Annotated in this window: 32 protein-coding genes and 2 pseudogenes; 20 read left to right on the top strand and 14 right to left on the bottom strand. The window is 62.3% G+C overall.

Translation table 11 applies throughout. From position 1 onward, the window contains the following. Positions 1–68: 68 nt before the first annotated feature. The 6 genes and pseudogenes from RIN13_RS13495 to RIN13_RS13470 form a co-directional block, all read right to left on the bottom strand. On the bottom strand, positions 69–848 hold the full coding sequence (locus tag RIN13_RS13495) for an isocitrate lyase/phosphoenolpyruvate mutase family protein (protein ID WP_309107852.1): 780 nt from the start codon (positions 846–848) through the stop codon (positions 69–71). Positions 849–898: 50 nt separating this feature from the next. After that, positions 899–1,140, bottom strand: a pseudogene (locus RIN13_RS13490) (DUF1622 domain-containing protein); the annotation flags it as partial. A 118-nt stretch (positions 1,141–1,258) separates the two neighbouring features. Next, positions 1,259–2,653, bottom strand: coding sequence for an NtaA/DmoA family FMN-dependent monooxygenase (locus tag RIN13_RS13485; RefSeq protein WP_309107851.1), 1,395 nt, complete (start codon positions 2,651–2,653; stop codon positions 1,259–1,261). Beyond that, a pseudogene (locus RIN13_RS13480) lies at positions 2,653–3,890 on the bottom strand (amino acid permease). Before RIN13_RS13480 ends, RIN13_RS13485 begins: the two are co-directional and overlap by 1 nt. Positions 3,891–4,211: 321 nt before the next feature. Beyond that, entirely contained in the window at positions 4,212–5,093 is an 882-nt protein-coding gene (locus RIN13_RS13475; protein WP_309107850.1) for an SDR family oxidoreductase, read from the bottom strand. A 79-nt stretch (positions 5,094–5,172) separates the two neighbouring features. Continuing rightward, positions 5,173–6,102 (bottom strand): MSMEG_6728 family protein, encoded by a 930-nt coding sequence (locus RIN13_RS13470; protein WP_309107849.1) that lies wholly within the window; start codon positions 6,100–6,102, stop codon positions 5,173–5,175. A gap of 194 nt (positions 6,103–6,296) precedes the next feature. Here RIN13_RS13470 and RIN13_RS13465 point away from each other — a divergent pair, with 194 nt between their 5' ends. Next, complete coding sequence (locus tag RIN13_RS13465; protein WP_309107848.1) at positions 6,297–6,869, top strand: hypothetical protein; 573 nt, start codon at positions 6,297–6,299, stop codon at positions 6,867–6,869. A 154-nt stretch (positions 6,870–7,023) separates the two neighbouring features. Here the strand turns inward: RIN13_RS13465 and RIN13_RS13460 are convergent, their stop codons facing one another. After that, positions 7,024–7,671 (bottom strand): transglycosylase family protein, encoded by a 648-nt coding sequence (locus RIN13_RS13460; protein ID WP_309107847.1) that lies wholly within the window; start codon positions 7,669–7,671, stop codon positions 7,024–7,026. Positions 7,672–8,053: 382 nt separating this feature from the next. Between RIN13_RS13460 and RIN13_RS13455 the strand changes: the two genes are divergently transcribed. The 3 genes from RIN13_RS13455 (at position 8,054) to RIN13_RS13445 (ending at position 11,798) form a co-directional block, all read left to right on the top strand. Next, entirely contained in the window at positions 8,054–9,112 is a 1,059-nt protein-coding gene (locus tag RIN13_RS13455) for an adenosine deaminase (RefSeq protein ID WP_309107846.1), read from the top strand. A 213-nt stretch (positions 9,113–9,325) separates the two neighbouring features. Then, entirely contained in the window at positions 9,326–10,255 is a 930-nt protein-coding gene (locus tag RIN13_RS13450; RefSeq protein ID WP_309107845.1) for a glycosidase, read from the top strand. Positions 10,256–10,505: 250 nt separating this feature from the next. Further along, a complete protein-coding gene (locus RIN13_RS13445) occupies positions 10,506–11,798 on the top strand; it encodes an ammonium transporter (protein WP_309107844.1) in 1,293 nt (430 codons plus the stop codon). Positions 11,799–12,259: 461 nt separating this feature from the next. Here the strand turns inward: RIN13_RS13445 and RIN13_RS13440 are convergent, their stop codons facing one another. Beyond that, complete coding sequence (locus tag RIN13_RS13440) at positions 12,260–14,017, bottom strand: alpha-glucosidase (RefSeq protein ID WP_309107843.1); 1,758 nt, start codon at positions 14,015–14,017, stop codon at positions 12,260–12,262. A 216-nt stretch (positions 14,018–14,233) separates the two neighbouring features. On the opposite strand from RIN13_RS13440, the gene RIN13_RS13435 reads away from it, so the two are divergent. The 3 genes from RIN13_RS13435 to RIN13_RS13425 all read left to right on the top strand — a co-directional run bounded on the left by RIN13_RS13435 (position 14,234) and on the right by RIN13_RS13425 (position 16,165). Further along, positions 14,234–14,998 carry a hypothetical protein gene (locus tag RIN13_RS13435; RefSeq protein WP_309107842.1) on the top strand — a complete coding sequence of 255 codons (765 nt, stop codon included), beginning with the start codon at positions 14,234–14,236 and terminating at the stop codon, positions 14,996–14,998. Between the two features lie 108 nt (positions 14,999–15,106). Beyond that, complete coding sequence (locus RIN13_RS13430) at positions 15,107–15,412, top strand: acylphosphatase (RefSeq protein ID WP_309107841.1); 306 nt, start codon at positions 15,107–15,109, stop codon at positions 15,410–15,412. 120 nt (positions 15,413–15,532) lie between these two features. Further along, a complete protein-coding gene (locus tag RIN13_RS13425) occupies positions 15,533–16,165 on the top strand; it encodes a ScbR family autoregulator-binding transcription factor (protein WP_309107840.1) in 633 nt (210 codons plus the stop codon). Here RIN13_RS13425 and RIN13_RS13420 read toward each other — a convergent pair. Then, positions 16,149–17,819, bottom strand: a complete 1,671-nt coding sequence (locus tag RIN13_RS13420) for a RecQ family ATP-dependent DNA helicase (RefSeq protein ID WP_309107839.1) — start codon at positions 17,817–17,819, stop codon at positions 16,149–16,151. The two genes, RIN13_RS13425 and RIN13_RS13420, sit on opposite strands and share 17 nt — an antisense overlap. Positions 17,820–18,143: 324 nt before the next feature. On the opposite strand from RIN13_RS13420, the gene RIN13_RS13415 reads away from it, so the two are divergent. Together RIN13_RS13415 and RIN13_RS13410 are read left to right on the top strand one after the other, a co-directional pair. Further along, positions 18,144–19,301, top strand: a complete 1,158-nt coding sequence (locus RIN13_RS13415) for an NINE protein (protein ID WP_309107838.1) — start codon at positions 18,144–18,146, stop codon at positions 19,299–19,301. Between the two features lie 160 nt (positions 19,302–19,461). After that, on the top strand, positions 19,462–19,812 hold the full coding sequence (locus RIN13_RS13410) for a GNAT family N-acetyltransferase (protein WP_309107837.1): 351 nt from the start codon (positions 19,462–19,464) through the stop codon (positions 19,810–19,812). A gap of 25 nt (positions 19,813–19,837) precedes the next feature. On the opposite strand, the gene RIN13_RS13405 is transcribed toward RIN13_RS13410, so the two are convergent. Beyond that, positions 19,838–20,833: a glycerophosphodiester phosphodiesterase family protein gene (locus RIN13_RS13405; RefSeq protein WP_309107836.1), complete on the bottom strand. Its 996-nt coding sequence runs from the start codon at positions 20,831–20,833 to the stop codon at positions 19,838–19,840. A gap of 170 nt (positions 20,834–21,003) precedes the next feature. Here RIN13_RS13405 and RIN13_RS13400 point away from each other — a divergent pair, with 170 nt between their 5' ends. The 4 genes from RIN13_RS13400 (at position 21,004) to RIN13_RS13385 (ending at position 25,765) form a co-directional block, all read left to right on the top strand. Then, complete coding sequence (locus RIN13_RS13400; RefSeq protein ID WP_309107835.1) at positions 21,004–22,365, top strand: MFS transporter; 1,362 nt, start codon at positions 21,004–21,006, stop codon at positions 22,363–22,365. Positions 22,366–22,440: 75 nt separating this feature from the next. Next, entirely contained in the window at positions 22,441–22,824 is a 384-nt protein-coding gene (locus tag RIN13_RS13395) for a hypothetical protein (RefSeq protein ID WP_309107834.1), read from the top strand. A 133-nt stretch (positions 22,825–22,957) separates the two neighbouring features. Further along, positions 22,958–25,267, top strand: a complete 2,310-nt coding sequence (locus RIN13_RS13390) for an FdhF/YdeP family oxidoreductase (protein ID WP_309107833.1) — start codon at positions 22,958–22,960, stop codon at positions 25,265–25,267. Between the two features lie 54 nt (positions 25,268–25,321). Next, the gene (locus RIN13_RS13385) at positions 25,322–25,765 is read left to right on the top strand and encodes a GNAT family N-acetyltransferase (protein WP_309107832.1); all 444 of its coding nucleotides are present in this window, start codon (positions 25,322–25,324) and stop codon (positions 25,763–25,765) included. Between the two features lie 146 nt (positions 25,766–25,911). On the opposite strand, the gene RIN13_RS13380 is transcribed toward RIN13_RS13385, so the two are convergent. Beyond that, positions 25,912–26,241 carry a DUF6457 domain-containing protein gene (locus tag RIN13_RS13380; RefSeq protein WP_309107831.1) on the bottom strand — a complete coding sequence of 110 codons (330 nt, stop codon included), beginning with the start codon at positions 26,239–26,241 and terminating at the stop codon, positions 25,912–25,914. Between the two features lie 718 nt (positions 26,242–26,959). Here RIN13_RS13380 and RIN13_RS13375 point away from each other — a divergent pair. Both RIN13_RS13375 and RIN13_RS13370 read left to right on the top strand, forming a co-directional pair. Next, positions 26,960–32,095 (top strand): GEVED domain-containing protein, encoded by a 5,136-nt coding sequence (locus RIN13_RS13375; protein WP_309107830.1) that lies wholly within the window; start codon positions 26,960–26,962, stop codon positions 32,093–32,095. 353 nt (positions 32,096–32,448) lie between these two features. Further along, positions 32,449–41,670 (top strand): family 43 glycosylhydrolase, encoded by a 9,222-nt coding sequence (locus RIN13_RS13370; protein ID WP_309107829.1) that lies wholly within the window; start codon positions 32,449–32,451, stop codon positions 41,668–41,670. Positions 41,671–41,823: 153 nt separating this feature from the next. Here the strand turns inward: RIN13_RS13370 and RIN13_RS13365 are convergent, their stop codons facing one another. Further along, positions 41,824–42,912 carry a glycerophosphodiester phosphodiesterase family protein gene (locus tag RIN13_RS13365; RefSeq protein ID WP_309107828.1) on the bottom strand — a complete coding sequence of 363 codons (1,089 nt, stop codon included), beginning with the start codon at positions 42,910–42,912 and terminating at the stop codon, positions 41,824–41,826. Positions 42,913–43,125: 213 nt separating this feature from the next. Here RIN13_RS13365 and RIN13_RS13360 point away from each other — a divergent pair, with 213 nt between their 5' ends. Continuing rightward, the gene (locus tag RIN13_RS13360; RefSeq protein WP_309107827.1) at positions 43,126–43,992 is read left to right on the top strand and encodes an alpha/beta hydrolase; all 867 of its coding nucleotides are present in this window, start codon (positions 43,126–43,128) and stop codon (positions 43,990–43,992) included. A gap of 375 nt (positions 43,993–44,367) precedes the next feature. After that, positions 44,368–44,964 carry a hypothetical protein gene (locus RIN13_RS13355; protein WP_309107826.1) on the top strand — a complete coding sequence of 199 codons (597 nt, stop codon included), beginning with the start codon at positions 44,368–44,370 and terminating at the stop codon, positions 44,962–44,964. A gap of 64 nt (positions 44,965–45,028) precedes the next feature. Here the strand turns inward: RIN13_RS13355 and RIN13_RS13350 are convergent, their stop codons facing one another. Continuing rightward, positions 45,029–45,352, bottom strand: a complete 324-nt coding sequence (locus RIN13_RS13350) for a hypothetical protein (protein WP_309107825.1) — start codon at positions 45,350–45,352, stop codon at positions 45,029–45,031. 218 nt (positions 45,353–45,570) lie between these two features. Here RIN13_RS13350 and RIN13_RS13345 point away from each other — a divergent pair, with 218 nt between their 5' ends. The 3 genes from RIN13_RS13345 (at position 45,571) to RIN13_RS13335 (ending at position 47,202) form a co-directional block, all read left to right on the top strand. Further along, the gene (locus tag RIN13_RS13345; protein WP_309107824.1) at positions 45,571–46,143 is read left to right on the top strand and encodes a hypothetical protein; all 573 of its coding nucleotides are present in this window, start codon (positions 45,571–45,573) and stop codon (positions 46,141–46,143) included. Positions 46,144–46,210: 67 nt separating this feature from the next. Further along, on the top strand, positions 46,211–46,789 hold the full coding sequence (locus tag RIN13_RS13340; RefSeq protein ID WP_309107823.1) for an alpha/beta hydrolase: 579 nt from the start codon (positions 46,211–46,213) through the stop codon (positions 46,787–46,789). 8 nt (positions 46,790–46,797) lie between these two features. Continuing rightward, positions 46,798–47,202, top strand: a complete 405-nt coding sequence (locus tag RIN13_RS13335) for a hypothetical protein (protein ID WP_309107822.1) — start codon at positions 46,798–46,800, stop codon at positions 47,200–47,202. Here the strand turns inward: RIN13_RS13335 and RIN13_RS13330 are convergent. Next, the gene (locus tag RIN13_RS13330; protein ID WP_309107853.1) at positions 47,196–47,693 is read right to left on the bottom strand and encodes a DinB family protein; all 498 of its coding nucleotides are present in this window, start codon (positions 47,691–47,693) and stop codon (positions 47,196–47,198) included. The genes RIN13_RS13335 and RIN13_RS13330 overlap by 7 nt on opposite strands. Positions 47,694–47,729 lie beyond the last annotated feature (36 nt).

Below are 47,729 nucleotides of genomic sequence, written 5' to 3'. Positions count from 1 at the left end.
AGGGACAGCCCCCGAAAAGGGAAGTAGTCCTGCTCCGAAACGCGTACCAGTTGGCCTGAAGTCGCGAACTAGTTAAGCACCCGAATCCCCTCGGGCAGGGTGCCGCCAGCCATCAAATCAACCGCCGTATCCACCAATGCCGTGAGGGCTATGCGCTGGGTCCAAGGACCATAGGAAATCCTCGACACGCCCAGTTCCTGCAGCTTTGCTGGCGGCAAGGACCCCGGCACATTGATGACCGATACCTTGTTCCAGCCAATTCCTTCCACAAGGGCAACTACTGTGGCTTCATCGAGCAGGCCCGGAACAAAAACAGTGGTCGCGCCGACGTCGAGGTATGCCCGACCGCGCTCAATTGCGTCGGCCAAAACCTCGGCCGGGTTGCGGTCCTTCCCCTTGAGGAAGGCGTCGGTGCGGGCGTTGAGGACGAAGTCAATTCCCTGGGATTCTCCGGCTTTGATGACGGAAGCCATCTGGACGATCGCGTCGTCGATGGGCCGCATTTGGTCCTCGATGTTCGCGCCGACAATCCCGACGCCGATTGCCTTCCGAGTGGTTTCACCAGGATCGCCGTAACCTGCCTCGAGATCGGCTGAAACGGGAAGTTCTGTGACCGCGGCGATTCGACCTACAGCCTCGACCATCAGATCCACGGGGATGCTTTCGCCATCCTTGTAGCCAAGTGACGCCGCGATTGAATGGCTGGCCGTTGCCAGGGCGGACGTACCGGGGAGGTCTGCAATCACTTTGGCAGTAATGCAATCCCAAACGTTGACGAGCTGAAGAATTTGGGGTGCCTCATGAAGGCGAAGGAGTTCAACGGCTTTTGCAGTGGTGGATTCAGTCATAGGCCGAGCCTAGCGTGCCGTGTTATCGCCTCGCACACCCGGCGATGCGCCTACCCCCGGGCCGCAGCACCCGCACCCGCAGGCCCTGGCTCGCGGCCCACATCAGGCTCCTTTTGCCACGGCATGGCCCTGCTATTTCCAGTTCCAGCGAGAAGCTGAGGAACGTCCGGATGAGGACGATGATCGCGAGTACGCCCACGCTTTCGAAGGTGGGCGTAACGGCGACCGTCCTGATGATCTCGGCGGCCACGAGGAGTTTAAGACCCAGCAGGATGGAACGTCCAAGGAGCTGACACCAAGGCGAACCACCGAGAACCCGAACCACCGCGAACCCGAACCACGTGAGAGCTCAATCAGCCCCCGCAGCTCAATCAGCGCCCGCGCAGCCCCAACCAGCGAAAACCCCCTGCCTAAACCGAGCTAACCTCCGCGCCCTGCCTGAAGCCCGCGCCGCAGGACGAATCCGCCAAGAGATCAGAACCATCAGCGCGGAGCCTCGAACGCAGCGTCCCGCTCTTCGGCTCGGCACTGTACAGCCCACGGTCCACCAACTCAGGAACCACCAATTCGGCGAAGTCATTAAGCGATCCGGGGCTGACCAGGGGGTTGATCATGTATCCGTCCAGCCCGGACACGGCAGCGTGCTCCTGGATCTGCGAGGCAACATCTGACGGAGTGCCGATGAACAGGAGGTCCGTCCCGCGAGTGACGTCAGCGAACTTCTTGCGGACATCTCCAGCGGTCAGGGGCTTCTCGCCGGTTCCACCCTTGACCACGTACGAGGTCAATCCGTTGGAGAGGGTAGTGAGAGGCTCGTCGTCAGCGTATTTGCTGAGATCGATTCCGGTATCGCCTGCATAACTGACCAGCTGGGCCTCCATATGGTAGTTCCGCTGCAGCTCGTCATACTTCTGCTGCGCCTTGATGGCGGTGGGCGCAGTGATGATCCTGGCCAAGGCCATGGACCGAACCTCTCCAACAGGCCGGCCCACTGCCAGCGCTCGCTGCTTGATATCCGCCAACCCTGCGGCGATCTCCTGCGGGTCCTTCTTGGGCAGCAAGATCACTTCGGCGTGCTTTGCGGCGAATTCCCGGCCGCGCGGGGACCAGCCTGCCTGGAACAAGGCCGGCGTCCGTTGTGGCGACGGCGACGTCAGCGACGGTCCGTCTACGCGGAAGTGCTCGCCGTCGTGCTTTATGGGACGCACAGAACCGGCCCGGGCGTACACCTTCTGACTCTTACTGCCGACGACGGCGTCCGCCGCCCAGCTGCCTTCCAGCAGTTTGTAGAAGACATCCATGAACTCGTCGGCGCGGGCGTAGCGGTCTGCGTGTTTGAGCATCTCATCCATGCCAAAGTTGCGGGCTGCACTGGAGAGATAGGACGTCACGATGTTCCAGCCGATGCGGCCGTTGCTGAGGTGGTCGAGGGTGCCGAACCGCCGGGCCATCGAGAAGGGGTGCTCATAGGTGGTGGATGCCGTGATGACGAAGGAAAGTCGCTCGGTCAGGGCGGCGAGGGCCGGCACGTACATAAAGGGATCGTTAGCGGGCGCCTCGACGGCCCATTCGAGCGCGGCGTCGGCCGAGCCGCCGTAGACGTCGTACAGGCCCAGCACGTCCGCGAAGAAGAGGGCGTCCAGGTTGGCCTCCTCGGCGGTTATGGCGACGTTCCGCCAACGGTCCAAGGAGTTCACCTGCAGGCGGTCATCGAGCGGGTGGGTCCACAAGCTGGGCGCCCCGCCGCAGCCGACGCTCGCCTGTTCGTACAGGGCGAAAAGCAGTGGAGAGGTGGATGAGCTCATCAGAACACTTCGCTTTCTTCGATTGTGGAGGAATGGTCGACGGCGGTGCGTGGCCCGGTTTTGCCCGCGCCATAGCGCAAGCGGAAGTACAGGTAGCAACCGGCCACAAAGGCCAAGCCGAAGGCCAGGGCCACTACCTGATTGGGATCAATTGCCTGCCCAATGAGGGATATGAGGCAGATGGCAAAAGCCAGCAACGGTACAAAGGGGAAGAACGGTGCGCGGTAGGGCAGCGTGGTGACGTAGCCGCCGTCGCGCACAAAAGCCCGACGATGGAAAAAGTGCGAGGCAACGATGGACATCCAGACGCCCACTGCTGCGAAGCCTGCAATGGAAACGAGCACAAGGTAAACAGTTTCGGCAGCCATCACGCTGGACAGCAGGGAAGCCAGGCCGCCCACCATGCTCACGCCCAGGGCGATCAGCGGGATCCCACGCCGGGTGACGCGGCGGAAGGCCTTCGGCGCATGGCCTTCGTCGGCGAGGGAGAAGAGCATGCCTCCGCACGAGAACAGGCCGCTGTTTCCGGCTGACAGAAGCGCTGTGATGATCACGAAGTTCATGATGTCGGCAGCGTAGGGCATGCCCAGGCCGCTGAAGACAGTCACGAAGGGGCTTTCGTCCAGGCGAAGACCGCAAGCGTGGTCACCAGCACTCCTGTCAGTCCATTGGGAAAGAGCCCGTCCGGCGTCACGAAATTAGTGAGCAGCAGGGGAGGGCCGGCGTCGGAGTTCAAAGGCTGGAAGCGGAACAGGGCCGCACCGCCCAGGACGATCAGCGCCACGATGGCCGAAACCTTCACCAGGGAGAACCAGAACTCTGCTTCGCCGAAAAACTTGGCGGAGAAGGCATTGAGGCCGAAAACCAGGGCGGCGAACACCACACACCAGATCCAGACATCGACTCCCGGGAACCACCGCTGCATCAGGATCCCGCTGGCGGTGAATTCAGAGCCCAGAGCCACTGCCCAGCAGAGCCAGTAAAGCCACGCCGTGGTGAACCCGGTTGCTGGGCCGATGGACCGGGCAGCATAGATGTGGAAGGCTCCGGCCACAGGATAGGCGACAGCAAGCTCGCCGAGGCAGGCCATCACCAGATACACCAGGAGGGCGCCCAGAAGGTAGGCGAGGACTGCCCCAAACGGACCGGCCTGACAGATGGTGTAGCCGGAGCTTAGGAACAGTCCGGAGCCAATCACGCCGCCCATGGCAATCATGATCAGGTGCCGCGGACCCATGGTTCGCAGCAGGCCGCTGTCTTCCTGAGCGGACGGGTCTGTGGTCAACGGGTCTCCCGCCAACGCGTCCGCGAGCGCGCTCGCCTGAGGTGGTGGCAAGGCCGTGCGTGAGTGTTGCGGCATCTGTAGGCTCCGGATCAGGGGGAGTGGCCGGGGAGTCGGACCCCCCTCACGCTAGGTCGAGAGCACCCCAGCCTCCGCATTCGTTACAGAGTGTTGCAATATACGCACATGCAATTGCGCATTGTTACCAGAGTGCCGCTGTTGCCAGCGCGCCATTGCCCATCGCTCCGGCCCTTCGCTGATGCCAGTGTGCCGCCCTTACGGGTGCCTGACGCCTTTGCCCTCCAGAATTGCCCGGTACCCCTCCCTGTAGGTCGGAAAGCTGAATTCGAATCCTGTGCCTCGGAGCCGCTTGTTGCTGCAGCGTTTGTTGCCGCCCCGGCTCGGCTGGCCAGCGGAGCCCTCAGGTTCCCGCGATGCAGTTGGTGGGCAGGGAAGCCCCAGTTCTTCGGCCAGGAACCGCAGGACCTCGCCCATGTCAGCGGGATGGCTATCCACTCCCAGGTAAACGGGATGGGGAGTGGCTTCCATGGTGCACAAGTGAACAATGGCGGCAGCTGCATCGTCCCTGTGGATGCGGTTGGTGAAGCGAACTTCGGCTGGGATGACAGCGCTGCCGCTGCCGACCTGATCGATCAGGCGCGTCCGCCCGGGGCCGTAGATCCCGCCCAGGCGCAGCACCACGGTATCCGTGTCAGTCCCCTCAAAGTGGCCACGCAGCAGCTCTTCTGCCTCGAGGATGATGCGGCCGGAGAATCCGTCAGGGGCCGGCGTCGCGTCTTCATCCACCCAGCCGCCGCCGGCGTCGCCACAGACCGCCGTCGAGGAGACAAACAGCACCCGGCGGGGTCTGACGGCATCACGCTTGAGCGCATCCAAAACATTCCCAAGCCCGTCCACGTAGGCCGCCCGGTAGGCTGCCTCGGTGGACGAGTCCGCAGCAACGGCAATGACCACAGCCGAGGTATCCGCCGGGACGGCCGGCAGTTCGGCCGATGTGAGGTCAGCTGCGACACCCTCAATTTCGGCCGGAAGTTTCTCCGGTGAGCGTCGCCAACCCACCACCCGATGGCCGGCAGCGGCAAAACGCAGCCCCGCCTCGGTCCCAAGGTCGCCGCAACCGGCCATAAGCACTGTCATGCTCGCCAGTCTGCCAGAGCCCTCTTCCGTCGGCCTACTTCGTCCGTGGGCCTACATCGCCTGTGGGCGTACCTCGCGCTCAGGCCAGCGGCGCCGGAACCGGGAAGAACACCCGGGGATCCTGGAGCAGGGCCGGGTAGTCGAACGCCGAGCGGCTAATGACCTCAGTGACCTCAAAGTTGCGCCCGAAGCTGCCATCCGGGAGCGTGATGGGCCGTCCCAGAACCTTGCCCACTGCGAAAGAGCCTCCCTCTCCCAGCGGTATGGCAACGTTTGATTTGCCGGGGAGGGTCCGGAAGGCTTCCTCCTGGCGCTGGCGCTTCCGGGACGGCTTCTTCACGAGTTGCTTGGGTGGAAGTTTCTTGGCCTGCTTGGCCGGACGCCTTGATCCCGTCTCGGCGTAAACAAACTGATAGTCCCCGCCCTCTGGATCCTTGCCGGGAGATGCCACAGCCCCGGAGCGGCTCACTGCCGGCAGGCTGATGGTGTCGATTTTTTCCGGATCGGAATCGCCCACCGGTGCCCGAAGGATCCAGAGCAGGTTCTCCTCAGGGTCTTCAGGGAGGAACACGTGCTTTGGCTCGGGCCATACGTACTCAAGGTCCGCAGGCGTGCCGCGGAAAACCTCTGTATAAAAGCGCGGCTCCTTGCCGATCAGTTTGGAGCGGTGGCTCAGGTGAAGATCCGCATCACCCAGCCACGGAGGCATCGGAATCTTTTCGGCATAGGCAGGATGAGCTGCCTGCGGAGCAAACTCAGTGATCTTGTCCCGGGTTGTGTCGGCGCCCCCGCGGACGGTCCATTCGTCCACCATCGCCAGGCCATAGAGCGCCAGGGCCGGGACATAACCCATCCACATGCGGGTTGCCGGGTGCGACTGCCAGCCGTACTCCGGAATGACCAGGGCGCGCAGGATCTGCAGGGCTTCGACGCGTTGTTTGCCGAGCCGGACGGGATCAAGAGCGGCTGCACTCTGGTGGAAATCTGGGTACGGAAGGAAGGTCTGCATCCCTCCAGTGTGGAGCCGCCGAGGTTAGAGTCCAAATGGGCGCCGGATACCCGAAAAGGGGATGGCCTATCATGGTTGGAGAAGTGTGCGGCGTAGCCTACTCGACCATATGGTGAGACACCAGCGACAACACGCCGTAGCAGGACTAAAATTAATGGACCCTCATCAGCCGTCAGCCGCCCGGAAGAACTCCCATGACACTCACTCCAGCCGCATTACCGCAACCAAAGTACGGACAGATGCTCAGCCCGGACGCGAATGGCATTCTGGTGCTTGACGAATTCACCCTTGATCCCGCCGCTGCGATCAAGGAGCAGCATGGTTTCCGTGCCGCCCTCGGTTCCGTGGCGCAGGCGTTGAACCGCATTGTGGCTGCCCGGGTGATCATCGCGGTTGTGGCTATCGCCAACCTTCCGCTCTTCCTGCTGTCCACCGGCTGGTGGATTTACGGAGTGTCACTTGCCTTGGTGATCGGGGTTCACGCTTCAGTTTCCTGGCTGAACAAGCATGAGCCGAAGCTCCGCCAGCGTCATGAGCTGGAACTCCACATGCACCGTGAGCGCAGTGACAACTACCGCAAGATGCGCAACGCTGTGAAGTTCGTCATTGATTCTCCTTCGCGGATGAACGAACAGCTCTACCTGGAACTGCTGGCCGCCAAGCGCGTCGCTCTGCATCTTGCACTGGGTACCGTGGCGCTGCTGGACACGAGCGACGACACCGCGTGGAAAGTCCGGATCGTCCGCGAACTGCCCGTCGCTGCGTAGCCCCACAAACGGGGGAGCCAACAACCCGCGCAGCCCACAAGAAGCAAAAGCTTTTCCCATAAGCCCAAAGCAGTACGACGCCGGAGAGTTCCCTCAGGGGGGACCCTCCGGCGTCGTACTTCTCTTTTGGACGAGGTACTACCCGTTTGCCTGGCTACGCCGGCAGCTGCAGTACCTGTCCCTCGAAGACCAGGTTAGGGTCCGCGAGCGTATCGAGGTTGGCGTCGGCAAGGGTTTGCCAGCCGCCTGTGATGTTGAGCTTCTCGGCGACCTTGCTGAGGGTGTCGCCCTTCTCAAGGGTGTAGGTCTCGCCGCTGAGCGGAACGGCGGCCGCGTGGCGAGGAGCCGATTCGAGCGGCGCGCTTTCAAGCGGCGCCACGGCTGCGGTGGCCGGAACCTCAGCGGGAACCTGCTGGACCGGGACGCTTTGCGGAGCCGTCGCCGTCGCGCCCCCGCTCAAACCGAGCTGGGCTGCACACGATGGCCAGGCTCCCCAGCCCTGGCTGGCCTGGACCTGCTCGGCTACCGCGATCTGCTGTTCACGGCTGGCATCAGCTGCCGAGCCCGTGCCTCCGTAGGCAGCCCACGTGCTTGAGCTGAACTGCAGGCCGCCGGTATAGCCGTTACCCGTATTAGTGCTCCAGTTTCCGCCGCTCTCGCACTGGGCAAGGGCGTCCCACGTGTTTGTGGGAGCAGCGCTTGTGGCGTTGGCTGCGGTTGCAGATAGAGCGAGTCCTGCAACGGAAACGGCGGCCACAGTGATTCCGCGGCGCGCGGCAGTAGAGAGAGTTGATGATTTCATGGGTGAGGATGCTCCTGAGGGCCACCTGCGCTCGATCCGTCCCCGGAGGTCGTTGCGCCACTGCCCGCCCCTGACAAATAGAGGTCGTATTCGGTGTCTGCCGGCCGGGCAGTATCTGGTAGTGGCAGCACCGGGCATTCTTGGTCCCGCTTGGCGGGCCTGTCTTCCACGCTAAAACAGCTGGTTGCGGAAGCCAAATCGTGAGCCGGAAGGCGTGTCGTGACTGCCCGCCAGACGGCCCCTGATCCCGCCCCGTCCAATGGGCCCGGATCCCACGCGTCCAATGGCCTCAGAGCGCGCCCCAGCACGGCCCCGAGGCCCTCAGCTCACGCCAGCTGATCACCCCCGATCTTTTTTGGCGCCGGACGACTATTCTTGCGAGATGACCACGCACGACGACGGCGCTGACCTGCCGCTTGAGGACTCCCTTTCGCCCGAGCCGGAACCCACGCCGCCCGGGGTGCTGCCGGTGGCGGAATTGCACTTGCACATCGAGGGAACGCTTGAACCGGAGCTCATTCTCGCGCTTGCCGAGCGCAACGGAACCCAGCTGCCGTACACGAATCTGGACGAGCTGCGGGCACGGTACGAGTTCACTGATCTTCAGTCCTTCCTGGACCTCTACTACGCCAACATGTCCGTGTTGCAGACGGAACAGGACTTCGCGGACATGACCCGTGCGTACTTGGCCCGTGCTGCCCAGGCTGGCGTCCGCCATGCGGAAATCATGATGGATCCGCAGGCCCACCTGGCGCGCGGCATCCCCCTCGAAACGTGCGTCAAGGGGGTGGCGTCGGTCCTGGCCACCTCGGAAGAGGAATTCGGAATATCCACACTGCTGATCGCTGCGTTCCTTCGCGACTTGAGCGAGGAGTCAGCGCTCGCCGTACTCGAGCACCTGCTTGCAATGGAAGCGCCGATCTCTGCGATAGGGCTTGATTCGGCTGAAGTAGGCAATCCTCCCGCGAAATTCGAGCGGCTCTTCGCGATGGCACGGGATGCGGGATTGCACCTGATTGCCCATGCCGGGGAGGAGGGGCCGCCGGAGTATATTGTGGAGGCCCTTGACGTTCTGGGCGTGGAGCGGATTGACCACGGTATCCGGTGCATGGAGGATCCTGCGCTGGTGGAACGTCTTGTGGCCGAGTGGGTTCCGCTTACCGTGTGCCCGCTCTCGAATGTGAGGCTCAGGGCAGTGGATTCCCTGGCCAAACACCCGCTGCCTGAGATGCTTGCAGTGGGGCTGAACGTTTCCGTCAACTCGGATGATCCTGCCTATTTTGGCGGCTATGTGGACGACAATTTCAGGGAGCTGCAGGACGTGCTGGGGCTCTCGGAGTTTGACCGCGTGCGCCTCGCCTCGAATTCCATCCGTTCCTCGTTCGCTTCGGAGGAACGGAAGGCCGAACTCCTGGGAGAACTGGGCATTTCAGGCGGATGATGTGCGGGCCGTCTGATGGACTTTCCAATGGCCAATCGGCCGAGCCCTCGCTGAAGCTGACAGAATAACCGTTACTGATCGGTAAACAGGATAAACGCCCCGTTTCTCCTGTCACAGTGGTTCACGACACACGGAGTTAACCGTTTTCAGTGGGCTTATTTAATATTTCCTTGGCAAAATTGTTGGTGCATCAATCGCTTCTAAAGGAGACCCATGGGGAACACCGCTGAAAACACCAACCTTCGTCTGAAAGCCGTGCTGGAGGTTCTAGCCGAAGGGGTGTGGTCCGGCGAATCGGCGAACGCCGGCGCCGTGCTGGGCGAAGCAACTGCCCGCGTTCCTTTCAACGAACATGAGGGCGTGCTGCTGAGTGGCGGCATTCCCCGTGGACACAAGACCCTTACCTCGGCAACCGCCAAACTCGTGAAGGCAGGGTGGCTGGTCAAGGGCCGTTCAGGCTGGACCATCACCGACGACGGCCTGCGCGCAACCGTCGCCTTCCCTGACGCTTCCGCTTTTGGGACAGCGCTCGACGCCGGTACTCCCGTTCCGGCCGACCTTCCCGTTCCCACGGTGGCACCTGCCCACCTGGCGGCGAAGAAGACAACGCCGAAGAAGGCCGAGGACAAGAAGCCTGCCGCCAGGAAAGCTGCCAAGGTTGCAGACAAGGTGCAGGACAAAGCCACGCAACTGATCGAGGACGTTGTGAAGCCGGTGGCAAAGGCCGTCCGCACCCGCAAGCCTGCTGCCAAGAAGTCCGGGTCCGTTGCTCCGACGGCTGTTCCCGACGTCGACGCAGCCTCGGCTGACCACACCGCACCGGCAATCACCGTCGAGACGTTCGGCCAGCCTGAGGCAGTCGCTGTCGCCGGTGATTTCAATACCCTTCTGGGCGCCCCGGACAACTGGGCACCTCAGTACGACGAGGTCCAGCTGGAGCTGGATCAGCTGGACCAGCTGTGGAAGCTTTCAGCTGATCTGCCGGCCGGGTACTACACCTTCAAGATTGCGCTCAACCGTTCCTGGGATGAGAACTACGGTGCGTTTGGGGCGTTCGACGGCGCCAATCACGAACTGCACCACGCCGGCGGACCGTTGACCATCCAATACGATCACCGCACGCACGACATCCGCTACTCGTAAACACCTTCGCCTGACCCTGTTGTTCGGGGTTCGAGCCGGATCCGGTCAACGGATCCGGCTCTTGTGCTTTCCACTGCAGAGGAATTCTGCTCGTCATCATGTCCGTCCACGGTTCACCAGGTAACCCAACATTCCAAGGAATTAAACGCTGGCGAAACCCAAAGGCAGGCTCCAGGAATGAACATGTAGGTGACGGCATGCGTCGGTCTCAGCAAGCTGCCCGGACCCGACTATGAGTGGAGTTACCCCAATGAACCCTGGAGATGTCGCCTGGATCCTCGCGAGTTCCGCGTTGGTCTGCATGATGATCCCCGCCCTGGCACTTTTCTACGGTGGCATGGTGGGGTCGCGCCGAATCCTGAACATGATGATGATGTGCTTCGGCGGTGCCAGCCTTGTGGCCGTACTGTGGGCATTTTTCGGTTATTCAATGTCCTTCGGCAACTCGGTGGGCGGGCTCGGCCTCGTTGGGGATGTGACCGAGTACCTGGGCATGGACAAGTTGCTGGTCGAGGATCCGGAGGCGGCCATACCTCCGGCCCTGTTCGCAGCCTTCCAGCTCTTTTTTGCCTGCGTCACCACGGCCCTGGTTGCTGGTGCCGCTGCCGGACGCATGAAGTTCGGAGCATGGATGGTTTTTGCCGGAGTCTGGGCCACGCTGGTCTACTTTCCTATCGCCCACTGGGTCTTCGCCTTCACCTCCGCGGACGGCTCAGTCACTGGCGGCTGGATAGCGAGCGGAATCAAAGCTATCGACTTCGCTGGCGGAACCGCAGTGCACATGAACGCCGGCGTGGCGGCCCTGGCACTGGCCCTTGTCCTGGGCCGCAGTTCCGGTTGGCCCAAGATGGAACACACCAAGCCGCACAGCCGGCCCCTGGTACTCGTCGGAGCAGGCCTGCTGTGGGTCGGATGGTTCGGCTTCAACGCCGGTTCGGCCCTGAGTGCCGGGCAGTCGGCGGCGGTAGTTTTCCTTAACACAGCTGTCGCGGCGGCTGCAGGCCTGCTCGCCTGGGCATTGGTGGAGCGCGTACGGAGGGGTGCCGCCACGAGCATGGGCGCGGCCTCCGGGCTCGTCTCGGCGCTCGTTGCCATCACCCCTGCCTGTGGGGCGGTCAGTCCGCTGGGTGCTGTCGCGACCGGCGCCATCGCCGGTGCAGTCTGCTCATTGGCGATTGAGTGGAAGTTCCGGCTCGGTTTCGATGATTCGCTCGACGTCGTTGGCGTGCACCTGGTGGGTGGCATCATAGGCACACTCTTGGTGGGCTTCTTCGCAACGGATAGCGCCCCCAACGGAGTCAGCGGCCTCTTCTACGGCGGCGGGCCCCAGCAACTGGGCATCCAGGCTGTGGCGACCGGCGCGGTGCTGGCATACTCCTTCCTCCTGACCTGGGTTATCGCCAAGGTCCTGGACATGACGATTGGCCTGCGGATCCATGAAGAGGATGAGCTGCGGGGCATCGACCTTGCCGCCCATGCCGAGGATGCCTACCTCACGGACGAAGACCCGGTGAACCTGGGATCCGCCACCAGCCGGCCATGACAAGCTGACGCCTGGGATCTGCAAAAAACAGAAAGGCCCGCCAATGCTCTAAGCACTGGCGGGCTGTCCTGTCGAACGCGGTGCTGCTCCTAATCCGGCCCGGCCCTAGAACCTTGTGGGGTCCGGATTTGGCGGAACTGGCCCGGGGTCCGGATTTGGCGGCACAGGCCCGGGGTCCGGAATCGGCAAAGGCCCCGGAGTTGGAGGGGGATTGGGCTCGGGCGAGGGAGTGGGTTCCGGCGGGAACGGGTTGGTGGGATCGGGCGATCCCGGATTTGGGCCGGGTTCCGGCGGGAAGGGATCAGGTTCGCGGGTGGGTGGGATGGTCATGGTGCCCCCTCGATGGTGGCTCGGTTCCGATTGTTGGACGGCGACATCAGGATACGTCCGGACCCTTTTGAACAACAGGCCTGCTTTTGAATAACAGGCCGATTCGAACAACAGGCAACGTCCTGCGGGATTCACCCGAGCCGGCGGAAGACCTTCAGTTCCCACGGTTTGAGGAGCAGGTCAGGCCTGGAGGTGTAGTTGCCCAACACCTGTTCTGCCTGGGCCCAGCTCTTATCCACGTGGGCGGTGTGTTCTGAGCCGGAGAAGTTCCCCAACACCAGGATTTCAACGCCCGGCAGCGAGCGACGGAAGGCGTAGACGTGGGGGTCATTGGGCAGCAGCATGGTGAAGTCGCCGGCGGAGACCACCGGATCCTCGTGACGGAACGCGATGACCTTCTGATAGAAACTGAATACCGAATCGGGATCATCTACCTGGGCTGCGGCGTTGATGTGATTGGCATTCGGATTGACGGCGATCCAGGGTGATCCCGTGGTGAACCCGCCGTGCCGGGTGGCATCCCACTGGACCGGCGTGCGGGCGTTGTCCCGATTCAGCGGGGCCAGGGCAGCGAGGACCTCGGCGTCAGTGTGCCCCAGATGGGTTGTGGCTTCACGGTGATGATTGAGCACCTCAATGTCCCGGTAATCGCTGATGGCTCCGAAGGTCATGTTGGTCATGCCCAGTTCCTCGCCCTGGTACACGTAGGGTGTGCCGCGGTGCAGGTGCAGTACGCCGGCGAGCATCTTCGCGGACAGTTCACGGTACTGGCCGTCGTCGCCGAACCTTGAAACTGCGCGGGCCTGATCGTGGTTGCCCCAGTAAAGGCTGTTCCAGCCCCGGTCGGCGAGGGCATCCTGCCAACGGCCGAGGGAACGCTTCAACTCGGTCAGTTCCAGCTTCTTGGGGCGCCACTTGTTGCCTTCCTCCTGGTCCAAAGCGACATGCTCGAACTGGAACACCATGTCCACTTCTTTCCGGGCAGGGTCGGTAAACAGGACGGCGTCCTCCACCGTCACGCCGGGCGTTTCACCCACGGTCAACAGCGGCTTGTCCCGGCCGGCGAAGACTTCCCGGTGCATCTCGTGCAGAAATTCATGGATGCGCGGCCCGGACATGAAGTACGGGCTGCCGTCGCCATAAAGCTTGCCGTCAGCGCGGGGGCCGTCGGGTAGCGAGGTGTCCTTGGAGATGAAGTTAATGACGTCCATGCGGAAGCCATCCACGCCCCGGTCCAGCCACCAGTTCATCATGTCGTACACGGCCGCCCGCACCTCCGGGTTTTCCCAGTTGAGGTCGGGCTGCTTTTTTGCGAACAGGTGCAGGTAGTACTCCCCGGTGGCTTCGTCGTAGTCCCACGCCGGACCGGAGAAAGCGGACCCCCAGTTGTTGGGTTCCGCGCCGGGAGTTCCGGGCTCGACGCCGTCGCGCGGCTGGCGCCACCAATACCAGTCCCGTTTCGGGTTGTCCTTGGACGAGCGGGATTCCACAAACCAGGGGTGCTCGTCCGAGGTGTGGTTCACCACGAGGTCCATAACCAGTTTCATTCCCCGCTTGTGCAGTCCGTCGCTCAATTCCTGAAGCTCTCCAAGGGTGCCGAAAATGGGGTCGATATTCCGGTAGTCGCTGATGTCGTAGCCGTTGTCGTCCTGTGGCGAGGTGTAGATGGGGGAGAGCCAAACGACGTCGACCCCCAGTTTGTGAAGGTAGTCCAGCTTGCTGATGATGCCGCGCAGGTCGCCAATCCCGTCCCCGTTCGAATCAGCGAAGCTACGGGGGTAGATCTGATATACGACGGCGCCGTGGAACCAGTCCCGGCCCGCCTCCAGTTCACCGTTGTCCTCAGTGCTTGGTGAAGATTCGTTTGCCGGGTCCATCTGGATCGTCATCGCTGTTCTCCTCATTAGCCTTGGTCAACGGTTCCGATTATTGAACACATGCCACAGGCGGGCAACGAACCATCCCCACGCAGCCGCCTTTTTTAACGGCCTTCGTTACGTCGGCAACGTTTCGATATCGATTGGAATTAATGCTTTTCCCTGAAGTTTCGGAAGTCCACAATTGAGGAATTATCGGCGGTCTCACGACAAAATCAGGAGTTACAGATGCACCGCACTGCGCCATCCGCCCTTGCCGTTTCAGGGGCCCTATGCCTGTCCTTCCTGCTGGTCGCCTGTGGAGCGCCAGCATCCGCCCCCGGAACAGGAGCACCCACCCCAACCCCCACCGCAACTTCTACGGCCTCCGAAAGCCCGGTGTCGACGTCGACACCGACCGCCACCGCAACTGCCACCGCTTCTGCGACAGGGACAACTTCAACGCCGTCAGGAGACTGGACCAGCTACACAACCACGGACGGGGATTTGTTGTTCGACTACCCCTCGACCTGGGCCATCAAGGATCCCGCCGGGGAAACTCCTGCCAGTGGCGGTGTCTTCCTCGAGATCACGAACGCGAACGGAAAGCCGTTGGCAACCCTCCGTACGCATATGGCCGTCGGTTCCACGTGTACCGACAGGCAGCCGTACGCAATGTTGGATTCCGAGCCACTTCCTGCCCTGGCACAGTCCGGTCAGACCCCGCGTTTCATCTTTGAGTCACGGATGGACGCTACCCAGACGGATCCGATGAAGATGAACGTGCTCGCATACGGGATCACTTCCGGCCCGGAACCGACCGGCCCTGACGCTTGCCCGATTTTCCAGTTCTTCACGTGGCCGCCGAACGCTGCCATGTTCTCAGGCGTCTACAACCCCTTCGACACCACCCCGGGCAATGAGCCGCATGTGGACACTCCGCAGGCCTACATGGAAACCCAGGAGTACAAGGACATCAAGAAGATGATCACCTCGCTGCGGCCAGCCAGCTAAGGTCGCGCAGCAGGTCGGTGCGATGAGCGGAAAGGGCCTCTGCCCCGGGAATGTATCCCGGGGCAGGGGCACTTTCTATGCCCCGGGAACGGCGGTTACATTGGACGCATGGGTAAGACTTACGGACCGGACGCAGCAGAAAATGTACGGCTGACAGCACGTGTCGAAGGCATGGTCCAAGCCGTGGGTTTCCGGTATTGGACCCGGCGCAAAGCAGACGAGCTTGCACTCACCGGGACGGTAAGGAACGACGCCGACGGGACTGTCGCCGTCGTCGTTGAGGGTCCCCAGCCGCTGGTGCTGGATTTCCGGAACTGGCTCAGGTCAGGCCATCCGCCTGGCCGGGTGGACAACGTCGAGGAGTCAGTGACGCCGGCGACCGGGGAGTTCAAAGAGTTCTGGATTGTCGACTGACCGGATTCGACTGATCAGCCGCACTTGCGCCTAGACTGACCATGTTCGCTGCGCCTCCGGATCCGGACCCTGCGCAGCGGAAGCTGGGAAAGCCGTGGAAACTGGGGAGAGGAAATCTGCGTGCCACTTCAGGACCGGGCTGTGGAAACCCGCAAGGCGATAGTTCGTGGTGCGGCCGCGGTGTTCGAAGACGTGGGGTACGGCCCTGCGAGCCTTCAAATGGTTGCGGAGACAGCGGAAGTGACCCGGGGTGCCCTCTATTTCCATTTCAAAACCAAGGAGCTCCTCGCCCTGGCCGTCATTGAGGACCAGCACGCCCGGACCAAAGAGTCCGCTGCCGACGTCTTTTCCCGCAGCCTGGGACCGATCGAAACTATCTGCGCGCTGTGCTCCTGTTTTGCCAGCCTTCTCCAGAATGATCCTGTGGTGCGGGCAGGAATCCGGCTGACTCTGGAGTCATCAACCTTTGGCCAACGGATCAGAAGCCCCTATACCGACTGGATGCAGACCATGGAACAGCTCACGCTTGAGGGCCAGGCGTCCGGGGTGATCTCCAGCAAGGTGGACGCGGGGGCTTTCGGAAGGTACCTCGTGGCAAGCTTCACCGGTGTTCAGATGGTGTCGAATGTTCTTACGGCCCGCGAGGACCTGACGGAACGCGTTGAAGAGCTGACGGCCTTTGTCCGGCTCACGTTGTCGCCCTCAGCGCAGCACGGATTCCAGACCCTGGACGAACTCACACCTCACGTCTGAGCAGCTGGTTTTCCTCCACAGCCTGGCGGGACAGCGTTTTGTAGCCCTCCTGCTCGAACAGGACTGTAATCACGTCGTCCTCGTGCCGCATCACCAGGCCAGGGCCCCATTCCTTATGGACCACGCTGGATTGCAGCGGGAAGGGTTCGCCTTCACCGTTGCTCGTAGTGTCATCCACTTCGTACGCTGACCCGTCCGTGCAGGTGTCACAATTTCCACACGGCTCAGGCAGGTCCTCGCCGAAATAGCTGAGCAGGAACTGACGCCGGCAGCCATCGGTTTCGGCATAACCGCGGATCATCTGGATGCGTGAAGTATCTACGCGCTGGCGGGCTTCGGCCAGCTCGACGGCGCGCTCCACCACTGCGGACAGCCGGGCTTTCGCCCTGAGCTTCGCGCCCTTCTTGCCGCTTTTGACGGAGCCGGTCTCTTGGAGCTGGTTCAGCAAGCCAGTAACTCGCCGGGTCGAAAAACCTGTAGATTCCGCCAGAGCTTTGGCAGTGAGGAAGTTGTCGGCTGCGCGGAGGGCCTCAAGGACTGCCAGCAGGGATTCCTCATCAGGAGTGTGCGTGCCGAAAAATTTGCGCAGGCCCAGGTCCTCGGCACGGTAGTGCAGGACCGCCACCGCCGGCCCGTCGTCGCGCCCTGCCCTGCCGATCTCCTGGTAGTAACTGTCCAAGGATTCGGGGATATCGGCGTGGATGACAAAACGGACGTCGGGCTTGTCTATTCCCATGCCGAACGCCGTGGTGGCCGCCACGACGTCGAGCCTGCCGTGCATAAAGTCCTCATAGATGCGCTCGCGATCTGAGACGGCACGGCCAGCGTGATAAGCCTCCGAGCGGAGCCCGAGTTGGGCAAGCTTCAGGGTGTATTTTTCCGTGTCTTTGCGTTTGGCCGCATACAAGAGTCCGGGACCCTGCAGGTGGGAGACGAATTCTGCGACCTGCTCTGTGACGGTGGTCCGCTTCTTCTTATCCTCATGGTGGCGGAGCACTTCCAGGCGGATGTTGGTGCGGTCAAAACCACGCACCAGGACCAGCGGATCCTTCATCCCCAGGCGCTGCTGCACGTCATCGCGGACCGGGGGAGAGGCGGTGGCCGTGAGGGCGACCACCGGCGGGTTGCCCAACTGTGCCCGCACTTCGCCCAGCCGCAGATAGTCCGGGCGGAAATCGTGGCCCCAGGAAGAGACACAATGGGCCTCGTCCACCACGAACAGCGACGGGTTCAACGCTGCGAGCCGCTCCACTGTTTCGGTCTTAGCGAGTTGCTCCGGTGCGAGGAAGAGGAACGCGGCGTCTCCGCCTTCCACCGCTTCCCACGCGTCCTGGATTTCCGAGTCGCTGTGCGAGGAGTTGACGACCACCGCGGCGCCGGGTCCCAGCACCTCGAGCAGTCCGTCCACCTGGTCCTCCTGCAAGGCAATCAGAGGGGAAACCACGACGGCGGGGCGTTGGGTTTCGCTGTGCAGGTGAAGTGCTGCGACCTGATAGATGGCTGATTTTCCGTAGCCTGTGGGCATTACGGCCAGCACATCGCGGCCCGCTACAAGCGCGTGCATACCGCTGAGCTGGCCATCCTTCAGTGTTTCCCAACCGAAGCAGGCTGAGGCTGTTTCGCAAAGTTCGGTGTCGGCTGGCTGGTGCGTCATTGTGCTGCTCCCCGGCGGAACGATCCTCGGCCAGGTTGCTTTAGCCGTGGCTTACAGAGTAGCCGGAGCGAAGGTGCGGGCAAAGCCCGGGCTTGTGTACTATTCCATTCAGGGCGAAAACGCCGCAGCGTGTTATTGGGGGAACGATCAGCGCATGTGCATGCCATAAGACTGTCGGCTGCGAGTACCCCTCACTTATCCCGGGTTTCTCCCTGCTGAGCCCAGCCGCTCCTTCCCCTGCTGCGATCTTCGCAGCTACTTCGCTCCGCACCCGTTAGTTCCCCGCCCGGCGACGCCCTGCTGTCGCCGTCCCGAAAGGATCCCATGAGCCAGTCAGGCCCGTTTGCCCCGCCGCCCCCGCCGTCTCCGGAGAATGGCGGTTACCCGGCACCTCAGGGTCCGTATGCCCCCCAGGGTCCGTATGCCCCCCAGGGCGAGTATGCTCCGCAGGGCGATTTCGGTCAGGGCCAGTACGCTCCTCAGAGTCAATATGCTCCGCAGGATCCGCAAGCTCCCCATTTTCAGGTTCCCTATCAGCAGGGCCAGTTCGGACCCCAGGGCCCGTTTGCTCCCCAGAAGTCCTTCCTCACCACCTGGCTGTTGTCCCTGCTTATCGGCAACTTCGGCGTCGACCGCTTCTACTTGGGGAAAATCGGAACCGGCATCCTGAAACTGATCACCCTGGGCGGTCTTGGTATCTGGTCCCTGGTGGACCTCATCATCATCCTGGTGGGCAAGCAGACCGACAAAAACCGGCAGCCGCTTGAAGGTTATGACCGGCACAGGGTCATGGCCTGCATCGTCACCGGTGTCCTGCTTATCGGTGGCATGATCGTCGGCGCCATCAGCGGCGCTGCAGCGGGCATCGCTCTGCAAAGCGCCACCTCGGAACAACTCCGGACTCCTGCCCCCGTTGTTAAGGACGTCGAAGAATCAGCCCAGCCTGAACCATCCGGAGCCGCCGCGCAGCAGCGGGACGCGTTGCCCACCCAGACGCTCACCGGCACGGGCGACGACGTCAGGACGGTGGATCTGGGAGGGCTGCCCGGCATCATTACCTTCACGTGTGAGGCCTGCACCGAGAACACCGTGGTGAAAACCAACGGCACGGACGGCCTGCTCGTCAACGCCATCGGTGCTTACACAGGCTCCCACCTGGTGGACTCCGATGGAACCGCAACGACGGAGCTGACCGTGGAGGCGGACCGCCCCTGGACGCTCACCATTGCCGATATCAGCACGGTCAAGTTCGCCAGCGGGGCAGCCAGCGGGCACGGCGACCAGGTGTTTTTCCTCGAGGGCGAGACAAGCGAAGCCACGGTGAAAAACACGGGTGAAGAAAACTTCGTTGTGATCGGTTTTGGAGGAGACGCTCCCGAACTGGCAGTCAATGAAATCGGTCCCTATGAGGGAACTGTCCAGCTGACGGCCGGCTTTATCCAAGTCCGGTCCGATGGCGACTGGACCATCACGGCGCAGTAGCGCCACACGACAGTATGCACGACGTACTGTCAGAAGGACCCGGCAGACGCACCCGTCTCGCCGGGTCCTGATGCTTAACCTCCATTTCTCGCGCTGGCCACGGCTAGGCTGGGAGCAACAGGCGAGGCGGTAGTAAGCCTCAAGAACCAAGGAGATGCAGATGTTGGGGATTACCATCCGGCACAACCTGGAGCGCGAACGATTCGAAGTGCTGGACAACGGGAAGGTTATTGGCAAGGCCCTCTACCGGACCTACGGCGAAGATCCCAGCCATCGGATTTTTTACCACACCGTTATTAATGAGGAGTACGGCGGCCAGGGTCTGGCAAAAAAGCTGGCTGTACAGGCTCTTGATCAGACAGTGGAGGAAGGCCTGAAAATAGTCCCGGTCTGCCCGTACATCAAGAAATTCCTGACCAAGCACCCGGAGTACGACGAGAGCAGGGTCCCGGTCACGGCTGCCCATCTGGAGTTCCTCGACGCAGCCCTTGCCCAGGGCGCGAGGTCCTGAAGCCGGCCTCACTCACGTTGCCGTTTCAGGCTTTACGTTTGTAGGCCTTTGGTAGCTTCAGCCCACGCTCCTCCATGACAGACCGAAGACGGGCGGGGTTGTCCGTTATCATGCCGTCAACGCCCAGGTCGATCAGGCGTTCCATCTCTTCGGTGGAGTTGACGGTCCATGGAATGACCGGCAGCTTCAGATCGTGGGCTTCGGCGATCATCTCAGGGGTGACCGATTCGACTGCAGGCGAAATGACGTCGTAGCCCTGGGCGGCAGCGGCATTTGCGAGGGAGCCATCGTAGTCGTCAATGTCGATGCCGCCGAGCTCGGGGCTCGCGCCGGGCATTCCCACCCCCAGCCACTCGGGACCATGGGAGAGGGCCACCAGGGGAAGCTCCGGGGCGATCTTCCGGACCAGGTTCAGCGAGGACCAGTTGAAGGATTGCACCGTAGTCCGTTCTGCCACTCCGGCCCGGTAGATTTCGTCCACCACTGCCTTGGTCAGTGCTCCGTCGTCGCCGTCCTTGCCCCGCTGGACCTTGGTCTCCACGTTGAACCGGACTTCCGTGGCATCGTAATCGCGGACCAGTCTGAAGACCTCCTTGAGCTCTGAAATCCTGCTTTCTTCGCCCTCGTCTTGACTCGCCTGGCCGGGGACGTCCGTGGGACTGCAGATCAGCGTCCTGACCTGCGCCAGGGTCAGCTCTGCCACACGGTCACCGACGTAAGGGAACTCCACGTCACCGGGGGTGGCGGGGGCCGTGTCTTTGCACTTGGCGGCCTGGATGACCCTGTCGTGCCACACGATCACTTTGCCGTCGTCGGTCAGATGTGTATCGAGTTCAAGAGTGGTCACACCCAGCTCCAGCGACTTGGCGAATGCAGTCAATGACTCCTCTGCCCAGTCGCCCCGCCCGCCGCGGTGGGATTGCAGGTCGAAGAACCTGCCATCCGACGGCGGGGTGGGGCTTCCGCTGCAGCCTGACAGGGCGATGGCAAGCAATACGCCGCAAGCCATGACTCTCTTCATTGCTTCCCAACACACCTTTGAATCACCGAAGGTCCGAGCTGCATCAGACAAAAACGATAGCTCCGATCTTCTCACAATCGCCTCTGAGCACATCCTGGACAGCGCCGCTAGGACGCAAATCACTTGTAACAGAGTCGTGGTGCCTCCCCTCAGTGGACCAGACTGTTGCCGTGAGCAACACTCCCCGGACGGGACTCGCCGTCACCGGTCTCAGCCTCGGCACCGCGCTGAACCCGCTGAACTCGTCCATGATCGCCGTCGCCCTGGTGGTGTTGCGCGCGGACTTCCGGCTCGACGTCCCTACCGTCACCTGGGTCATCACCGTCTTCTACCTCACTTCGGCTGCCGGGCAGCCCGTAATGGGCAGGCTGGCGGACCGGTTCGGACCGAGGAGGCTCTACCTGTTCGGTATGGCCTTGGTGGCTGTGACGTGTGCCCTCGCCCCGTTCTCACCGAACTTCCTGTTGGTCTGCGTTGCCCGCGCCTTCATGGCGCTGGGGACAGCGAGCGCCTATCCGTGCGCAGTGGTCATGGTGGGGCCACTTGCTCGCCTGGCGAACGTCGAGTCAACCCGGCCGCTTGGCAGGATCCAGATGTCCAACACCTCCGCAGCTGCAGTCGGGCCGGTCATCGGTGGTGTGCTCGTGAGCCTGCTGGGGTGGCAGGCGTTGTTCCTGATCAATGTCCCGTTATCGCTCGCAGCTCTGTTCCTGGTTTGGAAATACGCACCCGCCGATACCGAGCGGGAGCGCGGCAAACTATCCGAGCTGCTGCGCGACTCCGATATTCCGGGAATCCTGGCTTTCGTAGGTTCGCTCATGCTGGTGATGATGTCCCTGCTGAACGTTCTTCCTGACCTCCGCTGGTGGCTTCTGGCCGGCGGAACGCTGCTGGCTGTGCTGTTTGTCTGGCGTGAGCTGTGCTTCAGCCCGCCGTTCCTGGACCTGCGGCTGCTGGGCAGGAACCGGCCGCTTCTGCTGGTCTATCTGGGCTTCGCCCTCTTCAATGGCCTCTACTACTTCGCCTTCTTCGGGCTGCCTCAACTGCTGGAGGAAGCAGGGGGCTACGACCCCGGAATCGTGGGCCTGCTGATGCTGCCCCTGGCAGCTATGTCAGTGGTGTCGACGCCGTTCGCCGTCCGGGCGATCGAGCGGTTCCGTGTGCGGCGGGTGCTGATCGCCGGCGTCGTACTCCTGACCCTCGCCTCCGGCGCGATGTGGTTCCTGACCGGGTCCCTCGCCGTTCCGTTGGTGCTGGCACTTACCGCGCTGTTGGGTGTGCCGTACGGAATGGTGAGTATTGCTTCCAGCCAGGGCATGTTTGTCTCCACGAGGCCACACGAAAGGGGAGTGGCGGCAGGGATCTACCAGACCTCCCGGTACCTTGGCGCGATCACTGCCACAGTGCTGATCGGCGTCCTGTATGGCAGCGGGGTCACGCAGGCGAATTGGGGGTCGATGGTGCTGGTGATGCTGGGGCTCGGCGCGGTGGCGTTTGTGGTGGCGCTGCTGTGGCGGGAGCGGACAGAGTAGTACTGCCGGGTAATCAGTTGGCGTGTGTAGGGTTGGAATACATCGTCGTCTGGGACCAAGCAAAGGGGATTGTTTATGCCAAAGCTGATAGTGGGGGGCTACGGGCGCGACATAGTAATGAACTTCGAAGACGAGGTATGCCGGGCGGTACAAAACGTACTGATCCGGCGGCTTTCCCTGGGCGATGGATTGTTTCTTCGCAGCTCCGGCGATTCTGACGGCCAGCCGGTCACCACCGTGATTTGGATTTCACCCGCAAGTTCCCTTCGTTTTGAGTACGACGACGAGAAGCTTCCCGAACTCAACAAAAAGCTGGCTGAAACCTACTGGTCAGTGATCGAGGGCTCAGGCGGGCTTGTCCTGCCGTCCCAAGGGGAGATCGACGCCTGGCGCCTGGAGGATGAAGTGGGAAGCACGGTTGATTCGGACAGCAACGCCGGGGCGGGCCAGCGGGACTGATTCCCGAAAGGGATTGGGTGCTTGCGGTGCCAGTCCGCACCTGCTAATCCTGAAATGACGGCAACCGGCCGTATTTCGGTGCTGAGTACTTGAGCCGATTGAATGCCGTTCTGACAGCCAAGAGGTGGGCAGCGTGACGGACAAAAACCCGCGGGTGGAAGAGGTCGACGAGAAAGACGTCGAGGTGAAGGACCACCCGAAGAAGTGGGCGGCAGGCATCCCGGGTGTGTACCACTCGATGAAGCCGGCAATTGAGCATATGGGACTCGAACGGTCGCGGAAAACGCTGCTGGCGTTGAACCAGAAAGACGGCTTCGACTGCATGAGCTGTGCCTGGCCGGATCCTGACCACCGCAAGACCTTCGAGTTCTGCGAGAACGGCGCCAAGGCAGTCACCTGGGAGGCCACGCCCGTGGTGATCGGTTCGGAGTTCTGGGCCGAGCACAGCGTCAGTGAACTTCGCGGGCAAACCGAGTACTGGCTGGGGATGCAGGGACGCCTTACGGAACCTGTATACAAGCCCGCCGGGGAGGACCACTACCGCCCGGTCAGTTGGGACGAGGCCATCACCATCCTTGCGGATAACCTCAAAGGCCTCGACAGCCCTGATGAGGCCGCGTTCTACACCAGCGGCCGGACGTCCAATGAGGCCGCTTTCCTGTATCAGTTGTTCGTGCGCGCCTATGGCACCAACAACCTCCCTGACTGCTCCAACATGTGCCATGAGTCCTCGGGTTGGGCCATGGGCCAGACCATCGGCGTCGGCAAAGCCAGCATCACGTATGCGGATTTCGCCAAGGCGGACCTGATCATTGTGATGGGCCAGAACCCGGGCACTAACCATCCGCGCATGCTGACTGCCCTGGAGGAAGCCAAGGAGGCCGGCGCTGAGATCGTCGCCATCAACCCGCTGCCTGAAGCGGGCCTCATGCGGTACAAGAACCCGCAAAAAGTGAAGGGCATCATCGGGCGGGGCACCGAACTGGCGGACCAGTTCTTGCAGATCCGGATCGGCGGGGACATGGCTTTGCTGCAGGCGATCTCCAAGCGGGTGCTCGACGCTGAAGCAAAAAACCCCGGAACAGTGCTGGATCATGACTTCCTGCAGAAGCACTGCCAGGGCCTTGAAGAGCTGAAAGAACATCTGTCAACGCTCGATGAAAACGTGGTGCTTAAGGCCACCGGCCTGCGCAGCGAAGAAATAGACGAACTCGCTGCACGGTACATGAAGGCCGACAAAGTCATCATCACCTGGGCCATGGGCCTCACGCAGCAGAAAAAGGCTGTGGCCACCATCAAGGAGATCATCAACCTCCTGCTGCTGCGCGGAAACATCGGCAAGCCGGGCGCCGGGGCCTCCCCGATCCGCGGCCACAGCAACGTCCAGGGTGATCGGACCATGGGGGTCTGGGAGCAGATGCCGCCCGCTTTCCTGGACGCTTTGGGCAAGGAATTCAGCTTCGAGCCGCCGCGTGAGCACGGCGCGGATTCAGTCGAAACCATCCGGCGGATGCGCGACGGCGGGATCAAGGTTTTCGTCGCGGTCGGCGGCAACCTGGTGGCTGCTATCTCGGACACGAACGCCGCTGAAGCGGCCATGGAAAACACGGAGATGACAGTTCAGGTCTCCACCAAGCTCAACCGCTCACACACCGTTACCGGCAAGGAAGCACTGATTCTGCCCACCCTGGGACGCACCGAGATCGATCTCCAGGAGTCTGGCGAACAGTTTGTATCCGTGGAAGATACTGTCTGCGCCATCCACGCCTCCTACGGCGCAGTTGAGCCTGTTGCACCTCAATTGCTGTCCGAGGTGGCCATCATCAGCCGTCTCGCAGCGAAGGTGGTAGGTGACCGGATCCAAGCGGACTGGGCAGGCTTCGAACGGAACTACGACCTCATCCGGGACCACATTTCGCACGTGGTGGTGGGCTTTGACGACTACAACAGGCGTATCCGCCAGCGGGACGGTTTCCTCCTGCCGCATGGCCCGCGTGATTCACGGACGTTCAACACGCCAACAGGCAAGGCCATGATCACCGTCAACGAACTGGAGTATTTGGAGCGGCCGGACAAGACGCTGATCCTGCAAAGCATGCGCTCGCACGACCAGTTCAACACCACCATCTACGGCCACAATGATCGCTACAGGGGAATCAAGAAAGGCCGTCACGTGGTGTTTGTGAGTCCTGAGGATCTTGCAGAGCTTGGCCTGAGTGACGGGCAGTACGTTGACGTCCACGGTGTCTATACCGACGGCGTTGATCGGGTGTTGCGGAACTTCCGGCTGGTTTCCTATCCCACCGCCCGCGGGTGCGCGGCAGCCTACTATCCCGAAGCCAATGTGCTGGTTCCGCTGGAGAGCGTTGCCGAGGGAAGCCACACCCCGGTATCCAAGGGGGTCATTGTCCGGATGGAGTCAGCTGCAGAGCGGGCTGGTTAGCCGTTCGCGGCGGGGTAGACACCATCGGTTGACGGAGCCCACTAAAGTACTCCCATGCTGATTATCCGTGAGGGAACCACTGACGATAATCCCGGCCTTGCCAGGCTACGGACAATCTGGGCCGATGAGCAGGAGCCCTCTGACATCGAGGACCCTGAGTTCGAAAGGACCTTCCTTGACTGGGCGAAGGCCAACCCCCGGCAGGTGCTTGTGGCTGAACAGGACGGGGAGCTCATCGGAATGCTCAACGTTATGGTTTTCCATCGAATGCCCAAACCGGGGAAGGCGGCGTCGTGTTGGTGTTACTTCGGAAACGTCTATGTTCTGCCTCAGCACCGCAACGCCGGCATCGGCGGGAAGCTGGTGCAAGCAGCCATCGAGTTCTCACGGAGTATCGGTGCGGCTCGAATTGTCCTGTCGCCTTCCTCCGAATCCCGCCGTCTCTACGAACGCTTGGGTTTTAAGCCAGCCAAGGAACTGAGCCTTCTGGAGTTCTAGGAGCAAAGGCGGACGTCGTCCAGCGCCAGCGCCTCGTTTCAAGACGTGGTCCGCTGCGGCTGCGGCAAGGCTTTGACAACTTCCACAAGTTCACGAATCCCCAGCTGCTCCAAGCCTTGGTCCTGCTGTGGCTAAAACTGGCGCCTCTACTGGGCGGTGTCCGCCCAGCCCTTGCTGGCCGGGCCGCCGTCGGCTCCTTGATCGCAGAGCTGGAACGCGACCTCGGCCGCCTTGCGGATGGCGACTCGCGACGACGCCTGGGAACCCGCGCTGCCGGTACCGGCTTCGAGCCCGGCCGCGTAGCCGACCAGAAAGGTGGTGACCGGTGCGGCTGCGTGGATCACCGAGTCGGCGGATTTCCTGGCAAGGGCAAGAAGCAGTTCCTGGTCGAGTTCCAGATCCAGCAGTTGCAGAGCCTGGGCCAGGCGCTGGCTCCACTCATCCAGGACCTGAAGTTCGTCGTCGGCGGCAGGCATCGTTACTCCTTTGCTAGCGGGATGCGCTCTCGCCGAGCGCTGGTCCAGTGCCCAAGACACTACAAGGCTTCGTCCGCTAAGTCACCGCCGAGAGTTAACTGGCATCCAGGCCCCCTTGCCCAGCGTCGGCGTCATCTTTCACTCTCTCCGTGGTTACTACTGTGAGGGCGCCCCGTCAGAGTTCCCTGTTGCCTTGTTTGCTGCTGATAAAGATGAACATTTGCCTAATACATATATCTCCGCGAAGGCTTCATATCCCTTCTGCGAAATTGTCGCATTCCTTTGCCATCAATAAAGGAATTGAAGTGCTCATGTATTGGCTGTGCCTTAGGAGGACTGGCGCTCAGCCTTCATTGATGGAACGGGATCTATGCGTCGATCTACCCTGCCATGTCAGGACAAACGTGGCTGTTAAAAAAGCCAGTCTGTTGTTTTCTACTAGTAAGTAACCTTGCATTACTATGTGGTTTGTTAGCGTTAAACTAAATAATTGACAGGCCAAAATTTACCTTTAGTATTTACGCTGGGGGGGAGCAAATTACAGAGCCTTCAGCTGTGAATGATGCGACCCGAAGAATCGTCAGGGCGCGTTGATGCCCTCATCCAACCGTCAGGTGGTACGCAGTTGAACTATCGAAGTAAGAGTCCGGATTTACTCATGGGGAATACACGGTGCCTGTCCCAAACGACCCGCACTGTCGCTGCATCATTGGTTGTTATGCTGCTGCTCGGCCTTTTGACATTCACCAACGCCGTTACCACCGCGGTCCCCGCCAGCGCAGCAGTATCAGGGGCATGCAGCCTTGCCCAAAACGGTTCGTTTGAGACGCCGAACATCCAGGACCCTGACAACCCGACGGCAGGCGACGCCTACATCAACGGCTATAACATGTTCCGTACCGGGCAGCCCACGATGAGCGGCTGGAGCACGGTCGCTGGTACGGTCGACATTCTCCGGTATTACAACAACGCCAGCGACGGGGATCAAAGCATCGACCTTTGGGGAACTGCGCCGGCCACGATGGAGCAGACGTTCGCTGGTCTGGTCCCAGGAGTGCAGTACACGTTCTCCATCGATTACAGCGGTCTCGAAGCCGGGTCCTCGCGAGGCTCCGTGCTGCTTAGCCAAGGTGGGCCCTTCACGTCCTTGGCCTCGCTCTCACCCTCCACTAACGGCGTACTGAACGGCAGTAGCGGACTGCCAGGTACCAGACAGTACACAGTAACGTGGCAGACTTTCACCCACACCTTCACCGCCACAGGCACATCGGTAACAATCCAGCTGCAGAACCAGACCGCACCGGCGGCGCAAAACACGGGCCTGTTCGTGGACAACTTCCTCTTTGGCAGCGATGACCCCTGCCAGGACTTCGGCGATGCACCAACAGGAACGCTCCAGGCAGATGGCGGACCCAGCCACATCGTCCCGGGTATTGACCTGGTCGCCGGCACCGCACCCTTGATGCTCGGACACACAATTGACCTCGAAGACGACGGACAGCCCAACGCTGCCGCCACCGGTGACGGCGCAGACGAAGACGGTATCACCGGTCCGGTCACCTTGAACCCTGGCGCGACAGGAATGACACTGCCGGTGTCATTAACCAATAGCTCCGGCGCCGCTGCGACCCTCTATGGGTGGATCGACGCGAATGACAACGGCAGTTTCGAAGCCAACGAGTTCACCTCGGTTTCGGTAGCAGCCGGTGCAACCAGCGCCAGCCTGGACTTTTCCGGGCTTGCTGCGTTCCAGGACGGTGCCACACCGGCTATCCGTCTGCGTCTGACGACAGACCAACTTCTCGATGATCCCAACACCCCGGCGGTAGACGAGCGCGCACTGGGCGCAGCCTCCGATGGAGAGGTGGAAGACTACCTTGCGCGGGTCGCCACTCTGGTTCCTGTCTCGTGTGCGGCGCCTTTCGTGGAGAGCTTCGGTGCGGGTACAGGCTACGGGTCCCCGCTGCCCAGTGGTCAGACGACGTACATCTACGAGGGTTCCGCGGCCGTCAACGACGGCGAATATGCGTTGCTGTCAGCTTTGCCGGGCGCCGCAGGCGGGTGGTGGCACACAGCCTCAGATCACACAATCGGTGACACCAATGGGCGGATGATGGTGATCAATGCATCATTCAGCCCCGGGCTCTTTTTCCAGCGCACGTTTACTGGATTGGTTCCGGGTACTACTTACGATTTCGCAGCGTGGATCACGAATGCAAACAACATAGGATCTCCCATCCTGCCCAACGTGAAGTTCAGGGTGGTGGATCCCGCGACGGATCTGGTGTTGTCGGAGCTGGACACCGGGAATATTGCGGCTACATCGTCCCTGGAGTGGCAGCGGTTCGCGCTACAGTTCGCGGCTTCGCAATCAACAGTACGGCTGGAGCTGATGAACACCGCACCCGGCGGCAGCGGCAACGATTTGGCCATTGATGACATCAGTTTCATGCCGACCTGTGAGTTCGGTGACGCACCAGACTCCTACGGCACGCTGATTTCCAGCGACGGTGCAGCACATGTGGCCAGCGGCCCGACTTTGGGCACGCTCCGTGACATCGAGCCCGACGGCCAGCCCGCCGCCACTGCAACCGGTGACGGCACCGATGAGGATGGCATTGCCGCCCCCATCGTGATTACACGGGGTCAGGCCTCCACCGTGTCGGTGTCCGCGACCAATGATTCGGACGTTGATGTTACTCTGGCCGGCTGGATGGACCTGAACGGTGACGGCGCTTTCCAAACTGCCGAACGGGTGACCGCCACGGTCCCGGCGAACTCAGGGACGAACAGCTATCAGTTGATCTTCCCAGGGGGAACCACAAGAGCAGACACCTATTCCCGGTTCCGGATCTTCAGTGAAGTCATCGGCGATCCTCAAGCGACAGGGAGCGCTGCCGGGGGTGAGGTCGAGGACTACGCTGTGACCGTGCTGAACCCGGCGTTGTCGGTCGGGAAAACCTCGGACGCCACCGCCGACACCCGCCCCGGGGACGTCGTGACCTACACAGTGACAGCAACCAACACGGGAACAGGCGACTACACTGCCGGAACACCGGCGACGCTGACCGATGACCTCTCGGGCGTGCTCGATGACGCGGAGTTCAACAATGACGCCACGGTGTCCTTCTCCGACGGGTCAACCTCAGCCCAGCCGGCACTCACCGGCACAAGCCTCACCTGGTCCGGTCCGTTGAAGGTTGGCGAGACCGCAACCATCACCTACACGGTGAGGCTGCAGCCCGGCGGCGATGGTCAGGTGAGCAACAGTGCCTGCGTTCCGGACGCTGAAGCGGACGGCTCCGCATGTGCAGACACGGGGACGGAGCTCCCGCGGCTGACGATCACCAAAACCGCGGACACTACGGACCTGCCGGTCGACGGCGGGATTGTGACCTATACGGTCACGGTCACCAACGCCGGACCCGGTGACTTCACGGCCGCCGCCCCTGGAACCGCATCCGATAACCTCTCCAACGTCCTCGACGACGCTGCCTACAACAACGACGCCACCGCTAGCGCCGGGACGGTTTCCTTTGATTCCGGGGCCCAGGAGCTCAACTGGTTCGGTGCTCTTGCTGCCGGGGGAACCGCGACCATCACCTATTCGGTGACCTATGATTCAACCGGCGGGGACCAGAGTCTGGTGAACGTCGCGTGTGTCCCGGCGGAACTCGCCCTGGACGCCGTCGAACCCTGCCGGTCGGTCCGGATCCCCGGTTCAGCACTGCAGACACGCAAGAGTGTGGACCCGGCCTCCGGGACCTCAGTGGTTGCAGGCCAGGCTGTGACCTACACCCTGCACTTTGAAAACACCGGCCAGGCAGCCGCGACGGTTGACGAGTTCGATGATGCCTCCGGAGTGCTCGATGACGCGACTATAACGGCCGGCCCGGCAGCGTCCAACCCTGCCCTCACGGCCATGGTGAACGGATCACAGATCGACATCACCGGGTCCGTGCCGGCAGGTGCCACCTACACAATCACCTACACGGTGACGGTGAACGAGTTCGCCCAGCAGGCTGACCATGTACTGGCAAACGTGCTCGGCGGGGATGACAACTGCCTTCCCAACGATGCAACCTGCCGCACCACCAATCCCGTCAGGCACATCTCGTTGACGAAGAGCACTTCAACGGCCGCACCCGTGAACACGGGTGGGACCATGACCTACACGGTGACGGTTACGAACGACGGCGCCGCTGACTACCCAGCGGACGCCCCCGCGGCAGCAGTTGATGACCTGACTGGAGTCCTGGACGATGCGGCATTCAACAACGACGCAACCGCCACCACCGGCCAACTCTCGTACACGGCACCGGCCCTGAACTGGACCGGAGCTCTGGGCATCGGGCAGAGTGCGACCATCACCTACACAGTGACCGTCACCAACTCCGGGGACCATTCGCTCTCCAACACGGCCCAGGCCTCATGCACGGCACCGGAGATATGTGACCCTCCTGTAAACGTGATCACCCTGTTGCCCCACGTAGTGCCGTCCAAGTCCTCGGACCCGGCTACAGGCACCGGAGTCAACGCAGGCCAGGTCATCACCTATACCCTTTCGTTTACCAACGATGGGCAGGAAGCAGGTCCCGTAGACTCCACTGACAACCTCGCAGACGTTCTCGATGACGCCACTGTGACCTCGGAGCCGGTTACCTCCGTCCCTGCCATCACCGCTGTCAGGACTGGTGACCAGATCCGCACTACGGGCATGATCCAGCCGGGCCAGACCGTCACAGTCACCTACCAGGTAACCATCAACCCTGACGGCCAACGGGGTAACAACAACGCCCGGAACGTCCTCACTCCGGACGTGCCGACGTGTCTTGTTGCGGCGGATTGCCCGCCGCCGGTCACCGGGCACTCCATTGGTGAGCTCGATGCCTGGAAGACGGTTGACCCGGTATCCGGCACTGCTGTTCAGCCGGGGAAGGTCATGACCTACACCCTGCATTTCCAGAACACCGGAACGGCCGACGTGGCAGTGAACAAAGACGACGTCCTGACCCAGGTCCTGGACGACGCGACGATCAGCGGCGCCCCGGTCAGTTCGCACCCCGCGCTGACCCTTACTCCCGTGGCTGACGGCCGGTTCACCATGACCGGTTCACTGGCACCCGGCCAGCTGGTCACCGTCTCCTATGCTGTGACAGTCAACCCTGACGGGGAACGCGGTGATGACCGGCTCGGAAACTTCCTCGTCAACGAGGGCGACGAGCCCCCGTCGGAGTGTGTGGCAACAAACGCAGAACGCCCGGCCTGCACGCTCAGCTACGTCTCCAACATCGTGGTGACCAAGACCGCCGATCCGGGATCGGGGACAAAGGTCTTGGACGGGCAGGATGTGACTTACACTGTGACCTTCACCAACGCCTCTACCAATGAGGCAGCGGCTGACGCAGCCATCGCGTACACGGACCATATGAAGGACGTTCTGGACGACGCGACACTCAAGACCGGGCCGAACAGCACCAGCAACGGCGTAAGTGCAATCACCAGCGGCGAGACCATCCTGTTCACAGGTGCCCTGGCCTCCGGAGATACCGCCAAGGTGACCTACACCGTCACGGTCAAGCCCTACGCCCAGGGTGGCAACCACAGCCTCGGTAACGTTGTTGCGGCCACCGGTGAAGAGCCGATCTGCGCAGCAGGCAGCCCGCTCTGCACGGACAACCCCATCGATTCCCCGATTGTGCCGGTCATCCCGCCTGGAGCTGATCTTGCCGACACCGGCGCCGAGGCCGTCGGCGCACTCCTCCTCCTCGGGGCACTGCTCATGGCAGCCGGTGGAAGCCTGATCTTTATCCGCCGCAAGGCCGGACACGAAGAGGGAGGGACCGTCCTGTAACCCAAAGCTTCGGTCATCGCCGCTTCCCTCCGACGCGGCGATGACCGGAACGAGACGCTGGTTGCGGCAACCAGTCGTCGAACAGATGCAGGCTCCCGAATAAAGGGAGCCTGCATCCGCTTTACAACCCGTTGCTTCGCCTCAGTGTCGATTGCGCCGTTGCCCTGTGTGGACGGGCGCGTAACAATCGCAGCGGTTACCCCTTCACTCCCGCAACTTTGCGACTGGCTATTGCCTAAAGCTCCCGTGCGCTCTAAAGTTCCAACTTGTGAGCGCTCACATCGCTCGATCCGTCACAGCGCAAGCTACGTCCCCAAATGCCCTGGGCGGGAGTCAAACACAGAGGAGTGTCCATGACAACGAGCGGTACTTGGCTTCGGGTGGCTTCCACCATCGCTACTTTTTGCATTGCATCCACCTTGGTCATCGTGCCGGCGCAACCCGCGCTCGCCGTCGCGCCTGAGGACGCCGCCGCAGTGCAGGCGGCAGCCAGCGCCCTCGCTGTAACCAACATCAACGATGTCCGCGGTAACCTCACTCTGCCGGCGGCAGGCGCGGAAGGTACCTTGATCGCGTGGGCCTCCGAAGACAGTGCGGTGGTTGACCCGAGCGGCGTCGTGCACCGTCCCGCCACCGGCCAGGCAACCGACGAAGTTACCCTGACCGCCACGATCACCAGGAACGACGCGTCCACCACGAAGACGTTCAACGCCGTGGTCCCCGCCCTCCCGGAGACGCCGAAATTCGAGGCGTACATGTTCCCTTACTTCACCGGCGACTCCATCGCCGGTGAGAAGATCTACTTTGGCGCCAGCAACGGCAACGATGCCCGCAACTGGCTGACTCTCAACGGTGGCCAGCCGGTGAAGACCTCCACCATGGGCACCAAGGGCCTGCGCGACCCGTTCATCGTCCGCTCCCCGGAGGGCGACAAGTTCTACATGATTGCCACTGACCTCTCGATCGGCAGCGGCACCACCTGGGACGCCTCGCAGCGTCAGGGCAGCCAGTACATAGAGATCTGGGAGTCCACGGACCTCGTGAACTGGTCGGATCAGCGCCACGTGAAGGTGTCCCCGGACAACGCCGGCAACACCTGGGCACCCGAGGCATATTACGACGTCACCCTCGGCGAATACGTCGTTTTCTGGGCCTCGAAGCTGTACACCACCGCTGACCACAGTGAGGGCCAGCCGAACCAGATGCTCTACGCCACCACCCGGGACTTCGTGACGTTCAGCCCGGCCAAGGTCTGGCAGAACACTGGCAAGTCCAGGATCGACAGCACAGTGATCGCCGAGAACGGCACCTACTACCGGTTCACCAAGGACGAGGCCCAGGCAAGCGGCTGCCTGGACATCATGCAGGAGCACTCCACCAGCCTCACCGCCGTGACCACAGTTACCTCCGCGACCTCTGATACCTGGAAGCTCGACGCCACCTGCATTGGCAAGAACGCCGGCACCGCCGCCGTCGAAGGCCCCACCGTGTTCAAGGCGAACGACGGCGACGTCAACGGCCCCGGCTACTACCTGTTCGTTGACGAATTCGGCGGCCGCAAGTACATCCCGCTTTTCTCCCAGAGCCTGCAGAACGCCAACTGGGCTGTCCCAGCCGGGTACTCGCTGCCTTCCCCGGCACCGCGGCACGGAACCATCATGCCCATCACTGCTGCCGAGCAGAAAGCACTTATGGGCGCCTACCTGCCCAAGGCGACGTCCGTTGCCGAGGTGAAGACAGCCGCCGTCGTCGGAACCCCCGCAAAACTGCCCCGCACCGCGACCGTGACGTTTGCTGACAACAGCACCCGGGATCTCGCCGTCACCTGGAACGCTCCGGCACCCGCTGACTACTACACCCGCGAAGGCAACGTCACCGTGACCGGAGCAGTCACGGGCACGGATCTGACCGCCACCGCCATCATTTCGATGATCCCCGCGGGCAGCGACACCCTGCTCCACTACGACTTCTCAAAGGTCACCGGCACCGTTGTGCCGGACTCGTCTCCCTGGGGACGTGACGGTGCAATCAAAGGTACCGGCGCCACTGTCGCCGGCAACGTCCTGACCCTCCCCGGCGGCGCTGCCAACAGCACCGCCGCCTACGTGCAATTGCCCACGGGTACCTTCGACGGCCAGAACACACTGACGATTTCCGCCTGGCTCAAGAACGAGACGGCCTCCGGAAACTACGCCGCCATGTTCTTTGGGGGAGCGAACAACCCGCCAAGCCAGTACTGGCTGCTGAATCCGCGGAACTCCCAAAGCCGGTTCAAATCCGTGATCACCAACGGCAACAGCACCTCCGCGCCGTGGGGAACCGAGGCCGGCATCTCGCCGACCAACGCCGCGCAGGGCATCGCCGGGCCTGTTACGGACAATTCCTGGGGCCTGTACACAACAGTGATTGAACCCAACCAGATCACCGGGTACTTCAACGGCACCAAGATCGGAACCGTTGCGACCACGCGGAAGGTGAGTGACTTCGGAACCAGCCTGGTCTCCTACATCGGCCGTTCGTCCTACCCGGACCCCTTCTACAAGGGCGGGGTCAAGGACGTCCTCGTGCACAGCACCGCGAAGACAGCAGAACAGATAAAGGACTACTACTTGAGCACGGTGGATCCGGCAGTCGTTGACGCTGCCCTCCAGGCAGATGCCGACGCCATCAATCTGGGCCCGACTCAGGTAACGGGCAACCTCACCCTCCCCACGAGCGGCGCCAAGGGATCGGCCATCAGCTGGGCATCGTCTGATCCTGCCGTCATCTCCGTCACCGGCCAGGTCACGCGCCCCACCGACGCCGACGCTGCCGTCACGCTCACAGCAACCCTTACGCTCGGCACCAAAACCGTCACCCGCCAGTACCAGCTGACGGTTGTGGCCCAGAACCCGGTAGCCGACCTTACCCTCGCAGCCAAGCGCTACGTGCTCCGGCCCACCATCGTCTCGGGGACAACGCTGCCGGCTGCCCAGGCCGGACACACCGTCGCTTACAGCACCGGCACCGCCGGGGTTTCCGTCACCGGCAACGTGCTGCGCACCAGCGGTAGCGCCCCCGTGACTGCCAAGGTCACCCTGACGCTTCGGTCCGCAGATGCTTCAGCTGACGCCCAGGTCACCAAGGAGTTCACCGTGACCGTCCTGCCTGAACAACTGGCCAGGTACGTTCTGAGCTACGAACGCGCAGTGGTGGACACCGCAACCTACAGCGGAAAGCTCGCGTACTCCATGCACCTCGGCCTGGGCACCACAAGCGGTGACCTCAAGGCCCTGAACGACAACTACGGGATCCTGTTCGCGAAGGCGGCCCCCACCGGCTCGCTGGACATTCTCAGCACCCGCACGCTGCGGAACCCCTACGTCTTCCAGTTGGACGCCGGCGGGTACGGGATCGTCGCGACCCGGGCACTGGACAACGGATCCGATGACTCCTCCGCCGCCAGCTCCCTGCTGTACTTCACCTCTCCGGACCTGAAAACCTACACGGAGGTCGGCCTGGTTGACCTTGGCGTCACCAGCGGTGTCAACAAGCCGAAGGCCGTATGGGACTCAGCCGCCTCGGCGTACCGGGTGGCCTGGACTGCCGACGACGGCACGGCTTACCACAGGTCGTTTGGGAGCCTCAGCATCCCCGGTAGCCGCGGTGACCTGGGGACCGGAACGCTGACCTTCGACGACGCCGCTGTCACCACAGCGATTCCCGGCGCCGCGCCGTCGAACGTCCTCCCGGTTACGGAAACCGTGGCCGCCGGACTCGGCACGAGGTACGGGCGGATCACCAACACTGCAGTCTCGGTTCCCAACCAGGAAGTCGAACGGAACTCGCGGCTGGATCTCAACGGGCTCGCCGCGGCGCTGGACTACTCCGACGGTTCTAAGGCCTCACGTCCCGTGGACTGGAGACCCGAGGATCTCGCCGCCGTCAACACTGCGGTACCCGGCCAGTACACAGTGCGCGGCACCGTGCGGCAGCGGGCCTACTCGAGTCCGTTCATCGGGGCCGAGGCGGATCCGGCCATCATCAAGTGGAAGGACAGTTTCCTGTTCATCGCCACCGACGACGCCAACGTCATCAACGCGAAGAACATGTACCTGCGCAAGGCCAGCACCATCGAGGGCCTGAAGACGGCGCCCGACCACTCGGTCGCTACAACGGGCGGCAGCGCAAACATTGCCGGCTGCTTCTGGGCCCCCGAGCTGCATGAGGTGGCCGGGGAACTCTACACCTTCTTCGCCCCGTGCATCGGGCAGGCCAGCTGGAACAAGGTGCAGGCTCACGTGCAGAAGCTCAAATCCGGCGGCGACCCCACGATCGCTGCCGACTGGGAGCCGGCCAGACAGGTTTTGAAGGCCGACGGTTCCCCGCTGCAACGCGACGCCAGCCACCCCGGTATCAGCCTGGACATGACCTACTTTGAGGACGGCGGTAAATCGTACGTCGCGTGGTCTCAGCGCTACATCGGCAGCCAGAACGGTGACGCGGAGATCTGGATCGCCACGGTCAACCCATCCGACCCGACGCGGTTGACCAGCGAGCCCAAGAAGCTGGTGACCTCGGAATACGGCTGGGACACGAACACCAGCAATGTCGCCGAAGGCCCCTTCGTCATCAAGCGCGACGGGAAAATTTTCCTCACTTACTCGGGCTCGAACGTCGACACCACCTACGCCGTCGGCCTGCTCACGGCATCTTCGGAAGTGGACCTGACCGAGCAGTCCAACTGGACGAAGGGCAACACTCCCGTCCTTAAGAGCGATCCTGCGATCGCCCAACTGGGTCCGGGCCACAACAGCTTCACCACTGACGAGGACGGCAACCTGGTGATGGTCTACCACGCCAAGTCCTCCAACACCTCCCTCCGGGACACCTACCTGCGCCGCGTGCACTGGGCAGGAGACGGACGTCCGGTCCTGGACATGAGCACCAGAGAGGAAGTGGCACCGGACAAGGCTGCCGTCAGCATCACCGTAACCGTGTCCTCGACCGGCCAAGCCGTTGCTCCGGCCGCTCCGGCCGCGCCCTCGCTGACAGTGGACGGGCCATCGGCCCTGACCGCTTCGTGGGTAAAGCCGGGCGACGGCGGCTCGCCGATCACCGGCTACAACGTGACCCTTTACAAGTCGGACGGCGCCGTCTACCGGACCTCCCGGGTGGATGCCTCCGTCACTTCCACCCGCTTCTCAGAGCTGGAAACCGGCAGCTACCAGGCAACGGTGGTGGCCACGAACGCCATCGGTGATTCCCCGGCGTCGGCAAAATCCTCGCCGGAGGTGGTGGGGCAGAAGCTGCTGGCCCGTTATGATTTCTCAGCTGTTGCGGGAACGTCTGTTCCTGATGCTTCGGGGAATGGCAGGGCGGCGACGATTATGGGTTCGGGCGCGACGGTCTCGGGTAAGGACCTGATACTGCCGGGTGGTTCCTCTACGAGCGGCGCGGCGCACGTGAAGCTGCCGACCGGGATGTTTGACGGCCAGAACACGCTGACAGTCTCGACATGGCTGAAGAACGAGACAGGGTCAGGGAACTACGCGGCGATGTTCTTTGGCTCAGCTGCCAACCCGCCAAGCCAGTACTGGCTGCTGAACCCGAGGAACCAGCAGGGGCTGTTCAAATCGGTGATCACTGACAGTTTGAACGCGTCGGCGCCGTGGGGCACCGAGGCCGGTATCTCCCCGACGACGGCGTCCAAGGGTGTTGCGGGTCCGGCGACGGGCACTGACTGGGCGCTGTACACGACCGTGATCAAACCCGGCTCTATCACCGGCTACTACAACGGGGTCAAGATCGGCACCGTTGCCACCACCCGGAACGTGAGTGAGTTCGGCTCTGGCCTGGTCGCTTACATCGGCCGGTCTTCATATCCGGATAACTTCTACAAGGGCGGGGTGCGGGACGTGTCGGTCTACAGCACGGCGCTTTCTGACACCGATGTGGCGAACGCTTTCTATGCGGGTTCGGATCCGGCGGTGGCGAAGGCTGCCCTGGATGCCGATGCTGCCTCGCTGAACCTGGGTCCGGAGACCATCGCCGCGGACCTGACGCTGCCGCAGACGGGGGCGAAGGGATCCAAGATCACCTGGTCCAGTTCGGACCCGGCGCACCTGGACGCGAACGGCAAGGTCACCCGGCCCGCCACCGAGGACGCCACGGTCACGTTGACCGCGACCCTGGAACTCGCAGGCCAGAGCACCACCCGCACCTTCACCTTCACCATCCTCGCGAACACTCCGCAGAAGGACCTGAAACTGGCGGCGGACTCCTACAACCCGGCCATCGGCGTCGTGACGGAGGACATCAGCCTCCCCATGGCCGTCGGGAACGTGACTGTCTCCTGGGAATCCTCGAACGCCCAGATACTTTCAACCGAAGGAAAGGTCACCCGGCCGTCCAGCGACGCGTCGCTGGTGCTGACGGCAACGTTCGCTGCTAATGGCCTGACCGAAGTGCGCAACTACACCGTAAAGGTGCTGGCAGCGGACGCCGGACGGATCGGCACGTACATCCAGTCGGGCAACACTGCGCGCACCGATTCACTGCACCTTGCTTCCCAGAACGCAGACGGAGGCGTTTACACAGGCCTGAACAACGGCCGTGCGGTGCTCTACCCGACCCTCGGGGCAGTGAAGTTCGGTTCACCCACGCTGTTCCGGAAGGTTGACGGGTCCTTCGGCCTCGTGGCCACGGTGGACAGCAACTCCTCGTCCATCTACGTCTATGACTCGGCGGACCTGACGGCGTTCACGGGGGAGCGGCTGGTCGCTTTCAACAGCAGGAACCTGGCCGCCAAGTCCGTCGCGGTGAAGTACGACAACAGCATCGCGGCGTACCGCCTGACGTTCGTGGCACTCGTCGACGGTAAGACGTACCAGGTCACCACGAAGGACTTCACCTCCTTCACGGCCCCTGTTGAGGTACCGGCTGTGCCCGCACCAGGTCAGGGTACGTTCCCCCCGGGAGCCCTTGAGCCGTCGTCCATCGGGCTGACCAAGGGTGAATATGACCGGGTCATCGCCAAGTACAGCCGCCTCTTCAATACAGGCGTTGCTCCGTTCAGTGATGTAAAGCTCGACGGCGGTGCGCCGCTTACGCTGCCCACGACGTCGGACGTGCAGTACAACAACGGCTCCACCACCAAGATGGGCGTGCAGTGGAACGCTGACGATGTTGCCGCCGTCGAATCCGGAAAGCCCGGAACGTACACGGTCAACGGCACGGTCCAGCGGCCCACCTATCCGGAGAAGCTTGTTGCACAGCGGGCCGATCCGGACGTGATCAAGGGCGATGATGGATACTACTACTTCACCGCTTCCTATCCGATGGTGGGCAGCGGGGATCCGGAGGGCTACGACCGCGTGACCCTGCGCCGGGCGACGACCATCGCAGGGCTGGGCACCGCACCCGAGGTCACCATCTGGGACGAGAACACCTCCGCCTTGAACCGGTACATCTGGGCGCCGGAGCTGCACAAGGTGGGCGACAGCTGGTACGTGTTCTTCACGGCCAGCATCGACAGCAGTGTGTGGAGCATCCGGCCGGTGGTGCTGAAGCTTGACGGCGCCGACCTGATGGATCGCAGCAAGTGGAGTGAACTGGGCCGGATGAAGCCCGCGGCCGGTGACACGGAGGCCTTCCGCGGCTTCTCCCTGGACATGACGTACTTCGAGAACGCCGGCAAGCATTATGTGGTGTGGGCCGAAAAGCCAGGCGCCTCCAACCTGCGGATGGCCACCATCGATCCCGCCGATCCCTCGCAGCTGACCAGCAAGTCGATCCTGCTCTCCACGCCCACCATGGCGTGGGAGAAGAACGCTGGCCAGTCGGTGGATGAGGGCCCGGCCGTGATCAAGAAGGATGGAAAGGTGTTCCTCACCTTCTCTGCGGCCACCGTGGACGCGGCCTACTGCATCGGGTTGCTGACGGCTGCCGAGGGCGCTGATCTGATGAACCCGGCCTCGTGGACCAAGAACCCGTATCCGATCCTGACCACTGCGGACGTACCCGGCCAGGCAGGCCCCGGCCACAACTCCTTCACTGTGGACGAGTACGGAAACCCGGTCATTGTCTTCCACTCTCGGACTGTCGGAGAGGTGTCCGGTCCGGGCGACAAGGGCGACGGAGGCCTGTTTGATCCAGGGCGGCATGCCAGGGCAGCAACGGTGCACTTCGGTTTTGACGGCCAGCCGGTCTTCAACATGACGGCAGCCGAGGAACTGGCTGATGCGCACAAGAATGTGCAGGTCAAGGTTGTGGTTTCGGATTCGGCAGCGCCGGCACTGACCGTGACGGTTTCCCCTGACGCGCCTGATGGGACCAACGGGTGGTGGAAGTCGATTGTGAATGTGTCGGCAACTGCCACCGATGACAGTGGTGTGGCGCCGCGGATAGAGGTGAGCCGCGATGGCGGCGTGACCTGGGACGTATTCGCTCCGCTGGTGCTGGCTGATGGAAGTCCTTCCTTGCAGCTCCGCGCAGTGGACGCCGCGGGCAACGTGTCCGCCGTCGTGGAGCGGGCCTTCAAGATCGACCGTATGGTTCCGTCAGCGTCGGCAGTGGTGGACGCTGCTGCCCGGAAGGTCACACTCTCCGGCGCTGACGCGGAGCCAGGGTCCGGTGTGGCCGGCCTGGAGTATCGGGTTGACGGTGCCGAGGCGTGGACGCCAGCGGCAGGTGCAGGAGCTGAAGTCACTGTTGGTGCAGATGCGGCCACCGTTGAGTACCGTGCGGTGGATGCTGCGGGCAACGTGAGCGCAGCACAGTCAGCGCTGGTGCCGGCAGCCGCCGTCGCTAAGGCAACTGTGACTTTGACGTCGGCTGCCCAGCCGTCGGCCGAGGGCTGGTATGCCAAGGACGTGACGGTGACCGTCACAGCGCCGTCAGGTTCCGTCGCGGAGTACCGTCTGGACGGCGGGGCCTGGCAGTCCGCGGCGCAGCCGTTCACCATCTCCATCAGCGGACCGCATACCGTTGACCATCGCCTGCTGAAGAACAACGTGGTGGTTGACGGGTCTGCCGGCAGTGCTTCGGTGAAGATTGACAAGATCACGCCCACGACGACGGCACTCACCACCCCGGAATCGGCTGTGGGAACGCCCCGGAACCCGGTGAGCGTGCTCTTCTCGGCGAGGGACACGTTGTCCGGCATCGCCAGGATCGAGTACAAGGTGAACCAGGGCGCCTGGGCGAACGTCGCGGCGGGTGACCCCGTGAAATTCTCCGCGGTGGGTGACTATGTGGTGAGCTACCGGTCCTTTGACGAGGCCGGCAATGCCGACAAGATCCGCACCCTCACAGTGAAGATCACGGCCGATGTGGCGCCGTCGTTGAAGGCAAGTGCCGACAGAATCAAACCCGGCGGTGTGCTGACGTTCACGGTGGCCGGTTTCGACAGGTGGGACAAGGTGGTCCTGAACAACGGAGCCACCATCCTTGGCACTGTGTTGACCGATGACAAGGGCTCGGCGAAGGTCACCCTGACCATCCCCGCGAACACCCCGGCAGGCGAGGCAACCATTACTGCCAAGGGATCGGACGGGGATCCGTCGGCCACTGTGAAGGTCACTGTAAAGAAATAGAAGCTAAGTGGTCTCCACAAAGCGGGTCAGTCTAGAAGCGGGCTGACCGACACAAAAGGCGGGCCTGCTGCAGTTTTGCAGCAGGCCCGCCGTCGTACTCCTGATTCTTGAGCGGTGAAGTCCTCAGCAGTTCGGTCTTAGGCGGTGCCGCCTCTAGGCGGTGGCTCCATACGCCTTCGGCAGCTTCAAGCCGCGCTCGTCCATGAGGGTGCGCAGGCGGGTGGGGTAATCGGTGATGATGCCGTCCACGCCCAGGTCCATCAGCCGCACCATGTCGGCGGTGGTGTTTACCGTCCACGGGATAACGGGCAGGCCCAGCTGGTGGGCGTCGGCGATCATGTCCCGGGTGACGGAGCGGAAAGCGGGAGAGATGACGTCGTAACCCTGGGCGGCTGCCGCCTTGGCAAGTGAGCCGTCGTAGTCGTCGATGTCGAGGCCGCCCAGGTTGGGGCTGGCGCCGGGCTTCCCGACCTCGAGCCAGGCATCGCCGCTGGACAGGGCAACAAGAGGAAGGTCCGGCGCGATCTTTTTGGTGAGGTTGAGCGAGGACCAGTCGAAGGATTGCAGGGTGGTGCGCTCCGCCATGCCGGCCTTGTAGATTTCCGTGACAACGGCCTTGGTGAGGGCCACCATGCCCTCGCCGCCGGCCTTGCCGTCTTCCACCTTGGTCTCGACGTTGAAGCGGACCTTTTCGGCGTCATAGTCCCGGGCCAGCTGGTAGACGTCCTTGAGCTCGGCAATCCGGTTGTCCTCGATCACGTCCTGTTCCGGGTACCCGGCGAGCTGGGCGTACCCGCAGTTCAGTGTTTTCACCTGGGCGAGGGACAGTTCCGCCACGCGGTCGCCGACGTACGGGAACTCGGCGTCGCCCGTCACTGCGGGGGCCGTGTCGATGCACTTGTTGGCCTGAATGGTGTCGTCGTGCCAGACGACCACCTTGCCGTCCTCGGTCAGGTGGGTGTCCAGCTCCAAGGTGGTCACGCCCAGCTTGAGGGAATTGGCAAACGCTGCGAGTGATTCCTCGGTCCACTCCCCGCGGCCGCCACGGTGGGACTGCAGGTCGAAGGAGCCGTTGCGCTCGTTGGTTTTAATGGCAGACGGGTTTCCGGAAGCGTCCGACGTCCGAAAGTTCGACGACGGCGCCTCCGTTGCCGGGGCGGCGACGGCGGGACTTGCGAGTGCACTGGTTGCCAAGGAGGCGATGAAGGCGGCGGCTGCCGCGGCGGTCAGGACTTTTCGCATTGGAAGGGTTCCTCCTGGTGGACGGTTCGCCGTCGGTCTCCGGCGACCTCTCCACAGTAGGAAGGCCGGATGGACTCCCGCTCGCGGGAAGTTGGCCCTGAGGTTAACGGAAGATTCGCGCACAGCCCCAACCTGCCCGGAACAGGGGAGATCTGAAGGCGATACGGTGGCATGCTTTATGTGTCGAAGTCGAACTCAACAGGGGAGGGAACCATGACTGATTCCGCTGCGGCCGTTCTGCACGACGGCACCACTATTCCCATCACACTGCACGGCGGTGGACCTGCACTTCTGGTGCCTGCGCGTCTCGAGCCATACCCGCCCGCGGAAGCCGAGACCATGCGCCTGTGGGGCGGAGATCCGGATCTGGGACCCAATTTGGTCAATGGGCTAGCGGGATGGAACCGGGTGATCGTGGCCGACTATGAAGGTCACCGGATGGCGCACCCGGCACCGGAAACCCTCACGCCAGCGAACGTCGCGGCAGACCTTCTAGCCATAGCTGACGCCGCCGGTGCCGACGTCTTTGGCTACTACGGATATTCCTGGCTGGCGCTCAGCGGGTTGCAGCTGGCAATTCGAACGGACCGTCTTCGGGCGCTCGCCATGGGCGGCTTCCCGCCGCTGGGCGGACCCTACAAGAGCATGTTGGCGGTCACGTTGGCCGCGCATTCGGCGTCGACCAGCCAGGAAAGCGATCCGGGTGCAGCTCCGGCTCTTGACGCAGAGCCGGGGGACTGGGATTCCGCCGGCATTCAAACAGATCCCGCTCAAACCCAACAGTTCGTTACCCTCTACGAGGCCCTTCAGGACTTCGACGACTCCGCTGCTGCAGTCCCGCGGGATTTGCGGCGGCTCGCCTTCGCGGGCGCAGAGGACCGGATCGATTACGGGCCGAAATGGGGCGGCGTTCAGGTGAGGATAGGTGATCCCTTGACTGAGCACCAGAGTGCGCTTACCGAGGCCGGCTGGGACGTGCAGGTACTTCCGGGCCTCGATCATTTGGGTGCGATGGAGAGTTCAGTTGTGCTTCCCATACTGTCCAAGTGGCTACAGAAGGTGGGCTGGGTGCGGGATTAGAATGACCGGCCACCGCTTCGCCCCAGGAGGAGAAATGTGGGTTGATGATCGAGGGGAAGCATAGCGGGCCGGTGATAAGGCTCCTCCAACTCTGGTGCCAAAGGCGCCCTGAGAGTACCGTTCTTCCCATCAGAAAACTCCGCTGAACTGGGCTCCGGACACATTATTCGTGTGGAGGTGCCCCTGTGAGCACTGGCGGAGCGGCATCACAGCCGAGTCCCAGAACTGCCGGCATGCCTCTGCGTGATGCTTCTGACATCACATCCACTCAACTACGCCGTCCTGACGCCTGTGCGCATCACGGCAAGGGTGGGCGTAAGCAACGAACAGACAATCTTGGCTCGCTGCTGCGGGCCACCATTTGAGGAGGATGCAATGAAGCACAAGGTACTCGCCGCCTTGGGAGCAATGATCTCTGCTATCGGACTCTCAGTCGCATCGGCTGGCCCTGCATCAGCAAAGCCACTTGAGCACGACCATTTCGTGGATTCCGGCAGTGAAATTGCGCAGCTGGCGGATCCGCTGTTCTGCGCTGGAGTCGTAGGCTTCCCTGTGTTGCACGAGTGGAATGCCGAAGGACTGTTCCACTTTGTCGTGCACGGTGACGGCCTCGCTTACGGAGGGGGTCCGTTCCGGGCCACCGATGTGTGGACGAACACGCTCAACGGTAAGACCTTCACTATCACTGTCGCCGGTCAGAGTCGGGACCACAAGGTAACCGACAACAACGACGGCACTTTGACGATCGAGTTTGCTGACACGGGTGTACAGAAGGTCTACGGGCCGGATGGGGATCGGCTGTTCATGGACACAGGGCTTGTCAGGGCTGAGGTTCTTATTGACCACGCTGGCACGCCAGCTGACCCCGTCGACGACCAGTTCATCAGGTTCCTCGGCGAGACGGCCGTTCATGGGCAGGCGGATACGTTGGGACGCGACTTCTGTGAAGACCTGGTCACCTTCATCGGATGACGGGTCCAACCGCAGCGGTGGCCCTGCTTGATCGGCGGGCCACTGCCGTGCAGGCAACGTCGATCTATGGGTTTTGCTCCCAGTGGATCCGGATGGCCTCGGCAACCGGACCGCTGGCTGCATCCACGCGGAAGGCCACCGGCGCTGTTCCTGTCTCTTCAATGACGGCGTCCCGGTACACCCGGCCACACTTAGGGCACAGGGTGTAGATGTCCTCATCTTCGGGCCATTCGGCCAGTCCGGCGGGTACGGGGGTGCTGTCGTCACCGTGAACAGGGATGCCTTCTGAGTTGGCCTGGATCAGGCCCTCGCCGTCGACCGTGTTCCCGCAGAGGCAGATGATGGTGGTGACATCATGACCAGTGACATCTGCATATTCAGTCTCCATGATGTGCTCCCGGGCGATGGAAGAAGACGTTAACTCCTAGTTTATGTGTCCCTTGCCAGCAGCCGCCGATTGCCCTTCATTACGTGTTGACTGCATGCCGCGGCAGGGCCACCATATGAGCAATTGTTTCCTGGTCTCCCGATGAATTGAGGGCAGCCATGACCCTTGGAAATTCCCAGGACCGGACGACGAGTAAGCAAATTCTCCGGTGGACTGGAATGGCTGCACTACTTGGCGGGGTGCTCTGTGGCCTGGCCGCCTTGTTGCATTCCTTTGAGCCCATCGGATGTATTGGTCCGGAGTGCGATACCCGGCCAATGCGCGTAGCCACCGGCATGGTTCCGGTTATTTCTCCGGTGGCAACAATCCTGATACTGATCGGGATCGCCGGTCTGACGTGGCTGGCCCGTCAAGCCGGCCGCTACAAGAATCTGGGCAATGCAGGAGTGATCTGCGCAGTTGCCGGCCTCGCTGTGTTGTTCCTGAGCGGACTCATCCAAGCCATTTTCTTCAATGGCGATTCTCCCTGGATGCCATTCTTCGTGATTTCAGGGATCCTGGCTGTCATTGCCGGCTTCGTGCTTGTAGCTCTGTTCATTCTCCGTTCCGGAGTGCTCCCTCGCTGGCTTGGCCTTTTCCTCCTTGTGAGCAGCGTGCTTCTCTTGGCGGCCAATGAGCAGACGGTAACGGTTCTCCTGGCAATACCCTTTGGCTTGGCAGTGGCCACTGTCGGGGTTTATATGTGGAGGGTGAGGGACCGTCTGAATACTTCTGCCGAGGCGGCACGCTGAACCGATACTTCGAAACCGAAGTAAATCTTCCTGAAAACTGCTGAGGATGCTTTTTTGGAGGCCGGACATGATTTCGGAAGCTTCATCCACCCTGATCCACACAACGCTTGGTCCACTGATGGTCCGGCGCGCCGGCAGAGGCGCTCCAGCGCTCTTGTGGCACAGCCTTTTTGTTGATTCGAGAACTTTCGACGGCGTCGTGGAGGAGTTGGGCCGGCAGCGCGAGCTGTTCATGGTGGACGGCCCGGGGCACGGTGACAGCCCTGGGCCGCACAATCGCTATTCCTTGGAGGACTGCGCCACCGCTGCTGCCCAAATCCTGGATGCCCTGGGCATTTCGACGCCGGTGGACTGGGTGGGCAACGCTTGGGGCGGCCATGTAGGGATCTCCGTGATGCTGCACCGACCTGATCTCCGCCCGGTCCTGCCCCGTCTGCAGGTCCCCACCCTGATGCTGGCGGCCAGGGATGATTCGCTAAACGATCCGAAGGAAGCGGAGCGAGCAGCGCGGACCGTCCCGGACGGACGCTTTGCCCGGGTCTCCGGTGGGGGCCACGTGGCTCCTCTTCTCATTGCACCGGCTGAAGTAGCCCAACATATCCTGACGTTCTGGTCGGCCAACCGGAACCGTCAATCGGCGGCATGAATCAGTCAATGCGGGACTTGGTTGTGCCCGCGGTAGCCGGGATTGGCTGGGCCGGGATGTTCGCTCATAATCTCGCTGAGTTGCCCGGGCATGGTTTTCTAAGCCCGGAATCGCTCATCCCTTTCCTGATTACTGCCCTGCTGGTGGCCGGATGGTTCGCGCCGATCCGGCGCGGGACGACAATAGCCATGCTGGTCTGGGGCCTGCTGCATTTCGTTGGCGGTGGTGTGCTCAGCGTCCTGCCCTTGCCGTTCCTCCCGTTCGCTCCAGAGCAAACCGTCAGCCACTATCTGTTCCACGGTATTTACGCCCTGGCCCAGCTGCCCCTCATCTTTGGCGCCTTGGCATGGCTCCGCTTACCTGATCGCGTGGACAGCGCCAGCACGGCAGGCCCAACTGAAACTGGCTACTGATCCAAGAGCTGCTCGCGCAGAATGTCCGCATGCCCGCAATGCTGCGCAAATTCACGGATCGAATGGAGGTACATCCAGCGCAGGGGGAGCGGGCCGCGCCGGTTGCCATGGAGCAGGTCGTCGAGGCCGAGTGAGGCAGCCAGTAGGCGCGATGCTTCGCAGGCCTCCAGGTGTGCCTGCCGGACGGTGGCGATGGTGTCGCAGTCGTCGAGAATAAACGACTCGTCGGGAGTGGCGGGGATGCCGATCTCGGCCCGGGGCCGGCACGTGATGGCTTCGTCGAACAGGACCTTCTCAACAAATGTCGCGTGCTTCACCAGACCCAGCAACGTGGTCCGGGACGGCACCAGGGAGCGGCGAGCCTGCTCCTCCGTCAGCCCGTCGAGGCAGGCGTTGAGCGCGTTGCGGTGTTCGTCGAGAAACGCCTCGAACTGGGCGCGCGCTGGCTGGTTGATGACGTCGTCGGCGGCGGCGACGGGGAGGGAAGACATGCGTGAAGTATGCCAATGCTCCGGGCCGGGAGCAAT

Origin of the sequence: Arthrobacter sp., from assembly GCF_031179985.1 — a bacterium.
In the GTDB taxonomy this organism is placed as follows: Bacteria; Actinomycetota; Actinomycetes; order Actinomycetales; family Micrococcaceae; genus Arthrobacter.
Note: the sequence above shows the minus strand (reverse complement) of the source record. Positions and strands in the feature narration are given on the sequence as shown.

Coding starts and splice junctions, on each gene's coding strand:
- RIN13_RS13395 (WP_309107834.1), top strand. CDS start 22,441: ATGCCAAAGCTGATAGTGGGGGGCTACGGGCGCGACATAGTAATGAAC.
- RIN13_RS13355 (WP_309107826.1), top strand. CDS start 44,368: ATGAAGCACAAGGTACTCGCCGCCTTGGGAGCAATGATCTCTGCTATC.
- RIN13_RS13385 (WP_309107832.1), top strand. CDS start 25,322: ATGCTGATTATCCGTGAGGGAACCACTGACGATAATCCCGGCCTTGCC.
- RIN13_RS13335 (WP_309107822.1), top strand. CDS start 46,798: ATGCGGGACTTGGTTGTGCCCGCGGTAGCCGGGATTGGCTGGGCCGGG.
- RIN13_RS13465 (WP_309107848.1), top strand. CDS start 6,297: ATGACACTCACTCCAGCCGCATTACCGCAACCAAAGTACGGACAGATG.
- RIN13_RS13420 (WP_309107839.1), bottom strand. CDS start 17,819: ATGACGCACCAGCCAGCCGACACCGAACTTTGCGAAACAGCCTCAGCC.
- RIN13_RS13340 (WP_309107823.1), top strand. CDS start 46,211: ATGATTTCGGAAGCTTCATCCACCCTGATCCACACAACGCTTGGTCCA.
- RIN13_RS13445 (WP_309107844.1), top strand. CDS start 10,506: ATGAACCCTGGAGATGTCGCCTGGATCCTCGCGAGTTCCGCGTTGGTC.
- RIN13_RS13440 (WP_309107843.1), bottom strand. CDS start 14,017: ATGACGATCCAGATGGACCCGGCAAACGAATCTTCACCAAGCACTGAG.
- RIN13_RS13350 (WP_309107825.1), bottom strand. CDS start 45,352: ATGGAGACTGAATATGCAGATGTCACTGGTCATGATGTCACCACCATC.
- RIN13_RS13450 (WP_309107845.1), top strand. CDS start 9,326: ATGGGGAACACCGCTGAAAACACCAACCTTCGTCTGAAAGCCGTGCTG.
- RIN13_RS13380 (WP_309107831.1), bottom strand. CDS start 26,241: ATGCCTGCCGCCGACGACGAACTTCAGGTCCTGGATGAGTGGAGCCAG.
- RIN13_RS13410 (WP_309107837.1), top strand. CDS start 19,462: ATGTTGGGGATTACCATCCGGCACAACCTGGAGCGCGAACGATTCGAA.
- RIN13_RS13330 (WP_309107853.1), bottom strand. CDS start 47,693: ATGTCTTCCCTCCCCGTCGCCGCCGCCGACGACGTCATCAACCAGCCA.
- RIN13_RS13405 (WP_309107836.1), bottom strand. CDS start 20,833: ATGAAGAGAGTCATGGCTTGCGGCGTATTGCTTGCCATCGCCCTGTCA.
- RIN13_RS13475 (WP_309107850.1), bottom strand. CDS start 5,093: ATGACAGTGCTTATGGCCGGTTGCGGCGACCTTGGGACCGAGGCGGGG.
- RIN13_RS13495 (WP_309107852.1), bottom strand. CDS start 848: ATGACTGAATCCACCACTGCAAAAGCCGTTGAACTCCTTCGCCTTCAT.
- RIN13_RS13430 (WP_309107841.1), top strand. CDS start 15,107: ATGGGTAAGACTTACGGACCGGACGCAGCAGAAAATGTACGGCTGACA.
- RIN13_RS13365 (WP_309107828.1), bottom strand. CDS start 42,912: ATGCGAAAAGTCCTGACCGCCGCGGCAGCCGCCGCCTTCATCGCCTCC.
- RIN13_RS13470 (WP_309107849.1), bottom strand. CDS start 6,102: ATGCAGACCTTCCTTCCGTACCCAGATTTCCACCAGAGTGCAGCCGCT.
- RIN13_RS13455 (WP_309107846.1), top strand. CDS start 8,054: ATGACCACGCACGACGACGGCGCTGACCTGCCGCTTGAGGACTCCCTT.
- RIN13_RS13345 (WP_309107824.1), top strand. CDS start 45,571: ATGGCTGCACTACTTGGCGGGGTGCTCTGTGGCCTGGCCGCCTTGTTG.
- RIN13_RS13375 (WP_309107830.1), top strand. CDS start 26,960: ATGCTGCTGCTCGGCCTTTTGACATTCACCAACGCCGTTACCACCGCG.
- RIN13_RS13370 (WP_309107829.1), top strand. CDS start 32,449: ATGACAACGAGCGGTACTTGGCTTCGGGTGGCTTCCACCATCGCTACT.
- RIN13_RS13435 (WP_309107842.1), top strand. CDS start 14,234: ATGCACCGCACTGCGCCATCCGCCCTTGCCGTTTCAGGGGCCCTATGC.
- RIN13_RS13415 (WP_309107838.1), top strand. CDS start 18,144: ATGAGCCAGTCAGGCCCGTTTGCCCCGCCGCCCCCGCCGTCTCCGGAG.
- RIN13_RS13360 (WP_309107827.1), top strand. CDS start 43,126: ATGACTGATTCCGCTGCGGCCGTTCTGCACGACGGCACCACTATTCCC.
- RIN13_RS13460 (WP_309107847.1), bottom strand. CDS start 7,671: ATGAAATCATCAACTCTCTCTACTGCCGCGCGCCGCGGAATCACTGTG.
- RIN13_RS13485 (WP_309107851.1), bottom strand. CDS start 2,653: ATGAGCTCATCCACCTCTCCACTGCTTTTCGCCCTGTACGAACAGGCG.